At 67.2% G+C, this 55,487-nt stretch carries 53 protein-coding genes; 24 read left to right on the top strand and 29 right to left on the bottom strand.

The features are described from left to right. Positions 1-636: 636 nt before the first annotated feature. The 4 genes from AB0P21_RS36895 to AB0P21_RS36880 form a co-directional block, all read right to left on the bottom strand. Positions 637-1,965, bottom strand: coding sequence for a serine hydrolase domain-containing protein (locus AB0P21_RS36895; protein WP_363703287.1), 1,329 nt, complete (start codon positions 1,963-1,965; stop codon positions 637-639). Between the two features lie 98 nt (positions 1,966-2,063). Then, positions 2,064-2,291 (bottom strand): hypothetical protein, encoded by a 228-nt coding sequence (locus AB0P21_RS36890; RefSeq protein ID WP_363703285.1) that lies wholly within the window; start codon positions 2,289-2,291, stop codon positions 2,064-2,066. Positions 2,292-2,370: 79 nt separating this feature from the next. After that, the gene (locus AB0P21_RS36885; RefSeq protein ID WP_363703283.1) at positions 2,371-2,580 is read right to left on the bottom strand and encodes a KTSC domain-containing protein; all 210 of its coding nucleotides are present in this window, start codon (positions 2,578-2,580) and stop codon (positions 2,371-2,373) included. A gap of 61 nt (positions 2,581-2,641) precedes the next feature. Beyond that, on the bottom strand, positions 2,642-3,019 hold the full coding sequence (locus AB0P21_RS36880) for a helix-turn-helix domain-containing protein (RefSeq protein ID WP_363703281.1): 378 nt from the start codon (positions 3,017-3,019) through the stop codon (positions 2,642-2,644). Between the two features lie 144 nt (positions 3,020-3,163). Here AB0P21_RS36880 and AB0P21_RS36875 point away from each other — a divergent pair, with 144 nt between their 5' ends. Beyond that, positions 3,164-3,454, top strand: coding sequence for a hypothetical protein (locus AB0P21_RS36875; protein WP_363703279.1), 291 nt, complete (start codon positions 3,164-3,166; stop codon positions 3,452-3,454). Positions 3,455-3,513: 59 nt separating this feature from the next. Here the strand turns inward: AB0P21_RS36875 and AB0P21_RS36870 are convergent, their stop codons facing one another. The 3 genes from AB0P21_RS36870 to AB0P21_RS36860 form a co-directional block, all read right to left on the bottom strand. Further along, complete coding sequence (locus AB0P21_RS36870) at positions 3,514-4,398, bottom strand: hypothetical protein (RefSeq protein ID WP_363703277.1); 885 nt, start codon at positions 4,396-4,398, stop codon at positions 3,514-3,516. Positions 4,399-4,621: 223 nt separating this feature from the next. Further along, complete coding sequence (locus tag AB0P21_RS36865; RefSeq protein ID WP_363703275.1) at positions 4,622-6,091, bottom strand: hypothetical protein; 1,470 nt, start codon at positions 6,089-6,091, stop codon at positions 4,622-4,624. Positions 6,092-6,156: 65 nt separating this feature from the next. Continuing rightward, positions 6,157-7,092 (bottom strand): hypothetical protein, encoded by a 936-nt coding sequence (locus AB0P21_RS36860; RefSeq protein ID WP_363703273.1) that lies wholly within the window; start codon positions 7,090-7,092, stop codon positions 6,157-6,159. Between AB0P21_RS36860 and AB0P21_RS36855 the strand changes: the two genes are divergently transcribed. Together AB0P21_RS36855 and AB0P21_RS36850 are read left to right on the top strand one after the other, a co-directional pair. Then, positions 7,081-7,224, top strand: coding sequence for a hypothetical protein (locus tag AB0P21_RS36855; RefSeq protein WP_363703271.1), 144 nt, complete (start codon positions 7,081-7,083; stop codon positions 7,222-7,224). The genes AB0P21_RS36860 and AB0P21_RS36855 overlap by 12 nt on opposite strands. A gap of 254 nt (positions 7,225-7,478) precedes the next feature. Beyond that, positions 7,479-8,150 (top strand): hypothetical protein, encoded by a 672-nt coding sequence (locus tag AB0P21_RS36850; protein WP_363703269.1) that lies wholly within the window; start codon positions 7,479-7,481, stop codon positions 8,148-8,150. 98 nt (positions 8,151-8,248) lie between these two features. Here AB0P21_RS36850 and AB0P21_RS36845 read toward each other — a convergent pair whose 3' ends face one another. The 3 genes from AB0P21_RS36845 to AB0P21_RS36835 form a co-directional block, all read right to left on the bottom strand. After that, the gene (locus AB0P21_RS36845) at positions 8,249-9,244 is read right to left on the bottom strand and encodes a hypothetical protein (RefSeq protein WP_363703267.1); all 996 of its coding nucleotides are present in this window, start codon (positions 9,242-9,244) and stop codon (positions 8,249-8,251) included. 4 nt (positions 9,245-9,248) lie between these two features. Beyond that, complete coding sequence (locus tag AB0P21_RS36840; protein ID WP_363703265.1) at positions 9,249-9,920, bottom strand: Crp/Fnr family transcriptional regulator; 672 nt, start codon at positions 9,918-9,920, stop codon at positions 9,249-9,251. Between the two features lie 234 nt (positions 9,921-10,154). Continuing rightward, entirely contained in the window at positions 10,155-10,784 is a 630-nt protein-coding gene (locus tag AB0P21_RS36835) for a hypothetical protein (RefSeq protein ID WP_270137649.1), read from the bottom strand. Positions 10,785-10,984: 200 nt separating this feature from the next. On the opposite strand from AB0P21_RS36835, the gene AB0P21_RS36830 reads away from it, so the two are divergent. Continuing rightward, positions 10,985-11,815: an aldo/keto reductase gene (locus AB0P21_RS36830; protein ID WP_363703262.1), complete on the top strand. Its 831-nt coding sequence runs from the start codon at positions 10,985-10,987 to the stop codon at positions 11,813-11,815. Positions 11,816-11,877: 62 nt separating this feature from the next. Here AB0P21_RS36830 and AB0P21_RS36825 read toward each other — a convergent pair whose 3' ends face one another. The 3 genes from AB0P21_RS36825 to nrdR all read right to left on the bottom strand — a co-directional run bounded on the left by AB0P21_RS36825 (position 11,878) and on the right by nrdR (position 16,119). Then, a complete protein-coding gene (locus AB0P21_RS36825) occupies positions 11,878-12,552 on the bottom strand; it encodes a barstar family protein (RefSeq protein ID WP_363703260.1) in 675 nt (224 codons plus the stop codon). Positions 12,553-12,654: 102 nt separating this feature from the next. Continuing rightward, positions 12,655-15,546 (bottom strand): vitamin B12-dependent ribonucleotide reductase, encoded by a 2,892-nt coding sequence (locus tag AB0P21_RS36820; RefSeq protein ID WP_363703258.1) that lies wholly within the window; start codon positions 15,544-15,546, stop codon positions 12,655-12,657. 84 nt (positions 15,547-15,630) lie between these two features. After that, complete coding sequence (gene nrdR, locus AB0P21_RS36815) at positions 15,631-16,119, bottom strand: transcriptional regulator NrdR (RefSeq protein WP_363703256.1); 489 nt, start codon at positions 16,117-16,119, stop codon at positions 15,631-15,633. 324 nt (positions 16,120-16,443) lie between these two features. Between nrdR and AB0P21_RS36810 the strand changes: the two genes are divergently transcribed. The 3 genes from AB0P21_RS36810 to AB0P21_RS36800 all read left to right on the top strand — a co-directional run bounded on the left by AB0P21_RS36810 (position 16,444) and on the right by AB0P21_RS36800 (position 19,340). Next, a complete protein-coding gene (locus AB0P21_RS36810; RefSeq protein ID WP_363703254.1) occupies positions 16,444-17,394 on the top strand; it encodes a nucleoside hydrolase in 951 nt (316 codons plus the stop codon). A gap of 89 nt (positions 17,395-17,483) precedes the next feature. Beyond that, positions 17,484-18,809 (top strand): Gfo/Idh/MocA family oxidoreductase, encoded by a 1,326-nt coding sequence (locus AB0P21_RS36805; RefSeq protein ID WP_363703252.1) that lies wholly within the window; start codon positions 17,484-17,486, stop codon positions 18,807-18,809. A 15-nt stretch (positions 18,810-18,824) separates the two neighbouring features. Then, positions 18,825-19,340 carry a GNAT family N-acetyltransferase gene (locus tag AB0P21_RS36800; RefSeq protein WP_363703250.1) on the top strand — a complete coding sequence of 172 codons (516 nt, stop codon included), beginning with the start codon at positions 18,825-18,827 and terminating at the stop codon, positions 19,338-19,340. On the opposite strand, the gene AB0P21_RS36795 is transcribed toward AB0P21_RS36800, so the two are convergent. After that, positions 19,337-19,870, bottom strand: a complete 534-nt coding sequence (locus AB0P21_RS36795; RefSeq protein ID WP_363703248.1) for a LysM peptidoglycan-binding domain-containing protein — start codon at positions 19,868-19,870, stop codon at positions 19,337-19,339. The two genes, AB0P21_RS36800 and AB0P21_RS36795, sit on opposite strands and share 4 nt — an antisense overlap. A gap of 358 nt (positions 19,871-20,228) precedes the next feature. On the opposite strand from AB0P21_RS36795, the gene lexA reads away from it, so the two are divergent. The 3 genes from lexA (at position 20,229) to AB0P21_RS36780 (ending at position 24,165) form a co-directional block, all read left to right on the top strand. Further along, positions 20,229-21,011, top strand: a complete 783-nt coding sequence (gene lexA, locus AB0P21_RS36790) for a transcriptional repressor LexA (protein WP_363703246.1) — start codon at positions 20,229-20,231, stop codon at positions 21,009-21,011. 48 nt (positions 21,012-21,059) lie between these two features. Beyond that, complete coding sequence (locus AB0P21_RS36785; RefSeq protein ID WP_363703244.1) at positions 21,060-21,572, top strand: glutathione peroxidase; 513 nt, start codon at positions 21,060-21,062, stop codon at positions 21,570-21,572. A gap of 223 nt (positions 21,573-21,795) precedes the next feature. Beyond that, positions 21,796-24,165: a hypothetical protein gene (locus tag AB0P21_RS36780; RefSeq protein WP_363703242.1), complete on the top strand. Its 2,370-nt coding sequence runs from the start codon at positions 21,796-21,798 to the stop codon at positions 24,163-24,165. On the opposite strand, the gene ligD is transcribed toward AB0P21_RS36780, so the two are convergent. The 3 genes from ligD to secD all read right to left on the bottom strand — a co-directional run bounded on the left by ligD (position 24,162) and on the right by secD (position 29,546). Continuing rightward, positions 24,162-25,130, bottom strand: coding sequence for a non-homologous end-joining DNA ligase (gene ligD / locus AB0P21_RS36775; protein ID WP_363703240.1), 969 nt, complete (start codon positions 25,128-25,130; stop codon positions 24,162-24,164). The two genes, AB0P21_RS36780 and ligD, sit on opposite strands and share 4 nt — an antisense overlap. An 11-nt stretch (positions 25,131-25,141) precedes the next feature. Then, positions 25,142-27,055, bottom strand: a complete 1,914-nt coding sequence (locus AB0P21_RS36770; protein ID WP_363703315.1) for an ATP-dependent DNA helicase — start codon at positions 27,053-27,055, stop codon at positions 25,142-25,144. Between the two features lie 190 nt (positions 27,056-27,245). Next, positions 27,246-29,546, bottom strand: a complete 2,301-nt coding sequence (secD, locus tag AB0P21_RS36765; RefSeq protein ID WP_363703238.1) for a protein translocase subunit SecD — start codon at positions 29,544-29,546, stop codon at positions 27,246-27,248. 290 nt (positions 29,547-29,836) lie between these two features. Between secD and AB0P21_RS36760 the strand changes: the two genes are divergently transcribed. Continuing rightward, positions 29,837-31,030: a S8 family peptidase gene (locus tag AB0P21_RS36760; protein ID WP_363703236.1), complete on the top strand. Its 1,194-nt coding sequence runs from the start codon at positions 29,837-29,839 to the stop codon at positions 31,028-31,030. Between the two features lie 54 nt (positions 31,031-31,084). On the opposite strand, the gene AB0P21_RS36755 is transcribed toward AB0P21_RS36760, so the two are convergent. Then, complete coding sequence (locus AB0P21_RS36755) at positions 31,085-31,726, bottom strand: response regulator transcription factor (protein ID WP_363703234.1); 642 nt, start codon at positions 31,724-31,726, stop codon at positions 31,085-31,087. Then, positions 31,723-32,877: a DUF5931 domain-containing protein gene (locus AB0P21_RS36750; RefSeq protein WP_363703232.1), complete on the bottom strand. Its 1,155-nt coding sequence runs from the start codon at positions 32,875-32,877 to the stop codon at positions 31,723-31,725. Before AB0P21_RS36750 ends, AB0P21_RS36755 begins: the two co-directional genes overlap by 4 nt. Before the next feature lie 238 nt (positions 32,878-33,115). Between AB0P21_RS36750 and AB0P21_RS36745 the strand changes: the two genes are divergently transcribed. Continuing rightward, positions 33,116-35,500 carry an immune inhibitor A domain-containing protein gene (locus tag AB0P21_RS36745; RefSeq protein WP_363703230.1) on the top strand — a complete coding sequence of 795 codons (2,385 nt, stop codon included), beginning with the start codon at positions 33,116-33,118 and terminating at the stop codon, positions 35,498-35,500. Positions 35,501-35,596: 96 nt separating this feature from the next. On the opposite strand, the gene hflX is transcribed toward AB0P21_RS36745, so the two are convergent. The 4 genes from hflX to AB0P21_RS36725 form a co-directional block, all read right to left on the bottom strand. Then, entirely contained in the window at positions 35,597-37,096 is a 1,500-nt protein-coding gene (gene hflX, locus AB0P21_RS36740; RefSeq protein ID WP_363703228.1) for a GTPase HflX, read from the bottom strand. 82 nt (positions 37,097-37,178) lie between these two features. Then, positions 37,179-38,021: a diaminopimelate epimerase gene (dapF, locus tag AB0P21_RS36735; protein ID WP_363703226.1), complete on the bottom strand. Its 843-nt coding sequence runs from the start codon at positions 38,019-38,021 to the stop codon at positions 37,179-37,181. Positions 38,022-38,040: 19 nt separating this feature from the next. Further along, positions 38,041-38,739, bottom strand: a complete 699-nt coding sequence (locus AB0P21_RS36730; protein WP_363703224.1) for a hypothetical protein — start codon at positions 38,737-38,739, stop codon at positions 38,041-38,043. Continuing rightward, the gene (locus AB0P21_RS36725) at positions 38,736-39,251 is read right to left on the bottom strand and encodes a SigE family RNA polymerase sigma factor (protein ID WP_363703222.1); all 516 of its coding nucleotides are present in this window, start codon (positions 39,249-39,251) and stop codon (positions 38,736-38,738) included. The genes AB0P21_RS36730 and AB0P21_RS36725 overlap by 4 nt, the downstream gene beginning before the upstream one ends. A gap of 89 nt (positions 39,252-39,340) precedes the next feature. Here AB0P21_RS36725 and AB0P21_RS36720 point away from each other — a divergent pair, with 89 nt between their 5' ends. Beyond that, positions 39,341-39,616 (top strand): hypothetical protein, encoded by a 276-nt coding sequence (locus AB0P21_RS36720; RefSeq protein WP_363703220.1) that lies wholly within the window; start codon positions 39,341-39,343, stop codon positions 39,614-39,616. Here the strand turns inward: AB0P21_RS36720 and ggt are convergent. The 4 genes from ggt to miaA all read right to left on the bottom strand — a co-directional run bounded on the left by ggt (position 39,613) and on the right by miaA (position 43,890). Next, on the bottom strand, positions 39,613-41,451 hold the full coding sequence (gene ggt / locus AB0P21_RS36715) for a gamma-glutamyltransferase (RefSeq protein WP_363703217.1): 1,839 nt from the start codon (positions 41,449-41,451) through the stop codon (positions 39,613-39,615). The two genes, AB0P21_RS36720 and ggt, sit on opposite strands and share 4 nt — an antisense overlap. A gap of 86 nt (positions 41,452-41,537) precedes the next feature. Beyond that, positions 41,538-42,239 (bottom strand): hypothetical protein, encoded by a 702-nt coding sequence (locus tag AB0P21_RS36710; protein WP_363703215.1) that lies wholly within the window; start codon positions 42,237-42,239, stop codon positions 41,538-41,540. Next, a complete protein-coding gene (locus tag AB0P21_RS36705) occupies positions 42,227-42,763 on the bottom strand; it encodes a SigE family RNA polymerase sigma factor (protein ID WP_363703214.1) in 537 nt (178 codons plus the stop codon). The genes AB0P21_RS36710 and AB0P21_RS36705 overlap by 13 nt, the downstream gene beginning before the upstream one ends. A gap of 164 nt (positions 42,764-42,927) precedes the next feature. Beyond that, positions 42,928-43,890, bottom strand: a complete 963-nt coding sequence (gene miaA, locus AB0P21_RS36700; protein WP_363703212.1) for a tRNA (adenosine(37)-N6)-dimethylallyltransferase MiaA — start codon at positions 43,888-43,890, stop codon at positions 42,928-42,930. A gap of 187 nt (positions 43,891-44,077) precedes the next feature. Between miaA and AB0P21_RS36695 the strand changes: the two genes are divergently transcribed. The 4 genes from AB0P21_RS36695 (at position 44,078) to AB0P21_RS36680 (ending at position 47,014) form a co-directional block, all read left to right on the top strand. Next, positions 44,078-44,281 carry a hypothetical protein gene (locus AB0P21_RS36695; protein ID WP_363703210.1) on the top strand — a complete coding sequence of 68 codons (204 nt, stop codon included), beginning with the start codon at positions 44,078-44,080 and terminating at the stop codon, positions 44,279-44,281. A gap of 91 nt (positions 44,282-44,372) precedes the next feature. After that, positions 44,373-44,609, top strand: coding sequence for an antitoxin (locus AB0P21_RS36690; protein ID WP_363703208.1), 237 nt, complete (start codon positions 44,373-44,375; stop codon positions 44,607-44,609). Positions 44,610-44,682: 73 nt separating this feature from the next. Continuing rightward, the gene (locus AB0P21_RS36685; RefSeq protein WP_363703206.1) at positions 44,683-45,135 is read left to right on the top strand and encodes an NUDIX domain-containing protein; all 453 of its coding nucleotides are present in this window, start codon (positions 44,683-44,685) and stop codon (positions 45,133-45,135) included. Between the two features lie 49 nt (positions 45,136-45,184). Further along, positions 45,185-47,014 (top strand): LamG-like jellyroll fold domain-containing protein, encoded by a 1,830-nt coding sequence (locus AB0P21_RS36680; RefSeq protein WP_363703204.1) that lies wholly within the window; start codon positions 45,185-45,187, stop codon positions 47,012-47,014. Here the strand turns inward: AB0P21_RS36680 and AB0P21_RS36675 are convergent. Both AB0P21_RS36675 and miaB read right to left on the bottom strand, forming a co-directional pair. Further along, positions 47,011-47,685 carry a phosphotransferase gene (locus AB0P21_RS36675; protein ID WP_363703202.1) on the bottom strand — a complete coding sequence of 225 codons (675 nt, stop codon included), beginning with the start codon at positions 47,683-47,685 and terminating at the stop codon, positions 47,011-47,013. The genes AB0P21_RS36680 and AB0P21_RS36675 overlap by 4 nt on opposite strands. A gap of 1 nt (position 47,686) precedes the next feature. After that, a complete protein-coding gene (miaB, locus tag AB0P21_RS36670; protein WP_363703200.1) occupies positions 47,687-49,168 on the bottom strand; it encodes a tRNA (N6-isopentenyl adenosine(37)-C2)-methylthiotransferase MiaB in 1,482 nt (493 codons plus the stop codon). A 101-nt stretch (positions 49,169-49,269) separates the two neighbouring features. On the opposite strand from miaB, the gene AB0P21_RS36665 reads away from it, so the two are divergent. From AB0P21_RS36665 to AB0P21_RS36635, 7 genes are all read left to right on the top strand, one after another. Beyond that, entirely contained in the window at positions 49,270-50,817 is a 1,548-nt protein-coding gene (locus AB0P21_RS36665; protein ID WP_363703198.1) for an amidohydrolase family protein, read from the top strand. A 122-nt stretch (positions 50,818-50,939) separates the two neighbouring features. Continuing rightward, entirely contained in the window at positions 50,940-51,710 is a 771-nt protein-coding gene (locus AB0P21_RS36660) for an amino acid ABC transporter ATP-binding protein (protein WP_363703196.1), read from the top strand. A 55-nt stretch (positions 51,711-51,765) separates the two neighbouring features. After that, the gene (locus AB0P21_RS36655; protein ID WP_363703194.1) at positions 51,766-52,611 is read left to right on the top strand and encodes a glutamate ABC transporter substrate-binding protein; all 846 of its coding nucleotides are present in this window, start codon (positions 51,766-51,768) and stop codon (positions 52,609-52,611) included. 80 nt (positions 52,612-52,691) lie between these two features. Further along, complete coding sequence (locus tag AB0P21_RS36650; RefSeq protein WP_363703192.1) at positions 52,692-53,381, top strand: amino acid ABC transporter permease; 690 nt, start codon at positions 52,692-52,694, stop codon at positions 53,379-53,381. Beyond that, positions 53,378-54,283 (top strand): amino acid ABC transporter permease, encoded by a 906-nt coding sequence (locus AB0P21_RS36645; RefSeq protein WP_363703190.1) that lies wholly within the window; start codon positions 53,378-53,380, stop codon positions 54,281-54,283. Before AB0P21_RS36650 ends, AB0P21_RS36645 begins: the two co-directional genes overlap by 4 nt. 169 nt (positions 54,284-54,452) lie before the next feature. Further along, positions 54,453-54,878, top strand: a complete 426-nt coding sequence (locus tag AB0P21_RS36640; RefSeq protein WP_363703188.1) for a hypothetical protein — start codon at positions 54,453-54,455, stop codon at positions 54,876-54,878. A 23-nt stretch (positions 54,879-54,901) separates the two neighbouring features. Further along, entirely contained in the window at positions 54,902-55,330 is a 429-nt protein-coding gene (locus AB0P21_RS36635; protein WP_363703186.1) for a hypothetical protein, read from the top strand. Positions 55,331-55,487 lie beyond the last annotated feature (157 nt).

Here is a 55,487-nt window from a genome sequence, read left to right as displayed (position 1 = left end):
ATATCTCAGAAACAATCAAACTGACTTGAATCATAATTTCTCAAAGGAATCCGAACACAAACAAAGAACAACCCACACCACAAACCAGATAGGCCCATGATGAAGAGGATCGCCCAATGCCGTGAAACGGGATAAAACAAATTCGGCATTGACTTTCGGCACGCTGTTGAGTTCTCAAGAATCGGACGCACACCGCGCTATGAACCTTGCGATTCAAGCTCCGGGGCAACCCGCCAAACATTACTGTTTCGCTCCGGGCCAGTCAAATCGGCCCTTTTCGATCCAGCCACCCCGCGACTCAGCAACCGAAGACCCGCCAGGGGCGTGCTTCAGCTACCAGGACTTTCCGGGGAGTTCGGAGCGACCGGCCGCTTTCGCGTCCCGCACTCGCTCCAACAAGAAGAAGATTACTGAGATTCACGGTGAAGATGCAAATCGAGATCCGGAGCTTGGCCGAACCCTTGCAAACGAGGGGTGGGAGGCCGGCGTACCGGCTCCCACCCGTCGAGTACCGCATCGCTCAGTAGACGCCTCTCGGCGAGTGGCCGCTCGTAGCGGCGAAGTGTGAGGCCCGGGGGTCTTGCACTGAACGACATCAGGTGTAACCCGCTCCCCCGCGTACCTATTCCCGCCCGGTCAGCTCAGCCGGATGCACTCGGTCTCCTCGCCCTCCTGGACGAAGACCAGACCGCCGTCGTCAGTCAGCCGCAGCTCCGAACTCACCCATCGCGCCGCGAACCGGCCGTCTCCCCGCGTCGCGAACCTCAGCGCCGGCTGCTGTCCGAAGACGACCTCGAGCGCGCCATCCGACGCGGTCACCTCCATCGTCAGGCTCTCGCCCAGCCGGTATCTCCCGGCCGCGGCCCGGAGTACTTCCTCGCTGACCTCAGTCCGCTCACTGACTTCGACTGCGTATCCCTCCCACCCGCAATCCTTTGCGATCCGCGCGATCGCCCTGTCGACGAGATGGCTCCCGTTGTCCCCATTGGTCATGACGGCCGCGCCTTGCCCCGTGTCCCGGTACGCGACCAGGTAGCACTTGAAGCCCTTGTTCGATCCGCCGTGACCGAAGCGGCGGCCCCCGTCGCCGAGGAACGCTCCGAGACCCAGCGCATCCATCGCGTCCCACGGGTCAGCGATGGCGACCTGGGGCGTGAGCATCTCCCGCGCCAGATCGGGCGAGACTAGGGCTCCCTCCCTCCCCACGTACGCATCGCGTACACCGTGGGCGAAGGCGACGAGATCGGTCGGCGTCGTCCACAGTCCTGCGGCCGCCAATTCGGGGTACGAGTGCCATCGGCCGGCGACCGGGCGTCCGAACTCGTCGTGTGCCGTCGCCGCTTGGTCGTGGAGCTCTTCCGGTAGCGGCTGCGCAAAATCGCTGGCATCCATGCCCAGCGGTTCCAGTAAGAGTTCGCGCAGCAGCGAGGGGAACGGCGTACCGGTGACGTCTTCGAGGAGTTGCTGGAGTACGACGGTTCCACCGCCGGAGTACCGGAACTGGGTGCCGGGGACGAGATCCACATGCACGCCGAAGGTGTTCGCCGGGCGTACGCCATCGAGGATCTGGACTGGTGTCGGCAGCTCGGCGCCCTGTCGGTACCCCGGGAATCCGGGCACCGTGAGGCCCGCGCTGTGACTCGCCAAATGCCGCAACGTGACGATCGGCTGCCACTCCCCAGCCGACGGCACCTGCCAGGACGTCAGTCGCCGATTGACGTCCTCATCGAGGTCGAGGAGGCCACGATCGACCAGCCGCAGCATCGCGAACACGGCGATCGGCTTGCTGAGCGAGCAAGCCTGAAAGAGCGTGGCGCCGGTGACGGGATCGGCGCGACCGGCTTCGAGTACGCCGGCGCTCCCCCGCTGGACGATCTCGCCGTTGTCGATGACCGCCCAACTTGCCCCTGGAACCTTGAACTCTTCGAGATCCTTCTCGATCTCGTCGCGCAGTCCGTCCAGCAATGCCGTCGCCTCCCAGGTCGATTGCCCTGGAGCCTAGCGACGGCGCGGTGCAGACAGCACGGCTGCGGATACCGGAGCATCCGCAGCCGTGCGACCTGTCAGCGGGACGGTTGTGGTGCCTCACAGTCGATCTTCGGGTTGGCACCGATGTAGTTCAGTGGGCCGGCGATGATCGTGACCACGATCGTGCCGACCTTGGCGCAGCTGGCATTGTCGTTCTTGAAATAACTTCGTTGGCCGGCCGCGGCGAGGCCGATCAACAACCACACGACCACAACGATCGTGATGACGCGAGAACCAGTCGTAGAGGCTCTACGAGTGCGCATGTCCACCTCCTGGCAAGTACGCACCCCCGTGCTTCCCCATTGGTGCCCGCCGGTGACACGGCGGAAACCCTCGGGTCGCTCAGACCTCCGCGACGTCGAAGTACGGCTTGATCTGGGTGTTCACGTAGTTGCCGATGCTGGGTGCGGCCAGCAGACCTGCGTACGTCGGCTGCGGCACCTCGTAGTACTGGTAGACGCTGCCGTTGACGTACTCGATCTCGAGCGTCTCGCTAGCCATGTCGTAGCCCACTGACCGCACACTCGCCGAGGTCACTGCTCGCCGCCTCATCCGCGTTGTCCCTTCGCGTCTCGGCAGCCGACAGTACGCCGTAGTAGGCGTCGACGCCCGGTCAATGCGGGCCAGGCTCGGTGTGGACTCGGCCGGCCGGTTGGGAATCCGCCGGCTGCAGCGCGGCGACTATCCGGGACAGCTCGCCCATCGCCGCCTGCAGTTGGTCGACCAGCGAGTCGTCGATCATCGGGCGCTCAGGCGGCGACGTCCCGACGCTGGCACTGAACCTTGTCTGCACCTCAGCCGAGGCGAGAGTGAGGGAGGTGTCGAGGGCCTCCTGCAGTTGCGGACTCGGGACCATGTCTGGCCGTTTGCGCCACTTGGCCACCGTGCGCGGCGAGATGCCGAGGTGTTCGGCGAACGACTCGCTGGTCAGCCGCAGGGCCGCCTGCAAGGCTCGTGCGTGCCGGCCCGTCCATTGGTCGATGACTGTCATCGGCCCGCTCCTCCCAGCTCTGACGTGATCACTCTGTGCAATCAGATTACGACGATCGAGTGACCTTGTGGGTGCACCTTCAGTGACCTGTGGATACAGCGCTGGTTCATGGTGGAGCGGAGCCTACGAGCGTTGACTGTCGCTATGGACGAGATCAGCGGCAGACCCGCGACGATGCTCCGGCCACCGCGAAGACACCTGAGAGTCGCAGCGGCGGCCGGGCCACGGCGCTTCCACCTCATCCGGCATGTCGACGTCTCAGGAGTGAGCGGCACAGGCGTCGTCGCCGAGGGCGTCGAGTGGTCCGACGGCACCGTCACCCTGCACTGGGGTGGCCGCTATCCCACCACCACAGTCTGGCAGGACGGAATCGACGCCCTGCTGACCATCCACGGCCACAACGGCGCCACCTCGATCCGATGGATGGACAAATGATGAACTCGGTAGGGCCGGCACCTCCCCTGCACCGGCGCCGGCCCTACCGACCCGACGGATCAGCCTTGGCCAGAAGGGTTGTCGCCCTGATCATCGGCTGCATCACTCGCTTGCTCGCGGTGCCCGGACAACTCCGGTACTACGAGCGCCAACGTGCCGTGCTCGCTGTCCCAGCGACGTTCGAGCGCATCGAGTGGGATGTCGTTGGCTGCCGCGGACAGCCGGGTCAGCGTGCCCAGCAGGTCGACACACTGAGCGACCTCACCGGGATTGTTGGCCAACCACCACACCACCGCCGAGCCCGGCGTGGCGAGCACGTCATCGCGGAGATAGGCGCGTTTGTCCTGCTCCAGTTGGCGTTCCAGCAACACGGTCTGGGCCCGCCGTTGCAGCGTGGTGATGTTCTGCAGGTGCTTGAGGTCGGCATCCGGCAGCTTGAGCCGGACCTCGGTCGCCCAGGTCCGCACCTGACCTTTCTCGTCGAGATCCGGCTCGCCGAGCAGGGCCGCGAGGCGGTGCTGGTTCAGCGCTTCCTCCGACGGTTGCTGACCTGCCGCCAACGCCTTGGCCCTGCTGAGCAAGGCATCGACGGCGACACTGCCCAGATCCGCATGCCGAAGCCCGGTCATCACCGGCGACCACTGAACGATCGCGGAGAAGCTGAAGTGATAGTCAGGCGACGCCGACGGAAGCCTCACACCAACAACGGTCCGCGTCGGCGGCGCAGTGAAAACAGGATCCCGATCCGCCGGTTTCGGGGCGGGCGGAGCGGGCGCCACCCGAACCACCGGTGGCTCCTCTTTCCACACCCCCGCCAGCACGACCAACACCACGATCGAAGCCAACGCAGCAACCCAGCCAGGGAAATCCACAGCCATCGCCAGAAGCCAGAACCCCGCCACCACTGCGGCTGCCAGCAGCAGTACTCGTTTGATAGGAGTCATCGTGAACCACCCCTGACCTGCCGCAGATACCCGAGTGTCCCCAAGGCCGCTCGCCTCTCACCCCCGCGGTGATCACCTCACAACAAACCACAGAAAGTCTGCCACGCCTCACACACCGTAGCCACGCAAAGCGTGTCGTTCCTGTGGGTGCGATTCGATCGCTCTGGGGCCGGTAGCCTGGCGCTGCCTCCACAGGCGCCGGACTACCGGGACCTCTAGTTCGTCATTCGGATGAGAACTTTTCGCGGTAGGTCTGCGCCGAGGGCTCGTCGGCGATGGACGGCTGCTGCGAGTTCTTGTTTGGTGTCACGCCGTCAGAGTTTTCGGTGCCGGTGGCGGTGACGGTGCCGGAGATCTGCGGTGCCGATGCTGCCAAAGGCGTTGAGGTAGAGGTTGCAAGCGCAGCTGATGCGGGCTCGGCCCGACCAGGAGCAGGCCGGTCGGATGCGGCTCGATTGGCTGCAGGCAGGTCTGAGCCGGTCTGATCGTCCGTGGGCTGATCGTCCATGAGCTGATCGTCCGTGGGCTGGTCGGCTTCGGGCGCATTGCCGAGCACCTCCGCGTTCCCGTACGTCGTACCGACGTGCTCGGTGCTTGCTGGTTCGGAGGTGGATATTTGGGTGGTCACCGGACTGTAGGTGCGGTCCTCGGCGTTCACCCGCTTGTGGGCCGGGTTCGGGGTGGTCAGTGGTTCGTTAGTTGGAGGCTGGGGACTGGGGGTTGGAGTGATGGGGTCTACGTCGTGGAGTTCGCGGATACGTTGGGCTTGGCTGGGGCGGTTGAAGCGGGCTTCCAGGTTGGCCAGGTAGTCGGCCTTCAAGGAGCGCTCGGGCTCGTCGTGGCCTTCGAGCAGTTTGGCTACTGCTCCGTCGAAGTCGAAGGCGGGTAGTGGTTGCGTCGGCGGAGTGTCCGTGGATGCGAAGATCACTGGGCGGCCGTGGTGCGCAGCATCCTGGCTGCTGATCGACTCCAGTTCTTCGTCGATCGACATCTTGCCGTTGGCCGCGTTCGACAGTTGTCGCAGGTCACCGAGCAAGCCGACGCACTTCTCTACCTGGCCGGGATTTCGGGCCAACCACCAGCTTGCCGCGGAGCCGACCGTCGCGAAGACGTCGTCCTTGAGGTACGCCCGCGTCTCCAGTTCCAGCCGTCGCTCGAGCCGCGCGGTTTGCTCTCGTTGACCAACTTCGACGATCGACCTCAGGTGCTGGCGATCCTCGGTCGGCAGCCTCAGCTTCACGCCTGTCGCCCATACGTGCAGCCGGCCCGTCTCATCCAGGTCCGGTTCGCCCAGCAAGGCGGCGAGACGCCAACTGACCCAACCTTCGTCGCTCGGAGCGTGCAGGGCGCTCACCGCCCTGGCTCTGGTGAGTACAGCATCGACAGCGATACTGCCCGCATCGGCATATCTGCCAGTTGCCGATCTCTCCGACCAGCCGATGGTCGCCGAGAGCTCGAAGTAATACTCAGGCGAGGCCGATGGCAACCGAACGCCAGAGATCTCCCGGGTCGGCTGCGACTCCGATTCTGTTGTCGACGCGGTTGTCAGAGAGCCGTTGAACGTCTGCACTTCCGGCGTCACCTGAGATCGCGACGAAATGAAATCGTTGCCCGCCGAGCTCCGCCAGACGGCTGCTGCCACCAACAGGATCACCGAAGCCCCGATCACCACCCAGCTCGGCCAGTTGATCAACTGTGCGATGACGTAGACGAGGAGTACGACGGCGGCAGCCGCGATCAGTTGTGTTCTGGTCGGTTTCATCGCGATTCTCCTTCGAGGCTTAAGGATAAGGCTGGCTTCACGGCCAGGGCGTCACGGATTGCGTTCTCGACGCCGGCGGCGGCACTGCGTCGCCAGCCGGCCAATTCGCCGCTTGCTAGCCAAGCCCGGTTCGTGGTGTAGAGCTGAGCCAGCAAATCGACCTGGCTGCCACAGAGCTCGAGCATTGCGGCCAGCAACGCGCTCGCTTCGGCCTGGGAATCGTTCGCCGCTGCCAAGGCGTGTTGTTCAAGCCATGGCTGAACCGCCGTACTCCAGTCCGTCGGCGACAGGCGGTCCAGCGCGAGTCGCCAGGTTTCGACAACCTTGATGGCAAGCCGCCGTACTGCGAGAGGCGATGGTCTGCCGGGGATACCGGTCAATCTCCGTGGTGTGACGATGGATCGGCAGAGTTCGCTGTCGAAGCGATCCCGGTCGGTCAGTACGGCGAGGAACTGTTCGAGCGTTCGGTTGTCCTCACACAGCTCGGCGATCGCGGCACGAGCGCTCTGCGCCGTCGGCGACCGGTGGTCGCACAGCCAACGCAGCCGGATCAGCGCCTGCTTGGGATGCCCGACCGCGAGCTCCGTCGCGCAGATGCTGACGAGCAGGCCGCCCAGGCCTGGCTTACCCCGTGGGTTCCTCGACCAGTCGTACAACTTGGAGCGGACCTCGTAGTCAGTTCGCTCGTCGATCAGAACTGTGGTCAGGATGACTCGGGCCAGCCACAGCTCGTCGCGGCCGCGCTCAGACCAGTCCTCGACCACTCCGAAGAGTTCGGGAAGGCTGCCGGTTCTCGCGACCTGCTCGGCGAAACGCCTTGCCACCAACTCTTTGTCCCGCGCTGTCGCGGCCTGCCAGCTTCCGATCCGTAGTACCCAGTTGGAGAACTCGTGCCGCAAGTCCGGGTAGGCATCCCAGAAGTGAGCGAGCACCGCCTGACCGAAAGCAAGTTGCCGAAAGCGAACGCGGCCGATGCCATCGGTCGTGTGAAAACAGTCGAGACCACGAATCCGGTCCGTGATCCCCGGCTCAGCGATCCGATGGATCTCGACCGGATCTGGTAGCCAAGTTCGCGGTGCAGGCTGAGCTCGGCGGAGAAGACTGTGTCGGCTTTGCTGGTTTCGGCCATCGCCGCGGCCAGCAGCAAGGTTCGTTGCGCTACCGAGTTCAGTCCGCCGACGTATGTCGAGACAGCCTCCGTGTGATCGGCCGTTGCAGCCAACGCTGCGCGGAACCAGGTCCGGACATCACCACCGATGTTCTGCTCCCGGGCCTGCCGCAACAGGTCCGCCACCTTCGGAACGTCCCGCAGCGGTAGTTGATCGAGATCCGCGAGATCCGCGCTGTCGACCCGCGAACGCCCTGGTACCGGCAGATCGAACGGCCGGAGGTGCGCCGCCAGAACCTGCCAGCTGTCTGGCCGTTTGATCCGGCAGATCAGTCCCACCAGATCGTCGTGGACCAGCGCGTCCCGATGCGGCGGAATCAGGATGATCAGGCGCGCTTTGCGCTGTTCGGCGATCGCGACGCAGTGCAGCAACTCGTTCTGCAGCGCCGCGAAGGCAGTGCCCTCCTCCACCTCCGACACATCGAGCAGCAGCCGGTCGCCCTCGGTGATCTCATCGGGCGGCAAGCGTTCCTGATCGGTGAAATCGTCCTTGGACAGCAACCGCAGAGCACTCGCCGACCCCACCGACGGCGAGAGCAGGATCTTGGCGGTGGTCCTGCGGCCACTACCCGGTGGTCCGGTCAGGATCAACGAGGTTCCCGGCGACTCGAGCCGCCGTTGCAGCAGGCCGAACCCTTCGGGCCGGACGAAGACCGCACGAAGGTTCTCGATCTCGCTGATCACCGCGTCGAGCCGCGCCGACTTCTGCTGAAGCCGCGTGGCTTCGATCAGTTGCGTGACGTAGTTGTTGAAGACCGGGCCGGAGTTGACTGTCGAGTACTGCAGCAGATGACCGGTACCGGCATGTGTCGGGCCCTGTGAATCCGTCACGATGGCGCCCTGATGAGTCCCGATGTTTCCCACGCCGCCATGTCTGGCGGTCCGGATCATCTGCTCTGGGTCGGGTACGGCGTCCGCCGTCATTGCGGCGTTTCCCGGTCCGAGCGACCGTCCAGGTAGAGATGCCCGGTTCCGAGATGGGTCGGTCCGCTGGAGTCGGTGATGATCGGTCCTGTGCTGGTTCCGATACTGCCCACTCCACCTCGTCGGTACCGCGTGTTGTCAGTGACCTGAACGGCGGGCGGAGCAGCTTCGGCCGGGCCAGGCTCAGCAGGCGTAGTGGCTGTCGCCGTGGAACCGTCCGCCGGCTTACCAAAGCCATGCGTGAGGAGCTCGCCGGATGGCACTGGCACTCGGAGATAGGCCCGGCCCTGGTAACTCTTCACCTGCACCGGCGCCTCGACGTACAGGTCTTTGGGTTCATCGCTGTAGCCGGCAGCCACCGCGTCCTCGTATGCACGGGACGAGACGATCGCGGCGACTCGGGTGATATCGCCCGAGCGGGCCAGCAAGTCGCGGACCGGTTTGCTGTCGAGGAGTCGGTGGAGTTCGACCCGGGCGTCGCCTGCACCGTCCGACACGCTTCCCTGGCCGGAGTCGGTGACCGGCCCGACCGTGACACTGACTCGCATCCGGATCGGTTCGAAGCCGGCCGCGGCCAGCATCTGGCTCCGTCCGGCGAGCTCCGCTTGAAGTGCACCGAGGTACGGGTTCAGCAGGAAGGGCAGGCGTTCGGCCGGCAAGCCGATCGCATAGCCGTCCCCCGTGGAGTCGGCGAACGTGGTCTCGGCCCAGAGCTCCTCCAGGCCGCAGCGAGTGAAGGCGCTCTGCATGATCTCCGGAATGAGCGCATTGAGGTGGCCATGCTGGCGACCAGGCGCGCCGCTGTAGTCCTTCATGTCCACGACAAGCATCGAGCGGTACGGCGGCAGATCGCGCACGCCTGCGGATCCTGCGTTTTGGAATGTGTTCATGGTTTGCCTCCCAGGGCCTGAGAACGTCGGTGTCACCAGGTTTGCGGTGGACGACGACCCGCGTTGTCCGGAATCGGACAATGCGCGGGTGAGCTGTTTCACGAGGTCAGGCTTCGGCCCACTCGCGAAGGCGGGTCAGATCTGCGACCACCAGTTGCGGGCCTGGTCCGAGGGCACCGGACCGCCGGAGCTTTGCCAGCTGGTCGGTGACCGTGCTGCGCGACATGCCGAGTGAGGCGGCCAACTCCTCCTGGGTGAAGGGCACCCGGAGTGGGTCAGCGAGGCCGGGCGGTGCGAACCGAACCATGTCGAACAACAGCTGGGCGATTCGGCGTACGGCGAGGCGGTGGGCCAGATCGACCTGGCGAGTCACTGCCTGGTCGAACTTGCCGGTGACGTAACCACGGAAGGCAGCGGTCAGGTCATTGGCTGTCAGGAATCGTTCGAAGGCCGGCAGCGCGAGGTACCGCGCGGTGCACTGGTCGATGGCTTCGATCGTGGCGGTACGGCGGCCTTCGGCGTCCCCCGCCAGTTCGCCGAGGAGATGGCCGGCACCACGGACGGTGAGCATGAGCTGGGCGCCGTCTTCTGCGCCGGCCAGGACCTTGACCCGGCCGCTTTCGAGGACCAGGACGAAACCGCCGGGGTCGCCCTGACGAAGTAGCGCGCGACCTGGGTTGTAGCTCCGCAAATCACCTGTGGTCAGGAGAATCCGCCAGGCTTGTGGGCCGATGCGGGCGGCGAAGGTTTCGTGATCGGGCTGCTCGAACGTGTCCATGACAGTCCACCCTCCGCGCCTCGACATCCCGCCCCAGGTCGGTCCGAGGACCACGGAAAAGTCTCACATGGGTGACGGAACGTAGCGACGCGTCGCGTGTCGGACGGGTGCTCCCAAGTCAACTGGAGAGTCGAGCAGGTAGGCCGGGCGAAGGGCGGAGCAGGGCGGCGACTGAGAGCCAGGCGGGTCAGCCGACGGAGCCGAACACGTCGGCCCGCTTCCGCCCCTTGTAAGTCAGCCGGCGAGGGAGCGGAGGGCTCGGCGGCTGGGGGTTAGGAGGACTGGTTTATACGGACAGCGGGCGTCGGTAAGGGTTTCGTAGGCGCTGATGGCTCGGGTGGCGGCGTCCCAGCCTTGTTCGGCGGGGCTTTTGCCGAGGCCTCGGTTGCGGATCAGGGCGCCGTAGAATGCGGAGCAGAAGACGGTGGCTTCGTACCAGCCGATGACTGTGCTGGTGCCGATGTAGGTGATGTCGTCCTGGAGGCAGTCGCGGATGGCGCGTTGCCATTTGCCGATGCCGGTTTTGCAGCCGTCGGCGATCACCACGCCGCTGGCGATGCCCCAGGAGCGGTCGAGGAACCAGTCGGCCAGGGCGGTCAGGGAGACCTGGGTCTGGCCGTCGGTGGAGAGGAAGGACGGTTCGTCGCTGTGGTCACCGTGCGCCATCACGTGCAGCACGGTGGACGGGGTGGTCAGGGCGGAGAAGGCGGTCTCGTGGTCGCGGGTGCGGACGAAGTTCACGTCGATCACCGGGCTGTTCCAGCCGGCGTTGATGTTGCTCGTGATGCCTTGGACGAACGTCATCGAGGCGTCGAAGGAACTGTCCAGGCCGAGGTCCACCAGCGTGATCAGTCGGTTCTTCATCGCCCACCCCTCACAAGCTTTCTCTCTTCGGCAGTTGACCTGCCGACCCCCATGATGACCCAGCCCGCCGACAATTCGCTGCCCGCGTCTCGGCTCTCAGTCTCGGCCGCCTGAACTGGCTCCGCGCGGGGTGGGGAAAGGGTTTGCTGGCGGCGTGGATACGGTGGCTAGAGAACTGTCGGCAGCTGCCTGGAGGATCGATGAGCAACGTTCCAACCGTCACTCTGAGCAACGGCGCGGTCCTGCCGCGACTGGGACTCGGGACCTCTCCGATGAACGACGACGATGCCGAGCGGGCCGTAGTACAGGCGCTCGAGGTCGGGTACCGACTGATCGACACCGCGGAGAACTACCGCAACGAGGTCGGCGTCGGGCGTGCGCTGAAGGCGTCCGGGGTGGCGCGGGAGGAACTCTTCGTCACCTCCAAGTTCAACAAGCGGTGGCACAGCGTGGAGGGCGTGCGGACCGCGTTCGACGCGAGTGCGGAGAAGCTTGGGCTCGAGTACCTCGATCTGCTGCTGATCCACTGGCCGAACCCGGATCAGGATCAGTACGTCGACGCCTGGCGCGGGTTGCTGGAGTTGCGCGAGGCAGGACTGGTGCGAGCGATTGGTACGTCGAACTTCAAGCCGGCGCATCTGCAGCGGCTGATCGACGAGACGGGTGTCGCGCCGGAGGTGAACCAGGTGCAGCTCAGCCCGATGTGGGCCAAGTCGGCTGAGCGTGAGTTCCATGCTGAGCACGGCATCGTCACTGAGGCCTGGAGCCCGCTTGGCAAGGGCACGGATCTGCTGGAGCACCCCGCTGTTGCCGCTGCCGCCAAGGCGCATGACAAGACGCCGGGCCAGGTCGTACTGCGCTGGGAGGTGCAGCAGGGCGTCGTACCGATCCCGAAGTCCGCGAATCGCGAGCGCCTTGAGCAGAACCTCGCGGTCTTCGACTTCGAACTCACTGCCGAGGAACTGTCAGCTCTCGCTGCCTTGGACGGCACGGGGTCGACCCAAGCCGACTCGGATCGCTTCGGTCACTGAGCGCAGGACCGGCGCCTGCAGGATTGATTCACCTTGCAGGCGTTGGCCTGGCGTCTCAGAAGTCAGCGGATATCGACCTGTACTCCGTTTTCGGTGAGCCAGGTGACTAGTTGATCGAAGGTGATGTCATGGAGGGAATCGGCGTTCCAGCCGAAGTAGCCACCGCGGCCGTTGATGGCCTCGCCGATCGCGCAGTAGAAGCTTTCGACGTCCGTGATCCCACGGCCGTCGAGGTGGTAGCTGGCGGACGGCGGACGGTCGGGACTGTCCTGGCGATGATGAGCCAAGGCAGCTCCTGACCAGTGGTGCCGGAGTACGCGGTCGTACCTCAACCACAGGCGTGGTTCGGTGGGGCGGCCGACCTGCCAGAGATCCCAGATTGTTCTCGCACCTGCCGGCAGAGAACCGAAGACCGCCGAGTCGAACGTGATGTCGAGCAGGTCATCCCCAAGGTCCGATGGGGAGACAGCTGTCACCGCTCCCTGCAGACCAGCTCCGATCACCTCGCTGACGACGCCTGTCTCGTCCACGCTGTGGACGGCGACGTGGACCTGGCGGCGACGAACGGCACTGCCCGGGAGCGAATCCAGGGCGCGACGGAACGGCGGCTCTGGGCGACACCCGATCAGCTTCGCGACCTGGGGCCCGTCGCTGAATAGCCCGTCGATGTCAGCACAGGCCGCGATCGCCTGATTGTCATCGCTGTTCTGATCGATCAGCAGCCAGCGGAGAGTCATCAGCCTGTCCCCTTGCCGAATCGAGACGTGCTCCGGGCACGCTGCGGCCCCCGGGGGAAGTGGGAAGTTCCCGGGGGCCGTGGCGCTGTCAGCTAGGGGTGGTCAGCTGCAGCCGGAGGTGCTGCCGCAGCCTTCGCAGACGTAGCAGGAGCCGGAGGGGCGCATCTTGGTGCCGCAGGTGAAGCACAAGGGAGCGTCCACCGAGGTGCCGGTGATCAGTTCGAACATTTCGGCGGTGGTGCGGACTTCGGAGGAGACGGGCTTGGCTGCGGCGGCGTCGATGGAGGCGTCTTCCACCTCGACCTTTTCCGTCAGCGGCTCGACCGACTTCAGGGACTCGGCTTCCGAGATCTCGACGGGGGCCGGCTCGTAGGAGCCGGTGTCGAGTTGGCGGGAGCGCTCCTCGGCGGAGTAGATGCCGAGGGCCGCGCGGTCGTCGAAGGACAGGTGGTCCAGCGCCAGGCGGCGGAAGATGTAGTCCATGATCGACTGCGCCATCCTGACGTCCGGGTCGTCGGTCAGGCCGGCCGGCTCGAACTTCAGGTTGGTGAACTTCTGGACGTAGGTCTCCAGCGGCACACCGTGCTGCAGGGCGATCGAGATCGCGATCGAGAAGGCGTCCATCACCCCGGCCAGGGTCGAGCCCTGCTTGCCCATCTTCAGGAAGACCTCGCCCAGACCGTCGTCGGGGTAGGAGCCGGCCGTCATGTAGCCCTCGGCGCCACCGACGCTGAAGGAGGTGGTGCGGGACGGACGCGACTTCGGCAGCCGCTTGCGGGTCGGCCGGTACTCGATGATCTGCTCGACGACCTTCTCGGCCGCGGCCTCGGTCGATGCCTCGGCCTTCTTCGCCTTGGAGTCCGACAGCGGCTGGCCGACCTTGCAGTTGTCGCGGTAGACGGCGAGCGCCTTCAGGCCGAGCTTCCAGCCCTGGAAGTAGACGTCGGCGATCTCCTCGACCGTCGCCGTCTCCGGCAGGTTGACCGTCTTCGAGATCGCGCCGGACAGGAACGGCTGGGCCGCCGCCATCATCCGCACGTGGCCCATCGGCTTGATCGCGCGCTCACCCATCGCGGTGTCGAAGATCGAGTAGTGCTCGGTCTTCAGCCCCGGGGCGTCGACGACGTGACCGTTCTCCGAGATGAACTCGACGATCGCCTCGATCGTCTCCTCGGTGTAGCCGTACTGACGCAGCGCCCGCGGCACCGTCTGGTTGACGATCTGCATCGAGCCGCCGCCGACCAGCTTCTTGAACTTGACCAGCGAGAAGTCCGGCTCGATGCCGGTCGTGTCGCAGTCCATCATGAAGCCGATGGTGCCGGTCGGCGCGAGCACCGAGGCCTGCGCGTTGCGCCAGCCGTTCTTGGCGCCGGTCTTCAGGACGCCGTCCCAGGCGGCCGTCGCGTGCTTGTGCACGTCGGCGTCGATCGGGTGCACGGTGCGGATCGCGTCGTTGGCCGCGGCGTGCTTGCGCATCACCCGGGTGTGCGCGTCCTTGTTGCGCTCGAACCCGTCGTACGGGCCGACGATGCCGGCCAGCTCGGCGGAGCGCTTGTACGACGTACCCGTCATCAGCGAGGTGATAGCGCCCGCCAGTGCGCGACCACCGTCGGAGTCGTAGGCGTGTCCGGTCGCCATCAGCAGCGCGCCGAGGTTGGCGTAGCCGATGCCCAGCTGCCGGTAGGCGCGGGTGGTGTCGCCGATCGCCTCGGTCGGGAAGTCGGCGAAGCAGATCGAGATGTCCATCGCGGTGATGATCAGCTCGACGGCCTTGACGAAGTTCGCCGAGTCGAACCGGTCGTCGTCGGTGAGGAACTTCATCAGGTTCAGCGACGCCAGGTTGCAGGACGAGTTGTCCAGGTGCATGTACTCCGAGCAGGGGTTGGACGCGGTGATCCGGCCCGTCTCGGGGGTGGTGTGCCAGTCGTTGATGGTGTCGTCGTACTGGATGCCCGGGTCGGCGCAGGCCCAGGCGGCGTGGCTGATCTTGTCGAACAGCTCGCGGGCGTCGACGGTCTCGATGATCGAGTTGTCGATCCGGGCCCGCAGGCCGAACTCGCCCTTCTCCTCGACCGCGCGCATGAACTCGTCGGTCACCCGGACCGAGTTGTTCGCGTTCTGGTACTGCACCGAGGTGATGTCGCGGCCACCGAGGTCCATGTCGTACCCGGCGTCGCGGAGGACGCGGATCTTGTCCTCCTCGCGCATCTTGGTCTCGACGAACTCCTCGATGTCGGGGTGGTCGACGTCCAGCACGACCATCTTGGCCGCGCGGCGGGTGGCGCCACCGGACTTGATGGTGCCCGCGGACGCGTCCGCGCCGCGCATGAAGCTGACCGGGCCGGAGGCGGTGCCGCCGGAGGACTGCAGCAGCTCCTTCGAGGACCGGATCCGGGACAGGTTCAGGCCGGCGCCGGAGCCGCCCTTGAAGATCAGCCCCTCTTCCTTGTACCAGTTCAGGATCGAGTCCATCGAGTCGTCGACGGCGAGGATGAAGCAGGCCGACACCTGCTGCGGGGAGGTGGTCCCCACGTTGAACCAGACCGGCGAGTTGAAGCTGAAGTACTGGTGCAGCAGCATCCAGGTCAGCTCGTGCTCGAACACCTCGGCGTCGGCCGGGGTGGCGAAGTAGCCGTGGTCCTCACCGGCCTTGCGGTAGGTCTTCACGACCCGGTCGAGCAGCTGCTTGAGGCTCCACTCGCGGTTGTCGTGACCGACGGCGCCGCGGAAGTACTTGGTGGTGACGATGGTGGAGGCGTTCACGCTCCAGTAGTCGGGGTACTCCACCCCGCGCTGCTCGAAGACGGTCTCGCCGGTCTTCCAGTTCTGCTGGACGACGTCGCGGCGCTCCCAGGTCACGTCGTCGTAAGGGTGGACACCCTCGGTGGTGAAGATGCGATCGATGGTGAGTCCCGCGGGCGCGTTCTTGCCCTTGCGGAACCCGGCCGTCGACCTCTTGGTCGACCCCGAATGGCCGGTCACCGTCTCTGTCATGTTGGCTCCTCGCCTGTCAATGTCGCGGTCTGTCGGGACCGCCCCGTTGATGGTGCTCTGGGTACCGCGGTACTGCTGGTGGTGCTATCCCCGATTTATGTCTTGGACGGGCTCGGTGCCCTCGGGCTCCTTCTCGGCCCGGAGCAGCGCGATCTCCGTCTCGAAGTCGTCGGCCGACTCGAACTGCCGGTAGACGCTCGCGAAGCGCAGGTACGCCACCTCGTCGAGCTCCCGCAGCGGTCCGAGGATCGCCAGCCCGACCTCGTGGGCCGGCACCTCCGGCGAGCCACTGCCCTTCAGCGCGTCCTCGACCTGCTGGCCCAGCCGGGCCAGGGCGTCCACGCCGACGGGCCGGCCCTTGCAGGCCTTGCCGACTCCGTTGATGACTTTTTCCCGGCTGAACGGCTCGGTCGCGCCGGAGCGCTTCACGACCGTCAACTGCATCTGCTCGACGGTGGTGAACCGCTTCTCGCAGACCGGGCACTGCCGCCGGCGGCGGATCGCTCCGCCGTCCTCGGCGACCCGGCTGTCGACCACCCGGGAGTCCACGTGCCGGCAGTAGGGACAGTGCATGGCGGACCACTCCTCCCGTGAGCGTTCACCCCCGTCTGGGGATGAATCTGTGGATCAGCTGGGGACAACTTGTGGATGACCTGTGAGTAACCAACCACTACCTGTGGATGACTTACAGGGGTGTAACTACTACATCTAGGGATGCTACGTCCGGCCTCCGACACTTTGCAAGAACGCTCCGATCTCGCGCGCGTCTTTATGTTTCAACACCCGCGCGGCGGTGTGTACTCCCGCGTGGCGACGCCGCGGAGACCCTTTCGAGGCGCAAAATGCAGGCCGCCGACCGGCTGCGGGCACGGTCCGCCGGTAGGTGAAGATGGAGACATGAAACCGGTCATCCTCGACGTCGACACCGGGCTGGACGACGCCTGCGCCCTGCTGCTCGCCGCCCGGCACCCGGAGCTCGACCTGAAAGCCGTGACCTGCGTCGGCGGCAACGTCGGCCTCGACCAGGTCGTCGTGAACACGCTGACAGTGCTCGAGGCCGCCGGCCGCACCGACGTACCAGTAGGTCGCGGTGCTGCACTCCCCCTGCTGCAACCAGTCCGGACTGCTGCCCACGTCCACGGCGCCGACGGTCTCGGTGACCTCGGCTGGCCACGCTCCACCCGTACTGCGGACGCCCGGCACGCCGTGGATCTGCTGCGCGACGCGCTGCTGGAAGCCGCCAGCACCGGCGAGCTCGTGACCCTGATCCCCTTGGCGCCGATGACCAACATCGCGCTGCTGCTGCGGACCTACCCCGAGGCCGCGGCCGGATTGCGCGAGATCGTCTTCATGGGTGGCGCGGCCGGAATCGGCAACGCGACGGCGGCCGCGGAGTTCAACATCTGGACCGACCCTGAGGCCGCCGCGATCACACTCGCCGCGGCAGCTGAGCTCGACGTGCCGGTCACCATGTATGGGCTGGACGTCTTCTACGACGTGGTGATCCCACTGGCCGAGGCCAAGGAACTCAACGGCTCACCGTCGGCGGATCTGGCCAGGCGGCTCATCGAGCGGCGCAGCGAGCTCTACAAATTGGACGGCGCCAGCATCGGCGACGGCGGCGCGGTGTGCGCCGTGATCGATCCGGACGGACTCACCACCCAGCCCTTCCCGCTGCGGGTCGAGTTGTCCGGCAGTTGGTCGCGGGGGCGCACGATCGTCGACACCCGGGACTGGTCGGGCGATCTGACCACCGACCCGTACGGCGCCGCGCCGCCTGTCGTGCAGGTCGCGACCGCCGTGGACGGCCGGCGTTATGCCGACCTCTGGCTGGCGACGGTTCGGTAGCCGACCGGATTCGGTCACCGGGTTGTTCTGACAAATTCACCGTGATTGCATGGCAAGCGCTTCCCAGTCGATCTCACCAGGAGCTTGCCTTGTCTGCAGCTGCCCAGGACCGTCGTCGTTACGCAGTGGTCGGATTGGGGGCCCGGGCGCAGACTTTCGTGCACGCAATCGCCGGCCCGTACGCCGATCGCGCCGAACTGGTCGGCTTCTGCGATCTGAACCGGACCCGGATGACGGTCCACAATCGCTGGCTGGCCGAGAAATTCGGGACGCCCGCGATTCCGCAGTACGACGCTGCTGATTTCGGGCTGATGTTGACGGAACAACGCGTCGACGTGGTCGTGGTGACGTCGATGGATCGGACTCACGACGACTACATCGTCACGGCGCTCGAGGCCGGGCTCGACGTGATCACCGAGAAGCCGATGACGATGGACCCGGTGCGTTGCCGGCGAATTCTCGCGGCGGCGGAGAAGGCGCGTGGGAGTGTCCGGGTGGCGTTCAACTATCGCTACAACCCGGTGCACGAGAAGGTCCGCGAGGTACTGGCCTCGGGAGCGATCGGGGAGATCGGCTCGGTGCATTTCGAGTGGCTGCTCGATGTGCGGCACGGGGCGGACTACTTCCGCCGCTGGCATCGCGACAAGGCGAATGCCGGCGGGCTGATGGTGCACAAGGCGACGCATCACTTCGACCTGGTGAACTGGTGGATCGGCGCCGAGCCGGTGTCGGTGTACGCCGATGGAAAGCTGTTCTTCTATGGCGAGGCGAACGGGAAGAAGCGCGGGCTGGCGCGCGATTACGACCGTGCCGATGGCGCAGCGGCCGCGGCGGACGACCCGTTCGCGATCAAGCTGTCGGCATCGGAGCAGTTGCGCGAGCTTTATCTCGAGGCCGAGCACGAGGACGGTTATCACCGGGACCAGAACGTCTTCGCGCCGGGAATCACGATCGAGGACGACATGGCGGTGCTGGTCAGGTATTCGACCGGCGCCTCCTTGAGCTATCACCTGACCGCGTACTCACCGTGGGAGGGTTATCGGATCGCCTTCAACGGCAGCGCCGGGCGATTGGAGTTGCTCGTCCGGGAGAACACCTTCGCGACGCCTCCGGAGGATCAGCAGCACGCCACCGCCGTACAGCATGGTGATGCGAAGCCGGGTGAGACCGAGGCGCTGCTGACCTTGCATCCGCTGTGGGAGCCGCCGCAGACGCTGCTCCATGGCGAGCTCGGTCAAGGCCATGGCGGAGGAGACGAGCGGCTGCTCGAGTCCCTTTTCGGCGACCCGGCGGAAGATCCCCTCGGCCGGAGCGCGGATCATCACGACGGCGCCCGCTCGTTGCTGGTCGGGCTGGCGGCCAACCGCTCCTTCGAGACCGGCCAGGTAGTCCAGGTCTCCACGCTGCTCAGCTGATATGAACGAGCGATCATGACCAAGCAACTCAGCACGGACCGGCTGATCATCCGGCGGTTCTCCCCCGCCGATCTCGACGACTTCTGCGCGTACCAGGCTGACCCGCGGGTGCGAAAGCACCTGCCGGGCGAACCGATGGACGTCGGCCAAGTCGCTCAGTACCTCGCAGCGCAGGCTGTTCTGGACGAGGGCCAACTCGAGGCTTGGCATGGCTACGCCGTCGAGCTGGTCGAAACCGGGACGGTGATCGGCGACGTCGGCGTCTATCGCGTCTCGGCGGCGGAAGGAGATGTCGGCTTCCAGTTCCATCCGGGCTTCCATCACCAGGGCTACGGCCGGGAGGCGACCACCGCGTTTCTCGCGTACCTGTTCGAGGATCTCGGCCTGGAGCGCGTCACGGCGGGATGCGACCAAGCCAACGAGGCGTCGCGGACACTACTGGTCAGCCTTGGCTTGCGTCCCCAGTCACCTTCAGCGGACGGCAGTTGCCACTTCGAGCTGTCGCGCGACGAGTGGCTGGGACAGCGCTAGCGGACCGGGATCTGCAGGGTCTGGCCGGGAACGACGTCGGTGGAGCGCTCGAGGTTGTTGAGGTCGGCGATCTTCTCGACCACCCGGGCCGTGTTCTCCCCCGGGTTGGTCTCCTCGGCGATGGACCACAGGGACTGACCGGCGCCGACCTGCACCTGGATGGTGTGGTCGAACTGCGGTTGCGGGTCCAGGACGCCGGCGACGCGAAGGCCGAGGACGGCGACGGCCGCGCCGAAGACGATCACCGAGAGGGTGGTCAGGACGAGCTTGCCGCGGCGGGTCAACTGAAGAACCGAGGGCTCGATGTCAGCGGACCAGGAGCGGGACCGCGACCGGGGGCGTTGGGCCTCCGTCGCACGCCGGGCGACGGCCTCGCGGCCCAGCACCTCGCCGGAGCAGGCGCGGGCCGGGAGGGGTTCGGTGGTGGTACCGGCGATCCGGCGCCGCCGGCGGGTCTCCCCGGGCTGCGTCACCTCGGGCGCCACCACATCCGTTGTCAGGACTCCTGACGCCAGTGCCGCTGTGCTCATCGGATCCTCCAGACCCTCGTTCAGACCTCGTGTCCCGCTGTCGATCTCTGTCTACCTGGGGCCGCCGACAGTTTTCGTCCGGCCGCCTCGTTCGATCAACCCGAACACCTGTTCGATCGAACGTCTGTACGAATGATTAACCGAACCGCACGCTCCACGCAACCATTTCCAACCAGGACACGCCGGAGAAATTCCCGGCCGCCGCCGGCTCCATAACCCGACACGCGAACAAACGTGCGAACCGACACGCCTTCGAACAGATGTTTGAAGAATCTCAGGATTCGGTCTACGGTCTTCTCAGTCGACAAAGCCTGGCCGGTGCCCGATTGACCGGCCCGACCCGAGGAGAAGCCTGACCATGGCCAGGACGCCGAGCGGTTCCAGCAAGGACGATCGCAGTACTGCGGGGTCTGCCACCAAGGCCGCCAAGACCGTCTCCGAGCTGCCCGACGGTCCCGCCGACGCCACCGGGCTGACCCCGCGGCAACGCCGGGTGCTGGACGTGATCCGCGACTCCGTCGACAGCCGCGGCTACCCGCCGTCGATGCGCGAGATCGGCGAGAAGGTCGGCCTGACCAGCTCCTCGTCGGTGTCGCACCAGTTGAAGGTGCTCGAGCAGAAGGGCCTGCTGCGCCGCGACCCTAACCGGCCGCGCGCGATCGAGGTCCGCTACCCGAACGAGGTGGCCGACGTGGCCCGCCGCGGTTCGCTCGGCTCGGTCCGGCAGACCTCGTACGACGAGACCGGCGCCGGCGACGCGCACCCGGCCGCGGTCTACGTGCCGGTGGTCGGCCAGATCGCCGCCGGTAACCCGATCCTGGCCGAGCAGGACATCGAAGAGGTCTTCCCGTTGCCCAAGGCAATGGTTGGCGAAGGCACCTTGTTCATGCTGAAGGTCAAGGGTGAGTCGATGATCGAGGCGGCCATCTGCGACGGCGACTGGGTGGTCGTACGGCAGGAGCAGACCGCGGAGAACGGTGACATCGTCGCTGCCATGATCGACGGCGAGGCGACCGTGAAGACGTTCAAGAAGACCGCGACCGAGATCCTGCTGATGCCGCACAACCCGGCCTTCGAGCCGATCGACGGCAAGAACGCGGTCATCCTCGGAAAGGTCGTAACAGTTCTGCGGCGTGTCTGACATCTCAGACAGCGCGCGGACTCGCGCGTGTCATGTCAGGATTGAGATATGACGACTGTCTATGACTTCAGCGCCACCCGGATCGAAGGCAATGAACAGTCTCTTGCCGACTTCCGCGACCAGGTGCTCCTGGTGGTGAACACGGCGTCGCAATGCAGCCAGACGCCGCAGTACACCGGACTCCAGAAGCTCTACAAGACCTACCGTAAACAGGGCTTCTCGGTGCTCGGTTTCCCCTGCGACCAGTTCGGCCACCAGGAGCCCGGTGACGAGAACGAGATCGCGAACTTCTGTTCGACGATCTATCACGTCACGTTCCCGATGTTCGCCAAGATCGAGGTGAACGGTTCCCGGACGCCGGAGCTGTACAACTGGCTGAAGCGTGAGCAGGGCGGCCTGCTCGGGGGCCGGATCAAGTGGAACTTCACCAAGTTCCTGATCGGCCGCGACGGTGGCGTGCTCGCCCGGTACGCGCCGACGAACACGCCGGAGAAGCTGGCGGACAAGATCGAGGCCGCGCTGGCGGTGCCGGCCCCGAGCCGGCGCGAATCAGGCGACTGAACCACCGGCGGTAGCTGGCATCGATTCCGGACCACGTCTGGAATCGATGCCGTTCTTGTGTCTGCGACAGTGAGTCATCCCCCGTCGCAGCGCAAACCACTTTCTCGCGGCTGACCCGTGCACGTCGGGCTTTACGGTCCTGCCCGAAATCAAGGCTTTGACCTGTAGACGTTTCGGCCATGACCGATTTATGGTCAGGTGATCCGTCGCAGGGAGAACCGCCATGATTCCGCGCCGTCGTTCACTCCAGCGTGCCGTCGAACTGATCGCCACGCTGACTGTCCTCACCCTCGCCGCACCGCTCGCTGCCCAAGCCGGGCCGCCACCACCAGGTCCACCGCCCGGGCGGGTGCCACCACCGCTGTCAGAGCCACTCGCGAAACCGCTCGTCGGGCCGGTGCCCGCGCCACCCGAGGTCATCAAGGACCTCGGCGCGCCCCTGACCTCGCTAACGGTGATGGAGGGCGCTTTCGGTCACGAGCCCGACGGCCGCGACGTCGTCTACGCCGTACCGGCCGGTGAGAACGCCCAGCTCAACGTGGTCGACGTCCACAGCCGACAACTGCTGCGCGCGATCCCACTCCCCGGCGCGGCCGGCGCGTGGGCGATTACCGTCGCGACCGACGGCAGCGTGTACGTCGGCAGTTACTCCAACGCCCACCTATACCGCTATCGCCCCGAGACCGGCACGGTCACCGATCTCGGTCAGCCGGTCCCCGGCCAGTCGTCGATGTACGGCCTCACCTCCGGCCGCGACGGCGCCGTGTACGCCGGGACGTATCCGAACGCCCACGCGTTCAAGTACGACCCGGTGACCAACAAGTTCACCGACTACGGCTCACTGGACCCCGTCCAGCAGTACGTCCGGGCCGCCGTCTACGACCCCGACCACAACGCGCTCTTCGCCGGCCTGGCCACCCCGGCTGCGAAGCTGATCCGAATCGACCTGAACACCGGCGCCAAGCAGGACATCACTCCCCCGGGGCTGACCGCCAAGGACTTCCAGGATCTCGACTACGCGAACAACCGGGTCTTCGGCAATGCCAGCCTGCGCCTGGTCGTCATCGACGCCACCACCAACCAGCAGATCAGCTTCACCGATGCGGAGACCGGCGCCAGGGTCACCGACTACCCGATCGGCGCCCGCGGCGTCTCGAACGCCGGACCCGGCGGCGTCTACTTCACCTACAACACCGCCCTCATCCACTACGACCCGGCGACCGACACGGTCGGCCCGGTCGCGTCCGGCGTCCGGATCACCCGAGGCGCCGCGATCGGCTACGGCTGGATCACCGACAACGGTCAGCCGATGCTCTACGGACTCGGCGGGAACTACTCCGGTGGAACGTGGCGCTACAACCCGGCGACCGGCGTACTGGAGCAGTGGTCGTCACCGTTCCAGTACGTGGGCGCTCCTTTGCAGCACACCATCGCGGATCCCGTGACGGGCAAGATCCTGGTCAACGCCTTCCTCAACGGTTCGACCGCCAGCTACGACCCCGTGACCGCACGGACGACCTTGACCGCTCGGCAAGGTCAGGTCGAAGGCTGGGCCTGGAACTCGGCCAACAAGCTGTACGTCGGCATCTATCCGTACGGCCGGTTGTCCGCCTGGGACCCCAACCAGCCCGAAAGCCCAACAAATCCAAGGATTCTGTTCAGTCTGGTCGACAGCGACCTCCAGAACCGTCCGGTCTCGGTCGTTCCCTCCGGCGACCGCGTCTACCTCGGCACCACCCCCGGGTACGGCGAGTACGGCGGCGCGCTGACCGTCTACACGATCTCCACCGGGACGGTGGCGGTCCATCGCAACATCGTCGTCGACCAGACGATCGCCTCGATCCTGCCGGTGGGGACCTCGGTCTGGGCCGGCTCGAGCATCGAGAGCGGGCAGGGCACGGAGCCGCGTGCGACCGTGGCACATCTGATCAAGGTCGACCCAGCTACCGGCGCGGTGTCCAAGGACGTCATCCCGGTACCGGGCGCGTCCAGCATCACCGAATTGAGCCTCGGCCCCGACGGCAACATCTGGGGGCTGGCCGACGGCACAGTGTTCGTGGCCGACCCGACAACCGGTGAGGTCAGTCGCCGCATCACCGTCTTCACGGCCAGGACCGGCGCGACCGACGGAGCCATGTCATGGCGCGACGGCTACTTGTACGCCGTTGTCGGTGGTCGCCTGTTCGAGATCGACAGCCTGATGGGCACCCAGACCGTACTGCGTGACCGCGGCCTCTACCGCCTGACCCAGGCACCGACCGGCCTGTACTACATGCTGCTCAGGCCCGACGGCTACACCAACCAGACCAACCTCGCCTCCTACACCCCACCGGTCGATCCCTGTCCGAAGTCGGATCTGCGGAAGACCGTCTGGACCGGCAACATCGACAGCCAGGTCGCCAACCGCACGCTGCGCTACGGCTGCACGCTGATCGACGACCTGCCGGATGCCAAGGCCACCTGGCCGAGCCACCAGGCCTACGTGACCGCGGTCGGCAACAAGTCGGCCCAACTCGTGCAGGCCGGCAAGATCACCTACGCGGAGGGATACGCCATCCTGCTGTCCGCCCAGCGGTCGAACGTCGGCCGCTAACGAACGACCGCCGACGGGTCGATGTCGAGACGGAGCCCTCGCCAGACGGGGTGGCGAAGGCGTCCGTCGGCGGCCCACCCCGAGTAGGTGACCTCGGCGACCAGCAGCGGGTCGAGCCAGTGCGCGGCTCGCCGGTCGCCGGCCGGGATGGTCGAGGTGTCGAACGGCGGAGTGTCGAGCTCGAGGGCAGCGAGCTCGGCACCGAGCACCTCCAGCATCGCGAAGTCGAGCCCGGAGCCGACCTTGCCGATCAGCACCAGCTTGCCGCCGGGCTCGTCGTAGGCGCCGCAGTACAGCGAACCGATCAGGCCCTCGCGGTTGCCCTCGCCCGGATGCCAGCCGCAGAGGATCACGTCGCGGGTCAGCACCGGCTTGATCTTGATCCAGTCCGAGCTGCGTTTGCCTGACAGGTAACGCGATCTGCGCCGCTTGGCGACCACGCCTTCCAGCCCGGCCGAGGCCGACAACTCCAGCGCCTCGTCGGCGTCGGCGTACGCCGGGGGCACCTCCCAGAACGGGTCGCCGAGGTCAAGCGAGTCGAGCAGCCCGCGGCGGTCGTCGTACGTTGCCTCTAGCAACGAGCGGCCGGCGTACCGGAGGACGTCGAAGACGCGGACGGAGACTGGCACCTGGTTGATCAGCTGGGCCAGTTGGCGTGGGTCGCGGACGTGCATCCGCCGTTGCAGCAGCCCGAACGACGGCGCCCCGGACTCGTCGAGCGTGACGATCTCCCCATCCAGTACTGCGGGAAGCTCCAACCCAGGCGCTGTCGCGAGTCCGAGCAGCTCCGGATAGCCGCCGGACACGTCGCGACTGTTCCGCGACCACAGCCGGCAGCCGCCCTGGTCGACCTCCGCGATCACCCGGATGCCGTCCCACTTCATCTCGTACGACCAGCCGTCCCCGGACGGCATCGTGCCGAGCGACGCCATCATCGGCAACACCGGCGGCTCGGTCCCGGGCATGGCGACCTGTCCTAGTCCTGGAGTCTCTTCAAGGCGCCGAGCACCTTCTCACGATCGGCGGTCGGCCACATCGGAGGCAAGGAGGCGCGCAGGTAGCCACCGTAACGAGCTGTCACGATCCGCGGATCCAGAATCGCGACGACGCCCTTGTCGGAGGTCCGGCGGATCAGCCGGCCGGTCCCCTGCGCGAGCAGCAGTGCGGCATGCGTCGCGGCGACGGCCATGAAGCCGTTGCCGCCCGCCTCGTCGACGGCGCGCTGCCGGGCTGCCATCAGCGGCTCGTCGGGGCGCGGGAAGGGCACCCGGTCGATGATCACCAGGTTGCAGGTCGAGCCGGGGACGTCGAGGCCTTGCCACAGCGACAGCGTGCCGAAGAGCGAGGTCTCGGGGTCCTCGACGAACTCACGGGACAGCTCCCCCAGCTGCGCGTCGCCCTGACACAGCACCTTGAGGTTGGTCGCCTCGCGGACCGCCGCCGTCGCCGCCTCGGCCGCCCGGCGTGACGAGAACAACCCGAGCGTCCGGCCACCGGCCGCGAGGATCAGGTCGATGATCTCGTCGAACTGCGGCTTGCCGAGCCCGTCGCGATGCGGTGGCGGCAGGTGCTTGGCGACGTACAGGATGCCTTGTTTCTCGTACTCGAAGGGCGAGCCGACGTCGAGCCCGCGCCACGGCAGCGGAGCCGTCTCCGACTCGGGGGTGGTCACCTCGGGGAGTTCGTCGTCGAGCTCCAGCTTGTCGGTGGGGCGCAGCCCCACCTGGCGGGCGATCGCGTCGAAATCGCCGCCGAGGGTGAGCGTCGCCGAGGTGAGGACGACGGTGCGGTCCTTCAGCACCAGTTCGCGCAGCAGCCCAGCGACGGTGAGCGGCGCGATCCGCAGCTCGCGGCCGAACCGGTCCCGGTCGACCAGCCAGACGACGTCCAGGTCGTTCAGCGCGGCGACCCGCTCGGCGACGTCGAAGATCTCCTTGACCGCGCCCTTGGACTGCCGCTTGGCGCCGTCGGGATCGTCGTCCTTGTCGTCGGACTTCTTGGTCAGGTCCGACAGGACCCCGCGGGCCGCGTCGCGGACCAGCCCGGCCGCCTCCAGGACGACGCCGTTGGCGGCCTCGATCCGGCCCTCGCGGGTCTCGTCGAGCGCTGCCCGGAGCGCGTCCGAGGCGTCGATCAGGTCATCGGCGTTGTCGTCGTCGACGAACCGGCGAGCACGCTTGGCGGCCCGCTCGACCATCTGCGGGGACAGCTCGTCGCCGGCCGCACCGGTGACCCGGGCGGGCAGTTCGTGCGCCTCGTCCACGATCACCACGTCGTGCTCGGGCAGGACGGTGCGGTTCTCGAACGCGTCGATCGAGAGCAGCGCGTGGTTGGTGATGACGATTTCGGCCTTGCGCGCCTGCTCCTTGGCCTTCTCGGCGAAACACTCCTCGCCGTACGGGCACTTCTGGGCGCCGAGGCACTCGCGGGCGGCGATCGCGACCTGCTGCCAGGCCTGGTACTGATGCGTCGGCGCGTGGTCGCGGTCGCCGGCCTCGCCGTCGAGGAGCTGCTGCTCGGCCCAGTCGCGCAGCTCGAGCACCTGCTGGCCGACCGGTCCGGCCGGCGGCATGTCGATCAGCATGCCGTCCTCGTCCGGGGCACCCTCACGGATCCGGTGCAGACAGGCGTAGTTGTTGCGGCCCTTCTGGATCGCGTACGACGGGCGGCGCGGCAGCAGCTTCTCGGTCGCGTCGAGCAGGGCCGGCACGTCCCGGTCGACCAGCTGCGACTGGAGCGTCAGCGTCGCGGTCGAGATGACCACCCGCCGGTTCTCCACCGCGTGGATCAGCGCGGGCACCAGATACCCGAGCGACTTGCCTGTTCCGGTGCCGGCCTGCACCAGCAGATGGGATCCGTCGTGCATGGATCCGTTCACCGCTTCGGCCATCTCGACCTGGCCCGGACGTGTCTGCCCACCGATTCCGGAGACCGCGGCCTCGAGGAGTTCCCGCACTTCTACACCCACCGCATCACCCTAGCCGCAGCCCCGGACATTCTTGGAAGTGCGACCGGCCGCCTGTGGACAAACAACTGCCCCGGCCGTCGAAACGGCCGGGGCAGCACTTGAAACAGAGGGATCAGACGACGGCGCCGCGGTCCGGTGCGGCGTCGCGGTCGACCTGCTTGGTCTTGGGCCGCGGCGGCGGAGCCGGGTACCGCTTCTCCAGCTCGACCAGCAGCGGCGCCGCGGTCAGGTTGGACGAGTAGGTGCCGACCAGGATGCCGAGCAGCAATGCGAGGGCGAAGTCGCCGAGCGAGTCGCCGCCCAGGAAGAGCAGCGCGGTCAGGATGAACAGCGTGCTGATTCCGGTGTTGATGGTCCGGGGCAGCACGTTGACGATCGCGGTGTCGATCACCGGGCCGAGGTTGTCGGTCGCCCGCGCGCTGCGGGTCTCCCGGATCCGGTCGAAGACGACGACCGAGTCGTTGACGGTGTAGCCGATGATCGTCAGCAGCGCGGCCAGGAAGATGCCGTCGACCGGTTTGCCGGTCCAGGCGAAGACCCCGACCACGACCGCGACGTTCTGCAGCAGCGCCAGTACGGCGCCGGCGCCGTACGTCCAGCGGAACCGGATGGCCAGGTAGGCCAACTGGGCCAGCAGCGCGACCCCGAGCGCGATCAGGGCCTTGTCGCGCAGTTCGCTGCCGAGCGACGGGCCGATGCTCTCGTTGCGGACCAGTTCGGTGCCGCCGCCGATCCGGGAGATCGACTCGCGGATCTTCTCGGTCTCGTCGTCGGTGATCGTGCCGGTCCGGACGGTGATGTCGTCGGCGCCGGAGGACTGGACCACCGCGTTCGGGTAGCCCGCTTCGGCCACTGCGGCGCGGGCCTGGTCGGGGCTGATCTGCTGGGCGGTGCTCACCTCGAGTAGCCGTCCGCCGGTGAACTCGATACCGAGGTTGAGCCCGCGGATGCCGACGCCGGCCAGGCTGACGATGATCGCGACCGCGGTGATCACCAGCCAGCGACGGCTGTGCTTCATCAGCGGCGGCGTCTTCGCCTCCAGCCAGGTGCGGACCCGGCCGTGGCCGGCGATCCCGCTCAGGGCCGGCCGGTTCAGGACGAACTTGCGGGAGACGATGAACTCGGCCAGCACCCGGGTGACGACCAGCGCGGACAGCATCGAGGCGATCACACCGATGCTCAGCGTGACACCGAAGCCGCGGACCGGCCCGGCGGCCAGGAAGAACAGCAGTCCGGCCGCGAGCAGGGTGGTGACGTTGGAGTCGGCGATCGCGGACAGCGCGTTCTCGAAGCCGCTGCGCAGGGATCTGCGCAGGCCGTCGGTCCGGCCGCCGATGTAGTCCTCACGGGCTCGCTCGAAGACCAGCACGTTCGCGTCCACGGCCATGCCGATGGCGAGCACGAAGCCCGCCAGGCCGGGCAGGGTCAGGGTCGCGCCGAGCAGTGCCAGTACGGCGTACGACATGCCGGCGTAGGTGATCAGGCCGATCACGGCCATCAGGCCGACCAGCCGGTAGACGAAGGTGATGAACAGCGCGGTCAGCCCGACGCCGATCAGGCCGGCCAGCGCGCTCGCCTGGATCGCGTCCTTGCCGAGCGACGGGCCGACGACGCGCTGGTCGATCACCTTGACCGGGACCGGCAGCGAGCCGCCCTCGATCAGCGCGGCCAGGTCCTTGGCGCCGTCCTCGGTGAACGAGCCGGTGATGGTGCTCTGGCCGCCGACGATGCCGACGTTGCAGAGCTGGTTGCCGCCGCTGGGGTCGACCTGCGGGGCGCTGATCACCTCGTTGTCGAGGACGATCGCGACCTGCCGCTTCGGCGTGTTGACCGGCTGGCAGGCGGCCTTGCCGGTGATGGTCGACCAGATCTTGCCGCCGTCGTCCTTGAACTTCATCTGGACGAACCAGCCCTGCGCCGCCTGCTGCGGGTCGATCAGCCCGTCGGCGCTGCTGATCTTCTCGCCGGTCATCGCCGGCTTGGCCAGCGACAGGAAGCCCGGGCCGTTGTCGTTGGGCAGGTAGAGCGTGCCGGCCGCGGGCTTGGCCGGCTTGGTCTCGACCAGGTCGAGCACCTCGTGGAAGGTCAGCTGGGCGGTCTTGCCGATCACCTTGGCCGCCTCGCGCGGGTCCTGCACGCCGGGCAGCTCGACGATGATCCGCTTCTCGCCCTGCCGGGTGACGCTCGGCTCGCTGACGCCGAGCGCGTCGATCCGGCGCCGGAGCACCTCGAGCGACGCGTCGGTGGTCTCCTTGGTGGCCTTCACCGTCGGCGCGTCGCTGGCCTCCAGCACAATCTGCGTGCCACCGCGGAGATCGAGGCCCAGTTCGGGCTTGGCCGTCAGCACGACGTACGTCGACGCCGCGAAGACGAGGAACGCGAACAATGCGCGGACCAGGGACGACCGGGACACAAGAGCCTCCGAAGAGTGGGCACCCAGAGTGTGGGTGTCGTGACACAGAGCATTCCACCGGGAGTGGAACGCACAGTCTACGAACGTACACAAGTCGGCCATCGTGCCCGGGTGTCGCGACCGGGTCGCAGCAGTGTCAGGCCAGTGCCATGGCATCACCGCGCAGCCGAACTGATTGACCAGTCAGGCGAGTAGGCCCTAACTTCTCATCCACTCGCTCCGTAGTCGCTCACGGACCGAGTGTGATCACCCCTCCGCCCCGGTGGGTGATGTTCCTTGAGGAGGAACCCGTGCGTCGAAGCATCCGACTGACCCTGGCCGCCGCCATCGTGCCAGCGATCGCCTTGACTACCGCTCTCAGCACCGCCAGCGCCGCTCCCGCTCCGGACCCCGACGACCGGATCATCCTGATCCAGCCCGCCTCGGCCGACCCCAGCGTGACGCCGGTCAAGGACACTTACATCGTCGAGCTGAAGAAGGGCAGCCAGTTCGGCAAGCTGAAGAGCTCGCTCGGCGTCGCCCCCCAGCGCCAGTTCAGTACCGCGGTCAACGGCTTCAGCGCCAAGCTGACCGGCGCCCAGCTGGCCGCGCTGCAGAAGAGCCCGGACGTCGTCGCCATCTCGCAGGACTTCTCCTACAAGGCGATCGACGCGACCCAGACCAACCCGCCGTCCTGGGGAATCGACCGGATCGACCAGCGCAACCTGCCGCTGTCGAACTCGTTCACCTACTCCCGCACCGGCAGCGGCGTGAACGCCTACATCATCGACTCCGGCGTCGACGCGACCCACCCGAACTTCGGCGGCCGCGCGACCTTCGACTACAACTCGGTCGACAGCAACAACACCGACTGCCTCGGCCACGGCACCCACGTCGCCGGCACCATCGGCTCCACCTCGTACGGCGTCGCCAAGGCGGTCCGGCTGCACGGCGTGAAGTGGCTCAACTGCTCCGGCTCCGGTACGGCGTCCGGCGCGATCGCCGCCGTCGACTGGGTCACCCGCAACGCGGTCCGGCCGGCCGTCGCCAACACGTCGTGGAACTTCCCGGCCAACGCGACGCTGGAGACCTCGCTGCGCAACATGATCAGCTCCGGCATCTTCCTGGCCACCTCGGCCGGCAACACCGGTGGCAACTCCTGCAACCTGCTGCCGCGCAAGATCGAGACCGCACTCGTGACGGCCGCCTCGGAGCGCAACGACGCCCGCGCGTCGTACTCGAGCACGGGTGCCTGCGTGGACGTCTACGCGCCGGGCTCGGCCATCATCTCCACGCTGCCCGGCAACACCACCGGCTCCTACAACGGCACCTCGATGGCCACTCCGCACGTAGCCGGCGTCGCGGCGCTCTACCTGCAGACCAGCCCGTCGGCCTCGGCCGCCACGGTCAAGTCCTACATCGAGAACGCCGCGACCCCGAACAAGGTCACCGGTGGCACCACCGGCGGCACCGTCAACCGTCTGCTGTTCAGCAACGGCCTCTAGTCCGCACCTGAGTACGCCGTACCGGTTCCGCCCCAACCGGTACGGCGTACGCGGCTACTGCTCGCCGTCTTCGTCGATCCCGTGCTCTATCGCGTAGCGGACCAGCTCTGCCCGGTTGTGCAGCTGCAGCTTCCGCAGGGTGTTCTGCACGTGGTTCTCGACCGTCCGGTGCGACAGGACCAGCCTGGTGGCGATCTGCCGGGCAGTCAGCCCACGCGCGACGAGCCGTAGTACCTCTGTCTCGCGCTCTGTCAGCTGCGGCACCTCTGGCCCAGCACCCAACCGCCTGTACTCCCCCAGCAGCAATCCGGCGAGTCCTGCGCTGAAGACCGCGTCGCCTTCGGCAGTACGCCGTACTGCGTCGTCGAACTCGTCCAGCGATGCCGACTTCACCAGGTACCCCGAGGCGCCGTTCTTCACAGCAGCCAGTACGTCGGCCTGCTCGGCACTCGCCGACAGCACCAGCACCCGGGTGTCAGGCAGCGCAGCAGTGATCTCCCTGGTCGCGTCCACACCCGAGCCGTCGCCAAGCTGCAGATCCATCACCACGACCTCCGGGCGGGTCGCCAGCGCGATCCGGATCGCCCCGTCGACATCCGAGGCGGTCGCGCAGACGTCGTACCCGCGGCTGCCGAGGTCCCGCGCGACGCCTTCGCGCCACATCGGGTGGTCGTCGACGATCATCACCCGCGTCATGCCGTTCGCACCTTCATCTCCCACTCGGTTCCCTCGCCCGGAGCGGTCCGGACCGTGACGCTGCCGCCCAGATCGGTGATCCGGCCGCGGATCGACTGACTGACGCCGAGGTGGCCGTCGGACCGTTCCGCCTCCAGCCGGTCCACCGTCGTCCCGACCCCATCGTCGCGGATCGACAGCAACACCTCGGTACCCAGGTCCTCGACCACCACCCAGGCCTGCGCCTGCGGACCGGCGTGTTTGCTCACGTTGCTCAGCGCCTCCTTGACGACCGCCACCAGCTCGGTCGCCTTGGCGGTCGGCAGCAGCACCTGACCGGCCGGCACCACGACGTCCACCCGGGTGGTCGCGAGCGGCAGCAGGAGCATGCACAGATCGATCCGGCCACGGTCGCCAGTGATCGGCCGGGTCGCCATCAACGTGCGCAGGGCGACCTCCTGCTCGGCCGCGAGGGCAGCCAGCTCGACCGCCTCGCCGCCGATCGCATTGCCGCGGCGCTGCACCTGGGCCAAAACCTGGAGTACTCCGTCGTGGATCGAGCGGCTGAGCCTGAGGCGCTCGGCGGTCGCGCTCTCCGCGGCGATCGCGTCGCGCAGTCGCAGCGTCGCCCGGCGCATCGTGCTGGCGGCGTACCCGACGACCAGGCCGGCGACGAGCAGCAGCTGGACGTTGCTGAGGATCTTGGCCGCGTTGTCGACGCCGCGTAGGGACAGCAGCGCCAAGCTGATCGTCGCGGCACCGAGCAGGCCGCCGTCGCGACCGCGCGAGATGGCCAGCGCGAGCACCGGCCCGGCGGCCCAGACAGAGGTCAGCACGGAGGCTCCGGCGCGGATGTCGAGCAGCGGCTGGGCCAGTAGCGTGAGGTACATACAACCGACAGTGACGATCAGATCGGCGAAAGCCAGTCGCGTATTGCGACGGCCCCAATGCCTGCTGTAACCGATCGACGCGACAATCGTCCAAAGGCCCATCACGGCCAACTGAATCACCGCGCCGGACGGCCGGTGAATACCGTCCCAGCGACTCCAGACGCCGAAACAGGCGAATCCCCAGGTGATCGCCCGGAACACCACCAGGGCGCGCCACAGCGGCAGCATCAGGTCGACCGCGTCGCCACGGGAGCGGCCGGTGTCGGCGCGCGAGGCTTCCATGCCGGACAGTCTGCCAACTCACCCGGCCGACACGCTGCGTGGCCCTACTCCAGTGGGTTGAGTGGTCTTACTTATTGCGTACGCGAATGATTCCCCGCAGTTAGCTGGAAATTTCTTCCGAACCACTTCAGGAACGCCGAATTTCCCCGTACTGTCGCGCAGAAGTACCACGCTCGGGGGAGCCATGAACACGTTGCGTCACCATGCGCGACGTGCTTTTCAGTACAGGGAGGGAATCGTGCGCAAAGTATCTGCCGGGCTGTTCAGCCTGGCTCTGGCGACGACGTTCGGCTTGAGCATGGCCTCAGCCGGCAACGCCGCTCAGCCCAAGGCCGCGGGCGCGGCCACCGCGGCCTCCGCGAGTGAGCCCGTAGCGACCTCGGACGAACTGCCCAACCCGCTCGAGGAGAAGCGCCGCGACCTGCGTGAGGAAGCCCTCACCAAGGTCCTCAACGGCACTGCCAAAGCGGAGAAGCGCGGGGCCAGCACCGTCGTCAAGCTGGGCAAGAAGGACGCCGGCGCCAAGGGCAGCCTGAAGGCCGGCAAGGCCGCTGCGTCCAAGGTCAAGGTCGACGAGTACGTCGAGCTGAGCCGCGAGAAGACCGACAAGATCTTCGTCGTCCTCGCCGAGTTCGGCAACGAGCGGCACCCGAACTTCCCCGACCAGGACACCAACGCGGCGATCCCCGGTCCGACGACGTTCGAGGGGCCGCTGCACAACGCGATCCCCGCGCCCGACCGCTCGGTGGACAACTCCACCGTCTGGCAGGCCGACTACAACCGGCAGCACTTCCAGGACATGTACTTCGGTAGCGGCAACTCCGTGAAGAAGTACTACGAGAAGCAGTCCTCGGGCCGCTACAGCGTCGACGGTCTGGTCACCGACTGGGTCAAGGTCCGGTACAACGAGGCGCGCTACGGCCGCTCGAACAACCCGGCCCCCGGTTGCACCGGCAACGTCTGCAACAACACCTGGAACCTGGTCGCGGACTCGGTCAACCAGTGGGTCGCCGACCAGAAGGCGGCCGGCCGCACCACCGCGCAGATCAAGGCCGACCTGGCGTCGTTCGACGTCTGGGACCGCTACGACTTCGACGGTGACGGCAACTTCAACGAGCCCGACGGCTTCATCGACCACTTCCAGATCGTCCACTCCGGTGGCGACCAGGCCGATGGCGACCCGATCCAGGGTGAGGACGCCATCTGGTCGCACCGCTGGTACGCCGGCTTCCCGGGCGGCCCGGCCAACAACCCGATCGGTGGCGCCCAGATCGGCGACACCGGCCTGTGGGTCGGCGACTACACGATCCAGCCGGAGAACGGCGGCATCAGCGTCTTCGCGCACGAGTTCGGCCACGACCTCGGTCTGCCGGACCTCTACGACACCTCGGGTGCGGCGGTCGAGAACGGCGTCAACTGGTGGTCGATCATGGCGCAGAGCCGGGTCAGCAAGCCCACCGACGGCGGCATCGGCGAGCAGGCGGCCGACTTCGGCGCCTGGGAGAAGCTGCAGCTCGGCTGGCTGGACTACGAGATCGTCGCGGCCGGCCAGGAGCGCAAGCTCGAGCTCGGTCCGCACGAGTACAACTCGGGCAACCCGCAGGCCGTCGTGGTGACGCTGCCGAAGAAGGCGATCACCTCGCCGCTGCAGCCCCCGGTGACCGGTACGAAGACCTGGTGGAGTGGCAGGGGTGACAACTTCAACCGGACCATGAGCCGTCAGGTCGCGGTCCCGGCCGGCACCACGTCGCTCACCTTCCAGGCGAACTACGACACCGAGGTCGACTACGACTACGCGTACGTCGAGGTGAACGACGGGAGCGGCTACAAGGCGATCCCCGGCAACATCACCGACCCCGCCGCAGGCAACGGCATCAACGGCGCCAGCAACGGCTGGAAGCCGGCCACGTTCGACCTGTCGGCCTACGCCGGCAAGACGATCGGCCTGCAGTTCCGCTACGCCACCGACACGAACACCGGCGGCTTCGGCATCCACCTGGACGACATCAAGGTGACCAACGGCACCACCACGGTGCTGACCTCGGGTGCGGAGGCGACTCCGGAGGGCTGGACGCTGAACGGCTTCAGCTCGGTCGGGAACACGCTGACCACGCTGTACGACAACTACTACCTCGCCTCGAACCGTCAGTACGTCTCCTACGACGAGAACCTGAAGACCGGTCCGTACAACTTCGGCTTCGGTGCCGCGCTGCCGGACAAGGTGGAGCACTTCCCGCTGCAGAACGGTCTGCTCATCTCGTACTGGGACACCTCGCAGAACAACAACAACGTGAACCAGCACCCCGGTGAGGGCTTGATCCTGCCGATCGACTCGCACCCGACCCCGATCAACCGTCTCGACGGTGGCATCTGGCGTCCGCGGGTCAGCGGCTACGACTCGACCTTCGGGCTCGAGAAGGCTGACTCCTTCACCCTGCACGTGAACGGCCAGGCCAGCTACATCCGCGGCCAGGACGCTCAGCCGCTGTTCAACGACGGCTTGTCGTACTGGTCCGCGGCGCAGCCGCAGAACAGCGTCAAGGTGCCGAACAACGGCGTCAACATCCGGGTGACCTCGACGGACAAGCTCTCGATGAAGGTCAGGATCTCCCCGCGTTCTTGATCACTGACTGACAGACACCAAGCCAGCGGCCCCCGGGGAAACCCGGGGGCCGCTGGTCTGTTCGGTACTCCGTACTCGGTACTGCGCGGTGCAGCGTCAGGCAGTGACCGCGTACGCCGTGAGGTCGCCGGCCAGGTCGGCGTGCACCCGGGCCGTCAGCCTGGTGCCGTCGGCCGTGTGCTCGAGCTGGTCGACCGCGCCCTCGGAGTGGATCCGGGAGACCAGGTCACCCCGCTCGTAGGGCAGCAGCAGCTCGACCGCGACGTCCGGCCGGGGCAGGGCTGCCTCGACCAGGGCACGCAGCTTGTCGATGCCGTCGCCGGTGTGCGCGGACACCACGATCGAGCCGGTCTCCCGGTGCAGGATCGGCGCCAGCGCCAGCGGGTCGGCCAGGTCGCCCTTGTTGATCACGATGATCTCCGGGACGTCCGAGGCGCCGATCTCGCCGAGCACCTCGCGGACGGCGTTGATCTGGGCGATCGGGTCGGGGTGCGAACCGTCCACCACGTGCAGCAGCAGATCCGCGTCGGCGACCTCCTCCAGCGTCGAGCGGAACGCCTCGACGATGTCGTGCGGCAGGTGCCGGACGAACCCGACGGTGTCGGTGAAGGTGTAGACCCGGCCGTCGGACGTGGTGGTCCGGCGGGTGGTCGGGTCCAGGGTCGCGAACAGCGCGTTCTCGACCAGCACCCCGGCGTTCGTCATGCTGTTCAGCAGCGAGGACTTGCCCGCGTTCGTGTAGCCGGCGATCGCGACCGACGGGATCGAGTGCCGGCGACGCTCCTGCCGCATCGTGGCCCGGGTGCCCTTCAGGTCCTTCAGCTCACGGCGCAGCTTGGCGATCTTGGTGTTGATCCGGCGCCGGTCGGTCTCGATCTTGGTTTCACCAGGACCACGGCCACCGATACCGCCACCGGCCGCGCCGACCCGGCCACCGGCCTGGCGCGACAGGTTGCCACCCCAACCACGCAGCCGCTGCTTCATGTACTGCAGCTGGGCCAGCTCGACCTGGGCCTTGCCTTCCTTGCTCTTCGCGTGCTGGGCGAAGATGTCCAGGATCAGCGCGGTCCGGTCGACCACCTTGACCTTCAGCTTGTCTTCCAGGTTGCGCAGCTGGGCAGGTGCCAGCTCACCGTCGGCGATCACCGTGTCGGCGCCGAGCGAGGCGACCAGGTTGCGCAGGTCGGAGACCTTGCCGCTACCGATGTAGGTGGCCGGGTCCGGCTTCTTGCGCCGCTGGATCACGCCGTCGAGTACTTCGGAACCCGCGGTCTCGGCGAGCAGTTTCAGCTCGGCCAGCGAGTTCTCGGCGTCCTCGGCACTGCCGTCGGTCCACACGCCGACCAGCAGCACGCGCTCCAGCAGCAGCTTGCGGTACTCGACCTCGCTGATGTCCGTCAGCTCGGTCGACATCCCGACCACGCGCCGCAGCGCCTGGCGTTCCTCCAGCTCGAGGCCCTCGGTGTTCTCCTCGGCGGAGTAGTCGTGGTAACCCGACGACGAGTCAGTGTCCTCTTCGTCGTCGAGCACGTCGTCCTGGGTCAGGTCGAGGTCGACGTCTTCGGTCTCGTCGTATGCGTTCGTGTGGGTCGTCATATACCTTCCATCGTGGCACGGCTCACCCAGACAGGCGAGCCGATTACTGTTCCAACGACCACGCGGCGTGCTGAATTCCCGTTCAGGCGGGCAGCCAGGCCCGGTCGAACTCCCCGCGGGCGTGCAGCACCGCCGGCCCGGTCAGCTCGAGATGGTTGTCCTCGCGCCAGGTGACGGTCACCGCGCCACCCAGTACGCCGACCCGGTACGTGACCGGAAGGGTCTGGCGGGCGGCCCGGGCGGACGCGACTGCGACAGCGCAGGTGCCGGTACCGCAGGAGCGGGTCTCCCCCGCGCCGCGCTCGTGCACCCGCATGGCGACCTCGTTCGGGCCTTTGCGGATCACGAACTCGATGTTCACGCCGTCGGGGAAGGCCGTGGCCGGCGACCAGCCTGGCTGGTCGCACAGGTTGCCCGGCTCATCGAGCGAGTCGACGAACGCCACCGCGTGCGGGTTGCCCATGTCGACGTGCAGAGCGGACCACTGGTGTCCGTTGGCCTCGACAACCACACCGGCTGCCGCGGGAAGGACCGGTTCGCCCATGTCGACGGTGATCGTGCCGTCGTCGTTCAGGAAGACCTCTTTCACGCCTGCCCTGGTCCCCACCCGGACCGGCTTGTCCCCGGTCAGGCCCGCCTCCGCGAGGTACCGGGCGAACACCCGGACCCCGTTGCCGCACATCTCGGCGATCGAGCCGTCGGCGTTGCGATAGTCCATGAACCAGTCGCCGCCGTCTTCGACGTACGACTGCTTCGAGCCCTCGATCACCCGCAGGACGCCGTCCGCGCCGAGACCGGCGTGGCGATCGCACAGGAAGCGCACCACGCTCGCGTCGAGGTCACCGTGCACGGAGCCGTCGGGATCGGGCAGCAGCACGAAGTCGTTCTCCGTGCCGTGCCCTTTGAGCCAGGGGAAAGTACTCACGAGGTCAAGCCTACGGGCGCTACTTCGCGAGGTCGCAGGAGCCCGTGAAGCGGAGCAGGGTGGCAAGGTCCCAGTGCAGGCTCGGCGCCGACTCGTAGACCTGGATCAGCTTGGTACTGCGGATCCTGATGTGGACGTCCCGCATCCCGGGCCGGGTGCCGGCCACGACGGCCTCTCGCGATCCCGCTCGCACGTGCGGCAGTTCCTCCCAGGTCTTGTCGTACTTCTCGACCAGCATCCGGCCGGTGTCGTCGGGGTGGATCCCGGCGTGCCGGACCACCAGCTTCTCGTTGCCCTGGGGCGGAGAGAACGTCATCTCGGACAGCATCCCGCGTTGCGCCTGGAAGACGGTCACCCGCCAGCCCTTGGGCTTCAGCCCGCAGACCAGGTCGACGCCGGAGCGTTCGACGCCGTCGGCAACCAACGGCACCGGGGCGCCGACCACCTTCACGATCCTGGACTTGTCGATCGGCGGCAGCGGCAGCGGCGTCGGCGAGCCGGCCGCCGGAGCGTCCAGCCCGGCGGTCTGGCCACCGGGAAGCACCGCCCACGCGCCGACTGCCACCAAGGCGACTGCAGTGGCTCCCCCGGCCATCGCGGCGAACTGCCGACGGCGTACCGAGCGCTTGCCTCGGCGCAGGTCGGCCAGCAACTCCTCGTCGGTGAAGGCGGGGTCAGTTCCCGCGGCTGATTCCAGCAGCTCTTTCAGATCCGTCATCGGGCACGCTCCAAGGTCTCCAGCGGTTCGTCGATGAGATCGCGCAACTTGTCCAGGCCACGGGCGGTCTGGCTCTTGACCGTGCCCTGGCTGCAGCCCATCAGCTCCGCCACGGTGGCGGTGTCGAGGTCGCGGAAGTACCGCAGTACGACCGCGGCCCGTTGCCGTTTGGGGAGCTGGGCAAGGGCGTCCAGGACGGTCAGCCGGTCGGCCTGGTCCGGTCCCGGCACGGGGTGGGCGTCGAGCATCTCGGCGGTCGCCGTCTCGCGGCGGCGCCACAGCCGCCGTCGTTCGTCGATGAAGGCGTTCACCAGGATCCGGTCCGCGTACGACGCGGCGCCCTCGGCCTGGCGCACCTTGCCCCAGTGCACGTACAGCTTGGTCAGCGCGACCTGGACCAGGTCCTCGGCCCAGTACGCGTCCCCCGACGTGAGCAGCCGTGCGGTCCTGAGCATCCGGCCGCGATGCGCGGCGACGTACTCGAGGAATTCCTTGTCCTGCGCCCCAGCCATCCGGCCCTCCCGGCCTCGGTGCGATCTCCACCCTGAACTACTGGTCGGGTCGTCGATCGGTTGCACGGGTTCGTCGTACCGTTTCGGCTATGGGTGAGCAGCTGGTCGCGTACTTCTGGGAGCGCGAGGACGCGGACGTGGTGGCGGGGCTGCTGGGCGCCGTCGCGCGGCGGGACCGCTTTCAGGGGGAAGACGACGATGAGGACCACCCGTGGGTGGTCCTCATCCCGGCTGACGCCGACAGTGCTGTGGTGGAGCCGCTGGTCTCGGATCACGACGGGTGGCTCGATGACGGTGCTGCCGAAACACCACCGGTCGAGCCACCCCCGCTTCCTATTGCTCCGAAGAGACTGAAACGGAGTTAGCGCGGCCAGAGCTGGTTGACCGTGCCGGCCGCGCCGCCACCACGCCGCTTGGGCTCGGCGGCGGCCAGGTAGCCGCCTCCGGGCAGTACTTCGAGCGCTGCGACCGCGCCGATCTCGGCGGCTGAGGTGAGCGCGTCACCGGCCGGGACCAGCGTGTGCCCGTACGGCTTGAGGCTGGTGCCGTAGGCATCGATGAACGGCGGCTCCGCGGTCACGGCCGCCGTGTTGCGCTGCGACGCCCGCGGCGCGGCAACGGCCTCGGGCAGGGTCATCCCCCGGTCCAGCCGGTTGGTCAGGGTCTGCAGGACGGTCGTGATGATCGTCGAGCCACCCGGCGAACCGAGCGCGAGGAACGGCTTGTTGTTCTTCAGCACGATCGTCGGCGACATCGACGACCGCGGCCGCTTCAACGGCTGGATCCGGTTCGGGTCGGCCGCGTCGTAGACGGTGGTGAAGTCGGTCAGCTCGTTGTTCAGCAGGAAACCCCGGCCCGGAACGGTGATCCCGGAGCCGCCGGTCTGCTCGATCGTGAGCGTGTACGACACGACGTTGCCCCACTTGTCGGCGGCGACCAGGTGCGTCGTCGACAGGCCTTCGGTGTCGGCCTTCTCGGGCGCCGCGGTCGGGGTCGGGCAACCGGAGTACGAGCCGTCGGGCAGGCCGGGCGCGAACGGCTTGGCCGTGGCCTTCGCCGGGTCGATCAGGCAGGAACGCTCGGCGCCGAAGCCCTTCGACAGCAGCTCCTTGGTGGGCACGTTCACGAAGGCCGGGTCGCCGACGTACTTGCCGCGATCGGCGAACGACAGGGCCGATGCCTCCAGGTACGAGTGCAGGGCCTGCGGCGTCGACTGCTTCGACAGCTTCAGCGGGGTGAGGATGTTGAGCGCCTCCCCGACCGTCGTACCGCCCGACGAGGACGGCGCCATGCCGTAGACGTCGAGGCCGTCGTACTTGATCTTGGTCGGCTCACGCTTGATCACCTTGTACTTCGCGAGGTCACCGGTGGTCAGGTGGCCCGGCATGATCGGCAGCGTCGCGCCCGCGACCTTCGGCGGCGTCTTGACGGCCGTCTCGATCTCCTTGGCCAACGCGCCCGTGTAGAAGGCCGACGGGCCCTTCTTACCGATCAGCTCGTAGGTCTTGGCGAGCTCCTTGTTCTTGAAGACCGAGCCGACCACCGGGGCGTCGCCGTTGGGCAGGAACAACTTGGCCGTCGGCGTGATCTGCGAGAAACGCGCCTTGTTGTCGAGCGTCTGGTTGCGGAACGTCTCGTCGATCACGAAGCCCTTGTCGGCCAGCTCCCCGGCCGGCTTCAGCGCCTTGCCCAGCGAGAGCGTGCCCCACGAGTGCAGCGCCGAGTCCCAGGTCGCCAGCGTGCCCGGCGTACCGACGGAGACACCGGAGGTGACCAGGTCGGGGAAGAACGTGTAGGCCTTGCCCGTGGCCGGGTTGATGAACGCGTCGTTCGGCATCGTCGCCGGGGCGGTCTCGCGGCCGTCGATCGTGTAGACCTTGCGGTCCTTCGCGCTGTAGTAGACGAAGTAGCCGCCACCACCGATCCCGGCGGAGTACGGCTCGGTCACACCCAGCGCGGCGGCGGTCGCGACCGCCGCGTCGACGGCGTTACCGCCGCGGCGCAGTACGGACAGGCCGATCTCGGTCGCGTTGGCGTCGACGGACGACACCGCGCCGCCGAAACCGATCGCGGTGGCGTTCTTGGCAGGTGGCCGCGGCGGGTGATGGCCGCTCTGGGCGGCGGTCGCCGTACTGGCGGTCAGGCCGGTCAGTACCAGCGCTCCCGCGGTCAGGGTGGCGGCCAGGCGTTTCGGTGTCACGGGTCCTCCGCGAAGTCGGCGTACAGGGACAGGCCCTTGCCTACCTCTTCGGAGGCGAGTCCGCCAGTTCTAGCGCGTCCGTCTTGTCAGTTGACCGAGCAGGAGGCCATGAAACGGCGTAGCGTCTCGTCGCCCCAGCCCGCATAGGTGGCCGGTAGCTGGACCAGCAGCCAGCGTTCACCGAGCAGCACCTGGCCGCTTTCGCGGCCGGCGATCGAGCCGAGGTGGAAGACCTTGCCGCCGGCCTCGGTCACCCGGGTGGCAGTCAGGCTGCGAGCTTGCGGCTCGGCCCGGACCTCCAGTCCGTTGTCCTCGCCGAGCTCCGCGGCGCGCAGGTGCGGCGGCGCGAGCAGGACGTGGTCGGTGCCGACCGGCTGCTGTGGCGTCCAGCCCTGCGGGGTCAGCGAGCAGCTGATGGTGTTCCAGGCCTCCTTGTTGGCGACCAGGGAGACGCTCGGACCGGAGTACAGGGAGGCGGAGCCGTCGCCGAACTCCGGGCTCGGCTTAGCGGCGGGAGTCGCGGCCGAGCCGGCAGCGGAGGCCTGGGCGGGCTCCTTGCCGCCGTCGGCGACCTGTGACTGACTGTCGCCCCACCACTTGAGCTGGCCGACGGCGAGCACCGCGGTCGTCGCCGCGGCGATGCACAGCACCCCGGTGGCCCGGCGGCGTGCCTTGATCCGGCGCAGCGCGCGGCGGCCCCGCGCCACGTCCGCGTCCACGTCAGCAGCCGGAATGCCGTCGACCGCCTGGTCGGCGAAATCCGTCAGCAGCTTCTTCAGGTCGTCCACTTCTCAGTACTCCCCGTCGCCGGATCCGTGACCGGGTCATCGGCCATCAGGTCCTTCAGTCGTTTCAGTGCTTTCGCGGTCTGGCTCTTCACGGTGCCCTCGGTGCACTCCAGGATCCGGGCGCAGCTGGCCACGTCGAGATCCTCGAAGTACCGCAGCACCAGCACGGCCCGCTGCTTGGGCGCCAGCTCCAGCAGGGCCTTGCGGACCACCAGCGTGTCCACCGGATCGGTCTGCTCGGGATGCCTCGGCTCGAACGTCTCGGCGGTCACCACCTCGGGGTGGCGGCCGGCCCGGCGGCGCTCGTCCAGGAAGGCGTTGACCAGGATGCGGTGCGCATACGGCCCGGCGCCTTCGTGCCGGATCCGGTGCCAGTGCACATACACCCGCGTGCAGGCGGTCTGGACCAGATCCTCGGCGGTGTACGCATCCCCCGCGGTGAGCAACATCGCCGTTCTCATCAGTCTGCTGCGGTCCGCGACGACGTACTCGCGGAACTCGGCCTCACGGTCACCCCCTCGCATCGACAGCCCCTACGGCATGTCTGATCACTACGTGCAGTAGCGAGCAGTTGCCCGGTGCGGTAGCTCGCCGTGCTGGAGTGAAGGCCTCGATGTCTTTCCATCGTGGCCTTTGCTCCAGTGCGGCGAGGTGCCGTGCCGGGTGACGCGCAGCACGCACGTAGTGATCAGACATGCCGTGCGCCCTCTTCCACCTCGTCTACGTCGTGGGCGGCCGGATGGTTGCCTCGTACTACACGCAAAGCTTGTTCGACAAGATCGGGAGCATCCCAAGGCAGCCAGGTGATCCGGGGGTCCCGGCGGAACCAGCCGTCCTGCCGGCGGGCGAACCGGCGGGTGGTCTGCGCGGTCCGCTCGCGGGCCTCGGTCTCGGACAGCTCGCCCTTGAGCATCGCGATCACCTGCGAGTAGCCGAGCGCGCGGTGCGCGGTGACCCCGTCGAGCAAACCCTTGCCCAGCAGGTCCTTCACCTCGTCCACGAAACCGTTCTCGAACATCCGGTCCACCCGAAGGCCGATCCGCTCGTCGAGCACCGGCCGCGGTACGTCGAGGCCGATCTGGACCCCGCCCGGGTAGATGTAGGTGTGCTCGGGCAGCGTCGCGACGTACGGGCCGCCGGTGAGCTGGATGACCTCGAGGGCGCGGACGATCCGGCGGCCGTTGCTCGGCAGGATCTTCAGGGCGGAAGCGGGGTCGGCGGCAGCCAGTTTGGCGTGCAGAGCCCCGGATCCGTGCTCCTCGAGCTCCGCCTCCAGGCGCTCCCGCACCTCGGGGTCGGTGCCGGGGAACTCGAAGTCGTCGAGGATGGCGCGGACGTACATCCCCGATCCCCCGGCCAGCACCGGAACCACCTGCCGGCTCAGACAGTCGTCTATCGCCGACCGGGCCAACTGCTGGAAGTCGGCCACCGTCGCGGTCTGGGTGACGTCGAGGACGTCCAGCAGATGATGACGTACGCCGCCCCGCTCGGCGGGCGTGATCTTCGCGGTGCCGATGTCCATCCCGCGGTAGACCTGCATCGCGTCGGCGTTCACCACCTCGCCGGGCAACTGGTTGCACAAGGCAACCGAAAGGTCGGATTTCCCGGCTGCCGTGGGACCGACGACGGCGACCACCAGTGACTCGACCATCTTCTTAGTGTGACAGTGCCGCCGACCGGACCCGCGGACCGGCGTGAACTCTGCGACAAGGAACCGGAATCAGGGTTGTGATGACCCCCTGTGTTGGATAGGACAGAGGGTAAGGAGTTACGGTCCGGACCGCATCGCGATTCGGGGGGCCGCAACGCATCGCAGCACCGACTCGGGAGGAACATCAGTGTCGAATCCATTTGAAGAAGGCGCCGACGCCGCCAAGGAAGCGTTCGGCCAGGGCGAGGAGACCGCCGCCGAACTCAAGCGCAGCGGCGGCGACGTCGAACTGAAGCGCAGCGGCGGTGACGTCGAGGTCGGCGGCTCCGGTAAAGAGGGCACCGACTCCGGTGGCGACGTCGAGAGCGAACCGGCCGGCGACGGCGCCTGAGCACCTCCCACACCTGGGGCCCCGTTGGTGGGAAGATCACCGCTAGCTGTCTGTAAGTAGTTCACTACGCTAGGAATGGGAGCCCCACGCGATGGGCATCTTCGACAAGTTCAAGGGCAAGGCCGAGGACCTGAAGGACAAGGCCGGCGACCTGGTCGACCAGCACGGCGACAAGGTCGGCGACGGACTCGACAAGGCCGGCGACTTCGTTGACGACAAGACCGGTGGCAAGTACGGCGACAAGATCGACCAGGGCGTCGACAAGGCCAAGGACGGGCTCGACGGCCTGGACGGCCAGGACGACGACATCGCCAACAAGCCTGCCTGATCTTTCTGTACCCGAGGGCCGCGAGGGGACTCCCCTTGCGGCCCTCGGTCGTTGTCTCTCTAGGGTTGCGGGCATGGAACGGTTTCAGGTGATCCCCGCGGCTTATGTGGCGTTGCGGCGAGGCGACGAGGTGCTGATGCTGCTCCGGGCCAACACCGGCTACATGGACGGGTACTGGGCGCTGGCGGCCGGGCACGTCGAGCACGGTGAGTCGGTACTGGCGGCGGCCGTGCGCGAGGTCCGCGAGGAGGTCGGGGTGGAGATCGACCCGGCGGATCTGATTCCGGTCACCGCGATGCACCGTACTGGTGGCAACGGGCTGGCGATCGACGAGCGGGTCGACTTCTTCTTCACCGCCACCCGCTGGACCGGTGAGCCGCGGCTGATGGAGCCGGGCAAGGCGGCCGGGCTCGAGTGGTTCTCGCTCGACAAACTGCCGGATCCGGTGGTGCCGCATGAGGCGCGGGTGCTGGCCGGTCTGCGGGACGGCAGCATCCCTGCGGTGATCGCGCAGGGATTCGCGTAGTTCGTTTGGCGTTCACTTAGTGCGGACAAAGTCGCTCTAGAGTGCCGGCATGGACGAGCAGCACGAGGGCATGAGCAGGCGACGGATTCTTCAGGCGGGGGCGCTGGGGGCCGGCGTGGTGGCCGGCGGGGCGGTGACCGGCGTACCGGGTGCTGCTGCGGTTGGGGTGCAGACGGCTGCCGGGAAGAAGCCTGATCTGGAGGATCCGCGGTTCACGCTGGCCGTCGTACCGGATACGCAGTACCTGTTCGATCTGGACCGGGGCGATCCGGCGCCGCTGACCGCCACCTTCGAGTACCTGATCGATCAGCGCGGTGTGGACAACATCGTCTTCACTGCCCATCTGGGTGACGTGGTCGAGAACGCGCAGGCCTCGGAGTTCGCGCAGGCCGATCCGGTGTTCGCGGTGCTGGACCGGGCCCGGATGCCGTACAGCGTGCTCGCGGGCAACCACGACATCGACGGCAGCACGGACGACCAGCGCGGCGATACGCCGTACCTGCGGGTGTTCGGGCCGCAGCGATTCCGGCGGATGAGCACGTACGGCGGCTCGACGCCGGACGGTTACAACTCGTACCACGTGTTCCGCGCCGGCGGCCGGCAATGGTTGCTGCTGGCAATGGACTGGCGACCGTCGGATGCCGGCTTCGCCTGGGCCCGCAAGGTGATTGCCGAGCACCCGAAACTGCCGGTGATCCTGACCACCCACGAGCTCGTGTACGCCGATGACGGCGCGGGCGTCGCGCAGTTGTCCGACCACGGCAACCGCGTCTGGGAACAACTTGTCAACGGCAACGACCAGGTCTTCCTGACCCTGAACGGTCACTACTGGCCACCCGGCCGGACGGTCCGGCAGAACGCCGCCGGGCACGACGTCCACCTGCACATCACCAACTACCAGGACCGGTACTACGGCGGTGGCGCGATGATCCGCCTCTACCACTTCGACCTGGCGCGGAACACGATCGACGTCGAGACGATCAACCCGTGGATCCTGGCGCAGAAACCGTCGCGGCGATCCGAGTTGGCCGAGCGTGAGGTCGAGCTGACCAGCGACGTCAACCGCTTCAGCCTGCCGATCGACTTCCCTGCCCGCTTCGCCGGATTCGCGCCGGAGCCGGTGCGGCCCGCTCGGCCGGCTGCGTCCCTGGTCATCCCCGGGACAGTCGCGTACTGGCGGCTGGACGGCCCGGTCGGGTCCCGCGTCGTCGACCACTCGGGACGCGGCAACGACCTGACCCCGGTGCTGCTGCCAGGCTCCCCCGCCGACAGCCTCAAGCCTTCTGCTGAGTTCCACCCGGACCAGCCCGGCCATGCGAGTTGGGTCTTCGGCGGCCAGAAGAATCCGGGTCGCGGCGGGTACCTGCGCACGGCCGACAACGCACCGCTGAACCGGCTGACCTTCCAGGGCGGCTACACCATCGAGGCGTTCGTGAAGCTCGCCGACGACGGGGCCGATCACTCTTGGGAGGGTCTGCTCAGCCGACTCGGTACCGGCGCCGATGCAGGCAAGACTGGTGGTGACACGTCCGAGCCGGTCGTCAACCTCGCCTTCTCCGGCGGGCGGCAGCTCCAATGGGCGGTCTACCCGCTCGACAAGGCCGACACCTTCACCAACTGGGGGCACGAGGAGCTGGCGGGGCGGTGGTTCCACCTCGCGGTAGTCAACGACGGACGCCACACCACTCTGTACGTCGACTCGTCGGAGCTGCTCCGCAATCCATCGACCCGCTCCAACGGCCTCGCCACCGCGGGCAAGCCGTGGCTGCTGGGCGCGAACCACTACGCCAACAAGATCGAGCAGACCTTCGCGGGGCACATCGGCGAGCTGCGGATCGTGGATCGCGCGTTGTCGCTGAAGGAGTTCCTGAACGCCTAGAGGTGGGAGCGGATGAGTTCGCCTTGCGCGGGGAGCAGGGCGAGCTCCGCCGGGGTCAGCGTGACGTTGCGGCCGCGGGCGGCGAGGGCGGCGTCCAGACCGGGCGTCGGGTCGGCGGAGTTGGCGAGGTAGGTCGCGAGAGCCTGCCTCAGCAGGCCCGAGAGTTCTGCGAAGGCGGGGTCGAGGGCGACCTGGGCGAAGATGATCGCCGTCATCGCGAGGTCGAACTCCGCGGGGCCTTCCTCGACGTTGCGCCAGTCGATGACGACCGGGCCTTTCGGGGTGTGGATCACGTTGTAGGGGTGGAGATCCCCGTGCATGACGACGTTCCCCGGGGTGCCGCTCGGGGCGGGGATCGCGTGCAGGCGGCGATGCAGCTCGGCGTGGAGCAGACCCAGGTCGGTGGCGGAGAGGTCACCCGCGATGGCCGCGTCGGCGAGGGTCGGGCCGGTCAGGCGTTCGATCACCATGTCCGGTCCGTCGACCTGACGGACCGCAGGCACCGGGTAGTCGTACTTCGCCACCCAGCGCATGTACTCCGCTTCGTCCCGCACCGGGTGCCCGGCGCGGTAGCGGCGCAGTACCCAGTGGTCGTCGAGGGCGTAGACATCCGCGTCGCGCCCGGACGCGAACGGCTCGGCGCCCTCCGGCAACAAATCTGAGGTCGGCAACTCAGTTGACCTGGCAGCCGCCGGTCGCCGGCTCGAGGGGAGCCGGCTTGCCGATGGCGGGCATGCCGAGCAGGACACCCGGAGTACCGGTCGGCGGCGGGGCGTCCTGGGCTCGCTCCCAGGCGTCGCCCGCGCGCGTACGGCGTACTGAACCGAAGACGTCGGCGACCAGGTGGTGCGGGGCCGCGTAGGTGACCTCGACCGTTGCCATGTCGCCGGGCCGCGGCTTCTCGACGCCCTCGGGCAGCGTGAAGTGGACCAGCCGGTTGTCGCGAGCGCGACCGGACAACCGATGGGTGGCGGCGTCCTTGCGCCCCTCCCCTTCGGCGATCAAGACCTCGACCGAACGGCCGACGACCCTCTTGTTCTCGCCCCAGGCCATCTCGTCCTGCAGCTCGACCAGCCGCAGGTAGCGCTCCTGGACGACGGCGTGCGGTACCTGGTCCTCCATCGACTCGGCCGGAGTCCCAGGGCGCTTGGAGTACTGGAAGGTGAAGGCGCCGGCGAACCGCGCCTGCCGGACCACGTCGAGCGTGCCCTGGAAGTCCTCCTCGGTCTCCCCGGGGAAGCCGACGATGATGTCGGTGGTGATCGCGGCGTCCGGCATCGCGGCCCGGACGTCCTCGATGATCTTCAGGTACCGGTCGCGGCGGTAGGACCGGCGCATCGTCTTCAGGATCTGGTCGGAGCCCGACTGCAGCGGCATGTGCAGCGACGGCATCACGTTCGGCGTCTCGGCCATCGCCTCGATCACGTCCGCGGTGAAGTCGCGCGGGTGCGGCGAGGTGAACCGGACCCGCTCCAGCCCGTCGATCGTGCCGCAGGCGCGGAGCAGCTTCGAGAACGCGTACCGGTCGCCGAACTCGACGCCGTACGAGTTCACGTTCTGGCCGAGCAGGGTCACCTCGAGCACGCCCTCGGCGACCAGCGCCTCGACCTCGGCCAGCACGTCGCCCGGGCGGCGGTCCTTCTCGCGGCCGCGCAGCGCCGGGACGATGCAGAACGTGCAGGTGTTGTTGCAGCCGACGCTGACCGACACCCAGGCGGAGTACGGCGACTCCCGCCGGGTCGGCAGCGTGGACGGGAAGACGTCCAGCGACTCGAGGATCTCGACCTGCGACTCCTCGGCGATCCGGGCCCGCTCCAGCAGCACCGGCAGCGAGCCGATGTTGTGGGTGCCGAAGACGACGTCCACCCAGGGCGCCTTCTTGGTGATGGTGGCCCGGTCCTTCTGCGCCAGACAGCCGCCGACGGCGATCTGCATACCGGGGTTCTTGGCCTTCGCCGGCGCCAGCTGACCGAGGTTGCCGTACAGCTTGTTGTCGGCGTTCTCGCGGACCGCGCAGGTGTTGAAGACGACCACGTCGGCCGGGTCGCCCTCGGGCGCGCGGACATAACCCGCATCCTCCAGCAGGCCACGAAGGCGCTCGGAGTCATGCACGTTCATTTGGCACCCGTGGGTGCGGACCTCGTATGTACGCATAACAGCCACCAAGAGTACGTGGCCAGGTGGACTTTTCCCTACCGGGGATGGGGCGGCTGAAACCCCTGACCGGAGCGGCCCGGTCAACAACAGTAGAACCCATGAACAGTTCCCGCCGTCAGTTCCTCGCCCGTACCGCCGCCGGCGCCACCGTCGTTGCCGGTGGCACCTTCACCGCCAACCACGCGGCCGCCCTCAACTGGCCTGCCGCCACTACCGCAGCGCCCCGGATCACCGCCCTGACCGACGTCACCGTCATCGACCCGGCGAACGGGCGACGCGACCGGCACCAGACCGTCCTGCTCGCCGGCGAGCGGATCCTCGCCATCGGCCGGCACCTGCCCGTCCCGCACGGCGCCACCGAGCTCCGGCTCAGCGGCAAGTTCGTCATCCCCGGGCTGGCCGACATGCACGTCCACTCCCTCGGCGACGAGCACGTGTCGCCACCTCTCTACCTGGCCAACGGCCTGACCATGGTCCGCGAGATGGCCGCCTCCGACCCGACCCTCTACAGCTGGCGCGACCGGATCGACGCCGGCACGCTGCTCGGTCCGCGGATGATCGTCGGCAGCCAGATCATCGACGGCGACCCGACGCTGTGGGACCCCAACCTGCTGCGCGTCCTGGTCGTGCACGACGAGGCCGGCGCGCGGGCCGCAGTACGGCAGGTGAAGGCCGAGGGCGCGGACTTCGTCAAGGTGTACTCGCGACTGAGCCCAGCGGCGTACCGGGCGATCCTGGACGAGGCGCGCCGGCAAGGGCTGACCGTGCACGGGCATGGGCCCGACCAGGTCCCGGTGAAGGAAGTCAGCAAGGCCGGGCAGCGCAGTATCGAGCACATTCACGCGCTCGGGCTGTCGGTGTCGAGCCGGGAGGCCGAGGTACGCCGGATGCAGCGCGCGATCAAGATCGGGACCGGCGACTACAACGGCTGGTTCCGGCAGATGCACCCGATCGAATGGATCGCGGCGAACAGCTACAGCCGGGCTCGCGCCGCTGACGTCTTCGGCACGCTGCGGCGCAACCGGACGCGGGTAACCCCGACGCTGACCATGCACCAGGTGCTGGACACACCCGACTTCAGCGCGCCGGACCCGGCGACGCGGAAGTACCTGAGCGCGGACTCGATCGGCACCTACGACTACGTGATCGAAGACCTCTACAAGGCCAATCGGAGCGCCGAGGAGATCTCGCACCAGCGGCAGATGTGGGAGTACCGGCAACGATTCGTCCGGGAACTCTTCGCCCACGACGTTCCCGTGCTGGCCGGGACCGACACCGGTACGCCGTACATGGTGCCGGGGTTCGCACTGCACGACGAACTGGAGTTGATGGTCAGGGCCGGCGCCACCACCCAGCAGGCGCTGACCACCGCCACGGTCGAGCCGGCCCGGTTCCTCGGGATGACCGCCGACCTGGGATCGGTGCAGCCGCGGAAGATCGCCGACCTCGTAGTACTGGACGCTGATCCGCTCCAGGACATCCGGAACACCCGCCGGATTCACACCGTCATCACCCGCGGGCGGGTCATCTCCCCGGCGATGCGGGCGCAGATGCTCGCCGACGTGGAGTCGGCAGTCAAGAGTTTTGCGCAAACCTCGGGAGTGGCTGCAGGTGGATGCTGCGGAACACGCCCTCCCGGACAGTAACGCCCACTCTCAGACAGACGGTGACGAGGTCGTCACCGTCTGTCGCGCAAGATCGCAGATCGTTACCACCGTGGAACCGGAGGATCGTGCAGGTCACCTCCTGCCTCCGCTAGGTTCTCGCCATGAGCGATTCCTCCGCCGTCGATACCGTGACGACAACAGGTCTTGTCGCCCTGACAGACGTGAACAAGCATTTCGGCGACCTGCACGTGCTGAAGGACATCAACCTGTCCATCGGCAAGGGCGAGGTCGTCGTGGTGATCGGCCCGTCCGGCTCGGGCAAGTCAACGCTGTGCCGGGCGATCAACCGGTTGGAGCCGATCGACTCGGGCTCCATCACGCTGGACGGCCAGCCGCTGCCTCTCGAGGGCCGGGCCCTGGCCAAGCTCCGTGCCGACGTCGGCATGGTGTTCCAGTCGTTCAACCTGTTCGCGCACAAGACGATCCTGCAGAACGTCACCCTCGGGCCGATGAAGGTCCGTGGCCAGTCCAAGGCCGAGGCCGAGAAGACGGCCCGGGCCCTGCTGGAGCGGGTCGGGGTCGCCGCACAGGCCGACAAGTACCCGGCTCAGCTGTCCGGTGGGCAGCAGCAGCGGGTCGCGATCGCCCGGGCGCTCGCGATGGACCCGAAGGTGATGCTCTTCGACGAGCCCACCTCGGCGCTGGACCCGGAGATGATCAACGAGGTGCTCGACGTGATGGTCGAGCTGGCCAAGCAAAGCATGACGATGGTCGTCGTCACCCACGAGATGGGCTTCGCCCGGAAGGCCGCCAACCGGGTCGTCTTCATGGCCGACGGTCAGATCGTCGAGGAGGCCGAGCCGGAGAAGTTCTTCACCGACCCGCAGACCAAGCGGGCGCAGGACTTCCTCTCGAAGATCCTCACTCACTGACCGCCCTGCCCGTCCCCTGAAATCCTGAGCAGTACCGAATACTGGAGGAACGAAAATGCGACAGCGGATCATCGCTGCCCTCGGCATCACGGTCCTGGCCGCAACCGGCCTGACCGCCTGTGGCGACGACTCGAGCGACGGCGGGAGCGGCAGCTCCGGCGGTGGCGACAAGATCACCATCGGCATCAAGTTCGACCAGCCCGGCCTCGGCCTGAAGGAAGGCTCGAACTACACCGGCATGGACGTCGACGTGGCGAAGTACGTCGCCAAGGAGATGGGCTTCGCCGACGACAAGGTCGAGTTCAAGGAGTCCCCGTCGGCCCAGCGCGAGACGCTGCTGTCCAACGGCCAGGTCAAGCTGATCTTCGCGACCTACTCGATCACGGACGCCCGCAAGGAGAAGGTCTCCTTCGCCGGCCCGTACCTGGTCGCCGGTCAGGACCTGCTGGTCAAGGCCGACAGCACCATCACCGGCCCGGACGACCTGGGCGGCAAGAAGCTGTGCTCGGTGACCGGCTCGACCTCGGCCCAGAAGGTCGCGGACAAGTACGCCAAGACCGTGCAGCTGCAGAAGTACGACACCTACTCCAAGTGTGTCGAGGCGCTGTCGACCGGCAAGATCGACGCCGTCACCACCGACAACACCATCCTCGCCGGTTTCGCTGCCCAGGCAGCCAACCAGGGCAAGTTCAAGGTGGTCGGCAAGACCTTCTCCGAGGAGCGCTACGGCGTCGGCCTCAAGAAGGGCGACAAGGAGACCTGCGAGAAGGTCAACACCGCCCTGAAGAAGATGGTCGACTCCGGTGACTGGCAGAAGGCCTTCGACAAGAACCTCGGCACCGCCGGCCTGAAGCTCGACCCGGCGACCAACCCGCCGAAGACCTTCGACGCCTGCGCCTGACCTGTTGACCTGGTGGGGAGGAACCGTCGCCGGTTCCTCCCCACCAGCAGGTCTCGACCCCGAATCCCTGCAGGAGCAGCATGGACGTGATCTCCGAGTTCTTCTCCGAGTACGACGGTCTCGGAGCCTTCAAGACCACCATCTACCTGACGTTGCTGTCCGCGCTGTTCGCGCTGCTGATCGGTACTGTCGTCGCGGTGATGCGGGTCTCCCCCGTGCGCGTGCTGCAGCTGATCGGCACCGGCTACGTCAACATCGTCCGGAACACCCCGCTCACGCTGGTGATCGTGTTCTGCAACCTCGGACTGTTCTTGCAGCTCGGCATCTCGCTGGCTGACCCGAACTCGCCGACGTCGATCGACGACAACAACTTCCGGCTGGCCGTCCTCGGCCTGTCGGTCTACCACGCGTCGTTCGTGGCCGAGGCGATCCGCAGCGGCGTGAACACCGTGCCGCTGGGTCAGGCCGAGGCTGCCCGCGCGGTCGGGCTGCCGTTCCTGAAGACGCTGCGGTACGTCGTACTGCCGCAGGCCTTCCGGGGCGCCATCGCCCCGCTGGGCAACGTGCTGATCGCGCTGACCAAGAACTCGACCGTCGCCTCCGTCATCGGTGTCACCGAGGCGAGCGCGGTGATGAAGGTGATGATGGAGAACCGGCCCGACAAGCTGTTCGTGGTGTTCGGCATCTTCGCCATCGGGTTCGTCATCCTCACCCTGCCGATCGGGATCCTGTTCACCTCGATGTCCAAGCGCCTGGCGGTGAAGCGATGAGTGCCGGAGTTCTGTTCGACGCACCTGGCCCCCGGGCCAAGCGGACGTACGCGACGATCGGCGTCGTCAGCATCCTCGCGCTGCTGGCCGCCCTGTGGTTCGTGATCGCGAAGCTGAACGAGTCCGACCAGCTGACCGCGGAGAAGTGGAAGCCGTTCCTGACCGCCGAGATCTGGACGCAGTACCTGCTTCCCGGTCTGGTCGGCACGCTGGTCGCGGCCGCCATCTCGGTGGTCTTCGCGCTCACCCTCGGCACCCTGCTGGGTGTCGGCCGGCTGTCGTCGGCGGCCTGGATCCGCTGGCCGAGCAGCGTCATCGTCGAGTTCTTCCGCGCCGTACCGGTGCTGCTGATGATGCTGTTCACCTACGCGCTCTACGCCTTCTACGAACTGTTCCCGCCGGAACGGCTCGCCCTGGCCGCCGTGGTCACCGCACTGACCCTCTACAACGGGTCGGTGGTCGCCGAACTGGTCCGCTCCGGCGTCCACTCGCTGCCGAAGGGCCAGAACGAGGCCGCCCTGGCGATCGGCCTGACCAACGGCAAGACGATGCGGATGGTGCTGTTGCCCCAGGCCATCACCGCGATGCTGCCGGCCATCGTCGGCCAGCTCGTCGTGATCCTGAAGGACACCGCGCTGGGCTACATCATCACCTACGAGGAACTGCTCCGGAAGGCAGAGCAGATCGGCAACTACAAGTCGAACCTGCTGCCGGCCCTGATCTTCGTCGGCGCGCTGTACGTGATCATCAACTACTTCGTCAGCCTGATCGCGAACAAGGTCGAACAACGCACCCGCCGCCGCGGCCGCTCGGCCGGCGGCCCGATCGCCCCCGACCAGATCGACCAGGCAGCAGTCGCCGTAGCGGCCGCCTCCGCCAACCAGTCAGGCCACGCCGGCTGACCCAGATCGTTGTCACAGGCACCCATACGTTATGTGTGGGTGCCTGTTTCATTTTCGTCTCAACGGCCGTGACAATCTGCCACTTCCTGCAATCCGCGTCCTCCGCGTGGACTTCAGTAGTTGCCCCTGGCAACACTGCTGGAAAGCACCGACTACGGGAGGAAGCGCAATGCGGATCGGATACCTGGCCGCGGCCACCACACTGCTGGTCGCGCCATTGGTCGCGAGCACACCAGCCCAGGCCGGCACCGACCTGTCGTGGAAATGTGGCGAGATCAGCGTCCACTACACCTTCGACAACGACCAGACCGGCGGCTGGTGGGTGGTCAACGTGTCAATGAACTGCTCTCCGGGCAACTGGCCCAAGCGGTACACCAACGAGATCCGCGATCGGCCGTTCACGAAGTACCACGTCTTCGAACACACCGGGTACGTCAACCGGGGTTACGACAAGACGGTCATCATCGACGCCACCCCGGCGAAGGCCAACAAGTCCGTCTGCGTACGGGCCGGATCCATCCTCTACTTCCCAGACAACCACAACGAGGCCGCCTCGAAGGACAAGGACGCCTGCTTCAAGACCGCCGCACCGTGACCAGCCCAGCCAAGGAGTCAGCCATGCGTACGAAGTACAGAATCATCGTCGCCGCGGCAAGCAGCCTGGCGATGCTGGCGATGGCCCCGGCCGCCGCCCTGGCCACCGAGACGAAGCCCGCCGGCTGGGGCTTCTGCGGCACGACCGACGCCACCTGGAGCACCTCCACCCAGGGCCGCAGCGGCACGGTCACCGTGACCGGTGACTGCGCGATCAAGGCGAACTGGCGAGTCGACATCTACGTCAACGGCGAGTGGTGGGCAACCTCCTCGGGCAAGGTGAACGTCAGCGAGGGCCACCAGCTCCGAACCGCCGTACCGACCATGCCGAAGCCCAACGACAAGCGCGGAAACTACACCTACGCGAAGATCACCTACACCTCCGGCGCGACCTGGAAGAACGTCTGGGAAGAAGACCTCGGCTACCTCCCCTGCAAGGGCTGCACCACCTAGCCGACAACCCGACGGCCGGCGTCGGGGGCCGATAGCTCCTCGATGCCGGCCACTCATCAGCCAGGCACAGCGCCGCCACCTCCGGCTCCCGCAGTAACCCGGCGCCGACGGGGGCACTGTCTGTAGTTCTTGTCTGTAGTTCTTGTCTGTAGTTCTT

Source organism: Kribbella sp. NPDC056861 (assembly GCF_040687575.1).
Lineage (GTDB): Bacteria > Actinomycetota > Actinomycetes > Propionibacteriales > Kribbellaceae > Kribbella.
Note: the sequence above shows the minus strand (reverse complement) of the source record. Positions and strands in the feature narration are given on the sequence as shown.

Coding starts and splice junctions, on each gene's coding strand:
- AB0P21_RS36890 (WP_363703285.1), bottom strand. CDS start 2,291: ATGCGCACTCGTAGAGCCTCTACGACTGGTTCTCGCGTCATCACGATC.
- AB0P21_RS36885 (WP_363703283.1), bottom strand. CDS start 2,580: ATGAGGCGGCGAGCAGTGACCTCGGCGAGTGTGCGGTCAGTGGGCTAC.
- AB0P21_RS36880 (WP_363703281.1), bottom strand. CDS start 3,019: ATGACAGTCATCGACCAATGGACGGGCCGGCACGCACGAGCCTTGCAG.
- AB0P21_RS36875 (WP_363703279.1), top strand. CDS start 3,164: ATGGACGAGATCAGCGGCAGACCCGCGACGATGCTCCGGCCACCGCGA.
- AB0P21_RS36870 (WP_363703277.1), bottom strand. CDS start 4,398: ATGACTCCTATCAAACGAGTACTGCTGCTGGCAGCCGCAGTGGTGGCG.
- AB0P21_RS36840 (WP_363703265.1), bottom strand. CDS start 9,920: ATGGACACGTTCGAGCAGCCCGATCACGAAACCTTCGCCGCCCGCATC.
- AB0P21_RS36835 (WP_270137649.1), bottom strand. CDS start 10,784: ATGAAGAACCGACTGATCACGCTGGTGGACCTCGGCCTGGACAGTTCC.
- AB0P21_RS36830 (WP_363703262.1), top strand. CDS start 10,985: ATGAGCAACGTTCCAACCGTCACTCTGAGCAACGGCGCGGTCCTGCCG.
- AB0P21_RS36825 (WP_363703260.1), bottom strand. CDS start 12,552: ATGACTCTCCGCTGGCTGCTGATCGATCAGAACAGCGATGACAATCAG.
- AB0P21_RS36820 (WP_363703258.1), bottom strand. CDS start 15,546: ATGACAGAGACGGTGACCGGCCATTCGGGGTCGACCAAGAGGTCGACG.
- nrdR (WP_363703256.1), bottom strand. CDS start 16,119: ATGCACTGTCCCTACTGCCGGCACGTGGACTCCCGGGTGGTCGACAGC.
- AB0P21_RS36810 (WP_363703254.1), top strand. CDS start 16,444: ATGAAACCGGTCATCCTCGACGTCGACACCGGGCTGGACGACGCCTGC.
- AB0P21_RS36800 (WP_363703250.1), top strand. CDS start 18,825: ATGACCAAGCAACTCAGCACGGACCGGCTGATCATCCGGCGGTTCTCC.
- AB0P21_RS36795 (WP_363703248.1), bottom strand. CDS start 19,870: ATGAGCACAGCGGCACTGGCGTCAGGAGTCCTGACAACGGATGTGGTG.
- lexA (WP_363703246.1), top strand. CDS start 20,229: ATGGCCAGGACGCCGAGCGGTTCCAGCAAGGACGATCGCAGTACTGCG.
- AB0P21_RS36785 (WP_363703244.1), top strand. CDS start 21,060: ATGACGACTGTCTATGACTTCAGCGCCACCCGGATCGAAGGCAATGAA.
- AB0P21_RS36780 (WP_363703242.1), top strand. CDS start 21,796: ATGATTCCGCGCCGTCGTTCACTCCAGCGTGCCGTCGAACTGATCGCC.
- ligD (WP_363703240.1), bottom strand. CDS start 25,130: ATGCCCGGGACCGAGCCGCCGGTGTTGCCGATGATGGCGTCGCTCGGC.
- AB0P21_RS36770 (WP_363703315.1), bottom strand. CDS start 27,055: ATGGCCGAAGCGGTGAACGGATCCATGCACGACGGATCCCATCTGCTG.
- AB0P21_RS36755 (WP_363703234.1), bottom strand. CDS start 31,726: ATGACGCGGGTGATGATCGTCGACGACCACCCGATGTGGCGCGAAGGC.
- AB0P21_RS36750 (WP_363703232.1), bottom strand. CDS start 32,877: ATGGAAGCCTCGCGCGCCGACACCGGCCGCTCCCGTGGCGACGCGGTC.
- hflX (WP_363703228.1), bottom strand. CDS start 37,096: ATGACGACCCACACGAACGCATACGACGAGACCGAAGACGTCGACCTC.
- AB0P21_RS36730 (WP_363703224.1), bottom strand. CDS start 38,739: ATGACGGATCTGAAAGAGCTGCTGGAATCAGCCGCGGGAACTGACCCC.
- AB0P21_RS36725 (WP_363703222.1), bottom strand. CDS start 39,251: ATGGCTGGGGCGCAGGACAAGGAATTCCTCGAGTACGTCGCCGCGCAT.
- AB0P21_RS36720 (WP_363703220.1), top strand. CDS start 39,341: ATGGGTGAGCAGCTGGTCGCGTACTTCTGGGAGCGCGAGGACGCGGAC.
- AB0P21_RS36705 (WP_363703214.1), bottom strand. CDS start 42,763: ATGCGAGGGGGTGACCGTGAGGCCGAGTTCCGCGAGTACGTCGTCGCG.
- miaA (WP_363703212.1), bottom strand. CDS start 43,890: ATGGTCGAGTCACTGGTGGTCGCCGTCGTCGGTCCCACGGCAGCCGGG.
- AB0P21_RS36690 (WP_363703208.1), top strand. CDS start 44,373: ATGGGCATCTTCGACAAGTTCAAGGGCAAGGCCGAGGACCTGAAGGAC.
- AB0P21_RS36685 (WP_363703206.1), top strand. CDS start 44,683: ATGGAACGGTTTCAGGTGATCCCCGCGGCTTATGTGGCGTTGCGGCGA.
- AB0P21_RS36680 (WP_363703204.1), top strand. CDS start 45,185: ATGGACGAGCAGCACGAGGGCATGAGCAGGCGACGGATTCTTCAGGCG.
- miaB (WP_363703200.1), bottom strand. CDS start 49,168: ATGCGTACATACGAGGTCCGCACCCACGGGTGCCAAATGAACGTGCAT.
- AB0P21_RS36665 (WP_363703198.1), top strand. CDS start 49,270: ATGAACAGTTCCCGCCGTCAGTTCCTCGCCCGTACCGCCGCCGGCGCC.
- AB0P21_RS36660 (WP_363703196.1), top strand. CDS start 50,940: ATGAGCGATTCCTCCGCCGTCGATACCGTGACGACAACAGGTCTTGTC.
- AB0P21_RS36655 (WP_363703194.1), top strand. CDS start 51,766: ATGCGACAGCGGATCATCGCTGCCCTCGGCATCACGGTCCTGGCCGCA.
- AB0P21_RS36650 (WP_363703192.1), top strand. CDS start 52,692: ATGGACGTGATCTCCGAGTTCTTCTCCGAGTACGACGGTCTCGGAGCC.
- AB0P21_RS36645 (WP_363703190.1), top strand. CDS start 53,378: ATGAGTGCCGGAGTTCTGTTCGACGCACCTGGCCCCCGGGCCAAGCGG.
- AB0P21_RS36640 (WP_363703188.1), top strand. CDS start 54,453: ATGCGGATCGGATACCTGGCCGCGGCCACCACACTGCTGGTCGCGCCA.
- AB0P21_RS36635 (WP_363703186.1), top strand. CDS start 54,902: ATGCGTACGAAGTACAGAATCATCGTCGCCGCGGCAAGCAGCCTGGCG.